The sequence below is a fragment of the Paenibacillus sp. LHD-117 genome (assembly GCF_030929555.1).
In the GTDB taxonomy this organism is placed as follows: domain Bacteria; phylum Bacillota; class Bacilli; order Paenibacillales; family Paenibacillaceae; genus Pristimantibacillus.
In genome coordinates this window covers 173,014-226,795 of sequence record NZ_JAVFVT010000006.1, presented here as the reverse complement: position 1 = coordinate 226,795, position 53,782 = coordinate 173,014, and the positions used below count along the sequence as shown (strand labels likewise).

General features: G+C 52.2%; 48 protein-coding genes (1 of these 48 cut by a window edge). 33 read left to right on the top strand and 15 right to left on the bottom strand.

Annotated features, from left to right (window positions below):
• The first annotated feature begins 135 nt into the window (after nt 1–135).
• From RB620_RS06710 to RB620_RS06700, 3 genes are all read left to right on the top strand, one after another.
• The gene (locus tag RB620_RS06710; protein WP_308092908.1) at nt 136–939 is read left to right on the top strand and encodes a hypothetical protein; all 804 of its coding nucleotides are present in this window, start codon (nt 136–138) and stop codon (nt 937–939) included.
• A gap of 182 nt (nt 940–1,121) precedes the next feature.
• The gene (locus tag RB620_RS06705; protein WP_308092907.1) at nt 1,122–1,562 is read left to right on the top strand and encodes a hypothetical protein; all 441 of its coding nucleotides are present in this window, start codon (nt 1,122–1,124) and stop codon (nt 1,560–1,562) included.
• Nucleotides 1,563–1,617: 55 nt separating this feature from the next.
• Nucleotides 1,618–2,367, top strand: a complete 750-nt coding sequence (locus tag RB620_RS06700) for a hypothetical protein (protein ID WP_308092906.1) — start codon at nt 1,618–1,620, stop codon at nt 2,365–2,367.
• Nucleotides 2,368–2,394: 27 nt separating this feature from the next.
• On the opposite strand, the gene RB620_RS06695 is transcribed toward RB620_RS06700, so the two are convergent.
• Nucleotides 2,395–3,276 carry a helix-turn-helix domain-containing protein gene (locus RB620_RS06695; protein ID WP_308092905.1) on the bottom strand — a complete coding sequence of 294 codons (882 nt, stop codon included), beginning with the start codon at nt 3,274–3,276 and terminating at the stop codon, nt 2,395–2,397.
• Nucleotides 3,277–3,399: 123 nt separating this feature from the next.
• Here RB620_RS06695 and RB620_RS06690 point away from each other — a divergent pair, with 123 nt between their 5' ends.
• The gene (locus RB620_RS06690; RefSeq protein ID WP_308092904.1) at nt 3,400–4,182 is read left to right on the top strand and encodes a phytanoyl-CoA dioxygenase family protein; all 783 of its coding nucleotides are present in this window, start codon (nt 3,400–3,402) and stop codon (nt 4,180–4,182) included.
• Here the strand turns inward: RB620_RS06690 and RB620_RS06685 are convergent, their stop codons facing one another.
• Nucleotides 4,183–5,061: a LysR family transcriptional regulator gene (locus RB620_RS06685; RefSeq protein ID WP_308092931.1), complete on the bottom strand. Its 879-nt coding sequence runs from the start codon at nt 5,059–5,061 to the stop codon at nt 4,183–4,185.
• A 441-nt stretch (nt 5,062–5,502) separates the two neighbouring features.
• On the opposite strand from RB620_RS06685, the gene RB620_RS06680 reads away from it, so the two are divergent.
• The gene (locus RB620_RS06680) at nt 5,503–6,657 is read left to right on the top strand and encodes a Gfo/Idh/MocA family protein (RefSeq protein ID WP_308092903.1); all 1,155 of its coding nucleotides are present in this window, start codon (nt 5,503–5,505) and stop codon (nt 6,655–6,657) included.
• Nucleotides 6,658–6,666: 9 nt separating this feature from the next.
• Here RB620_RS06680 and RB620_RS06675 read toward each other — a convergent pair whose 3' ends face one another.
• Nucleotides 6,667–7,557, bottom strand: a complete 891-nt coding sequence (locus tag RB620_RS06675; protein ID WP_308092902.1) for an AraC family transcriptional regulator — start codon at nt 7,555–7,557, stop codon at nt 6,667–6,669.
• A gap of 186 nt (nt 7,558–7,743) precedes the next feature.
• Here RB620_RS06675 and RB620_RS06670 point away from each other — a divergent pair, with 186 nt between their 5' ends.
• From RB620_RS06670 to RB620_RS06640, 7 genes are all read left to right on the top strand, one after another.
• Nucleotides 7,744–8,424 (top strand): GntR family transcriptional regulator, encoded by a 681-nt coding sequence (locus tag RB620_RS06670; protein WP_308092901.1) that lies wholly within the window; start codon nt 7,744–7,746, stop codon nt 8,422–8,424.
• 16 nt (nt 8,425–8,440) lie between these two features.
• Nucleotides 8,441–9,550, top strand: a complete 1,110-nt coding sequence (uxuA, locus tag RB620_RS06665) for a mannonate dehydratase (protein ID WP_308092900.1) — start codon at nt 8,441–8,443, stop codon at nt 9,548–9,550.
• Entirely contained in the window at nt 9,522–10,382 is an 861-nt protein-coding gene (locus RB620_RS06660; protein WP_308092899.1) for an SDR family oxidoreductase, read from the top strand. Before uxuA ends, RB620_RS06660 begins: the two co-directional genes overlap by 29 nt.
• Nucleotides 10,383–10,483: 101 nt before the next feature.
• Nucleotides 10,484–11,287 (top strand): DUF2935 domain-containing protein, encoded by an 804-nt coding sequence (locus RB620_RS06655; protein ID WP_308092897.1) that lies wholly within the window; start codon nt 10,484–10,486, stop codon nt 11,285–11,287.
• 191 nt (nt 11,288–11,478) lie between these two features.
• Entirely contained in the window at nt 11,479–13,470 is a 1,992-nt protein-coding gene (gene tkt / locus RB620_RS06650) for a transketolase (protein WP_308092895.1), read from the top strand.
• A gap of 55 nt (nt 13,471–13,525) precedes the next feature.
• Nucleotides 13,526–14,194, top strand: a complete 669-nt coding sequence (gene fsa / locus RB620_RS06645; protein WP_308092894.1) for a fructose-6-phosphate aldolase — start codon at nt 13,526–13,528, stop codon at nt 14,192–14,194.
• 57 nt (nt 14,195–14,251) lie between these two features.
• The gene (locus RB620_RS06640) at nt 14,252–15,601 is read left to right on the top strand and encodes a glucose-6-phosphate isomerase (protein WP_308092892.1); all 1,350 of its coding nucleotides are present in this window, start codon (nt 14,252–14,254) and stop codon (nt 15,599–15,601) included.
• 105 nt (nt 15,602–15,706) lie between these two features.
• Here the strand turns inward: RB620_RS06640 and RB620_RS06635 are convergent, their stop codons facing one another.
• Complete coding sequence (locus RB620_RS06635; protein ID WP_308092891.1) at nt 15,707–17,089, bottom strand: MFS transporter; 1,383 nt, start codon at nt 17,087–17,089, stop codon at nt 15,707–15,709.
• A 119-nt stretch (nt 17,090–17,208) separates the two neighbouring features.
• Here RB620_RS06635 and RB620_RS06630 point away from each other — a divergent pair, with 119 nt between their 5' ends.
• Both RB620_RS06630 and RB620_RS06625 read left to right on the top strand, forming a co-directional pair.
• Nucleotides 17,209–17,526: an ArsR/SmtB family transcription factor gene (locus RB620_RS06630; protein ID WP_308092889.1), complete on the top strand. Its 318-nt coding sequence runs from the start codon at nt 17,209–17,211 to the stop codon at nt 17,524–17,526.
• Between the two features lie 32 nt (nt 17,527–17,558).
• Nucleotides 17,559–18,368 (top strand): acyltransferase domain-containing protein, encoded by an 810-nt coding sequence (locus RB620_RS06625; protein WP_308092887.1) that lies wholly within the window; start codon nt 17,559–17,561, stop codon nt 18,366–18,368.
• Nucleotides 18,369–18,455: 87 nt separating this feature from the next.
• Here RB620_RS06625 and RB620_RS06620 read toward each other — a convergent pair whose 3' ends face one another.
• From RB620_RS06620 to RB620_RS06600, 5 genes are all read right to left on the bottom strand, one after another.
• Nucleotides 18,456–19,364: an aldo/keto reductase gene (locus RB620_RS06620; RefSeq protein WP_308092885.1), complete on the bottom strand. Its 909-nt coding sequence runs from the start codon at nt 19,362–19,364 to the stop codon at nt 18,456–18,458.
• 62 nt (nt 19,365–19,426) lie between these two features.
• On the bottom strand, nt 19,427–20,332 hold the full coding sequence (locus RB620_RS06615) for an RraA family protein (protein WP_308092883.1): 906 nt from the start codon (nt 20,330–20,332) through the stop codon (nt 19,427–19,429).
• Nucleotides 20,333–20,381: 49 nt separating this feature from the next.
• On the bottom strand, nt 20,382–21,767 hold the full coding sequence (locus RB620_RS06610) for a mandelate racemase/muconate lactonizing enzyme family protein (protein WP_308092881.1): 1,386 nt from the start codon (nt 21,765–21,767) through the stop codon (nt 20,382–20,384).
• Between the two features lie 53 nt (nt 21,768–21,820).
• On the bottom strand, nt 21,821–22,564 hold the full coding sequence (locus RB620_RS06605) for an SDR family NAD(P)-dependent oxidoreductase (RefSeq protein ID WP_308092880.1): 744 nt from the start codon (nt 22,562–22,564) through the stop codon (nt 21,821–21,823).
• The gene (locus tag RB620_RS06600; protein ID WP_308092878.1) at nt 22,561–23,358 is read right to left on the bottom strand and encodes an SDR family NAD(P)-dependent oxidoreductase; all 798 of its coding nucleotides are present in this window, start codon (nt 23,356–23,358) and stop codon (nt 22,561–22,563) included. Before RB620_RS06600 ends, RB620_RS06605 begins: the two co-directional genes overlap by 4 nt.
• Before the next feature lie 254 nt (nt 23,359–23,612).
• On the opposite strand from RB620_RS06600, the gene RB620_RS06595 reads away from it, so the two are divergent.
• The 7 genes from RB620_RS06595 (at nt 23,613) to RB620_RS06565 (ending at nt 31,890) form a co-directional block, all read left to right on the top strand.
• Nucleotides 23,613–24,260, top strand: coding sequence for a GntR family transcriptional regulator (locus RB620_RS06595; protein WP_308092929.1), 648 nt, complete (start codon nt 23,613–23,615; stop codon nt 24,258–24,260).
• A 52-nt stretch (nt 24,261–24,312) separates the two neighbouring features.
• Entirely contained in the window at nt 24,313–25,491 is a 1,179-nt protein-coding gene (locus tag RB620_RS06590) for a helix-turn-helix domain-containing protein (protein ID WP_308092876.1), read from the top strand.
• A gap of 67 nt (nt 25,492–25,558) precedes the next feature.
• Nucleotides 25,559–26,542 carry a mannonate dehydratase gene (locus RB620_RS06585; protein WP_308092875.1) on the top strand — a complete coding sequence of 328 codons (984 nt, stop codon included), beginning with the start codon at nt 25,559–25,561 and terminating at the stop codon, nt 26,540–26,542.
• 608 nt (nt 26,543–27,150) lie between these two features.
• Nucleotides 27,151–28,272, top strand: a complete 1,122-nt coding sequence (locus tag RB620_RS06580) for an IS110 family RNA-guided transposase (protein ID WP_308092873.1) — start codon at nt 27,151–27,153, stop codon at nt 28,270–28,272.
• A 507-nt stretch (nt 28,273–28,779) separates the two neighbouring features.
• Nucleotides 28,780–29,703 carry a carbohydrate ABC transporter permease gene (locus RB620_RS06575; protein ID WP_308092928.1) on the top strand — a complete coding sequence of 308 codons (924 nt, stop codon included), beginning with the start codon at nt 28,780–28,782 and terminating at the stop codon, nt 29,701–29,703.
• A complete protein-coding gene (locus RB620_RS06570) occupies nt 29,703–30,542 on the top strand; it encodes a carbohydrate ABC transporter permease (protein ID WP_308092871.1) in 840 nt (279 codons plus the stop codon). The genes RB620_RS06575 and RB620_RS06570 overlap by 1 nt, the downstream gene beginning before the upstream one ends.
• A gap of 46 nt (nt 30,543–30,588) precedes the next feature.
• Nucleotides 30,589–31,890, top strand: a complete 1,302-nt coding sequence (locus tag RB620_RS06565) for an ABC transporter substrate-binding protein (RefSeq protein ID WP_308092870.1) — start codon at nt 30,589–30,591, stop codon at nt 31,888–31,890.
• A 452-nt stretch (nt 31,891–32,342) separates the two neighbouring features.
• On the opposite strand, the gene RB620_RS06560 is transcribed toward RB620_RS06565, so the two are convergent.
• The 4 genes from RB620_RS06560 to RB620_RS06545 are packed head-to-tail and all read right to left on the bottom strand — an operon-like array spanning nt 32,343 to nt 36,278.
• A complete protein-coding gene (locus RB620_RS06560; protein WP_308092868.1) occupies nt 32,343–33,578 on the bottom strand; it encodes a Ger(x)C family spore germination protein in 1,236 nt (411 codons plus the stop codon).
• Nucleotides 33,575–34,942 (bottom strand): spore germination protein, encoded by a 1,368-nt coding sequence (locus RB620_RS06555; protein WP_308092866.1) that lies wholly within the window; start codon nt 34,940–34,942, stop codon nt 33,575–33,577. The genes RB620_RS06560 and RB620_RS06555 overlap by 4 nt, the downstream gene beginning before the upstream one ends.
• Nucleotides 34,939–36,033, bottom strand: a complete 1,095-nt coding sequence (locus RB620_RS06550; protein WP_308092864.1) for a GerAB/ArcD/ProY family transporter — start codon at nt 36,031–36,033, stop codon at nt 34,939–34,941. The genes RB620_RS06555 and RB620_RS06550 overlap by 4 nt, the downstream gene beginning before the upstream one ends.
• The gene (locus RB620_RS06545) at nt 36,030–36,278 is read right to left on the bottom strand and encodes a hypothetical protein (protein WP_308092862.1); all 249 of its coding nucleotides are present in this window, start codon (nt 36,276–36,278) and stop codon (nt 36,030–36,032) included. Before RB620_RS06545 ends, RB620_RS06550 begins: the two co-directional genes overlap by 4 nt.
• A gap of 91 nt (nt 36,279–36,369) precedes the next feature.
• Between RB620_RS06545 and thpR the strand changes: the two genes are divergently transcribed.
• Nucleotides 36,370–36,918 carry an RNA 2',3'-cyclic phosphodiesterase gene (gene thpR / locus RB620_RS06540; RefSeq protein WP_308092861.1) on the top strand — a complete coding sequence of 183 codons (549 nt, stop codon included), beginning with the start codon at nt 36,370–36,372 and terminating at the stop codon, nt 36,916–36,918.
• A gap of 137 nt (nt 36,919–37,055) precedes the next feature.
• The gene (locus RB620_RS06535) at nt 37,056–38,813 is read left to right on the top strand and encodes a glycoside hydrolase family 2 protein (protein ID WP_308092860.1); all 1,758 of its coding nucleotides are present in this window, start codon (nt 37,056–37,058) and stop codon (nt 38,811–38,813) included.
• A gap of 85 nt (nt 38,814–38,898) precedes the next feature.
• Here RB620_RS06535 and RB620_RS06530 read toward each other — a convergent pair whose 3' ends face one another.
• The gene (locus RB620_RS06530) at nt 38,899–39,819 is read right to left on the bottom strand and encodes an ArsR/SmtB family transcription factor (protein ID WP_308092859.1); all 921 of its coding nucleotides are present in this window, start codon (nt 39,817–39,819) and stop codon (nt 38,899–38,901) included.
• 173 nt (nt 39,820–39,992) lie between these two features.
• On the opposite strand from RB620_RS06530, the gene RB620_RS06525 reads away from it, so the two are divergent.
• Together RB620_RS06525 and RB620_RS06520 are read left to right on the top strand one after the other, a co-directional pair.
• Nucleotides 39,993–40,880 (top strand): hypothetical protein, encoded by an 888-nt coding sequence (locus RB620_RS06525; protein WP_308092857.1) that lies wholly within the window; start codon nt 39,993–39,995, stop codon nt 40,878–40,880.
• Nucleotides 40,881–41,056: 176 nt separating this feature from the next.
• On the top strand, nt 41,057–41,293 hold the full coding sequence (locus RB620_RS06520) for a hypothetical protein (RefSeq protein WP_308092856.1): 237 nt from the start codon (nt 41,057–41,059) through the stop codon (nt 41,291–41,293).
• Between the two features lie 370 nt (nt 41,294–41,663).
• On the opposite strand, the gene RB620_RS06515 is transcribed toward RB620_RS06520, so the two are convergent.
• Complete coding sequence (locus tag RB620_RS06515; protein ID WP_374121374.1) at nt 41,664–43,007, bottom strand: IS1380 family transposase; 1,344 nt, start codon at nt 43,005–43,007, stop codon at nt 41,664–41,666.
• 549 nt (nt 43,008–43,556) lie between these two features.
• Here RB620_RS06515 and RB620_RS06510 point away from each other — a divergent pair.
• From RB620_RS06510 to RB620_RS06480, 8 genes are all read left to right on the top strand, one after another.
• Entirely contained in the window at nt 43,557–44,699 is a 1,143-nt protein-coding gene (locus RB620_RS06510; RefSeq protein ID WP_308092852.1) for a DUF5050 domain-containing protein, read from the top strand.
• Nucleotides 44,700–44,718: 19 nt separating this feature from the next.
• Nucleotides 44,719–50,052 carry a fibronectin type III domain-containing protein gene (locus RB620_RS06505; RefSeq protein ID WP_308092925.1) on the top strand — a complete coding sequence of 1,778 codons (5,334 nt, stop codon included), beginning with the start codon at nt 44,719–44,721 and terminating at the stop codon, nt 50,050–50,052.
• 171 nt (nt 50,053–50,223) lie between these two features.
• The gene (locus RB620_RS06500; protein ID WP_308092850.1) at nt 50,224–50,931 is read left to right on the top strand and encodes a hypothetical protein; all 708 of its coding nucleotides are present in this window, start codon (nt 50,224–50,226) and stop codon (nt 50,929–50,931) included.
• Nucleotides 50,889–51,035, top strand: a complete 147-nt coding sequence (locus tag RB620_RS30300; protein ID WP_374121373.1) for an S-layer homology domain-containing protein — start codon at nt 50,889–50,891, stop codon at nt 51,033–51,035. Before RB620_RS06500 ends, RB620_RS30300 begins: the two co-directional genes overlap by 43 nt.
• Nucleotides 51,036–51,224: 189 nt before the next feature.
• On the top strand, nt 51,225–52,241 hold the full coding sequence (locus RB620_RS06495; RefSeq protein WP_308092849.1) for an ABC transporter ATP-binding protein: 1,017 nt from the start codon (nt 51,225–51,227) through the stop codon (nt 52,239–52,241).
• A complete protein-coding gene (locus RB620_RS06490; protein ID WP_308092847.1) occupies nt 52,234–52,992 on the top strand; it encodes an ABC transporter permease in 759 nt (252 codons plus the stop codon). The genes RB620_RS06495 and RB620_RS06490 overlap by 8 nt, the downstream gene beginning before the upstream one ends.
• Before the next feature lie 43 nt (nt 52,993–53,035).
• Complete coding sequence (locus tag RB620_RS06485) at nt 53,036–53,419, top strand: GntR family transcriptional regulator (protein ID WP_308092846.1); 384 nt, start codon at nt 53,036–53,038, stop codon at nt 53,417–53,419.
• Between the two features lie 7 nt (nt 53,420–53,426).
• A protein-coding gene (locus RB620_RS06480; RefSeq protein WP_308092845.1) for an ABC transporter ATP-binding protein crosses the window boundary here: on the top strand, nt 53,427–53,782 show its 5' portion. It continues 343 nt past the right edge of the window; the window shows 356 of its 699 coding nt (coding positions 1–356); the start codon lies at nt 53,427–53,429; its stop codon lies beyond the right edge, outside the window.

The following is a 53,782-nucleotide window of genomic DNA, read 5'->3' as shown; positions in this document are numbered from 1 at the left end:
AGACTTCACTTTAAGGGTGCTCCTTCCTTGGTTGGTGATGTTCTCGACAAACACCATTCTACCAAAGATTAGAGCACTTTTTTATATTTTTATAAGGTGATACTTTCGTAATTCAGGTTAAAACATAACTGGACTGTGAGTCAAGGAATAAACGAAACTATCGTACTTCCAGAACCAGATGGTGAAGCGCTTTTAATAAATATTGATAATCGATTATGCTTCGAAGGTGAACTTAAAATAAGCTCTTTACCTGATGAAAAATTCGAACAAGTTATCGAACTGATCTTTCAACTTAAACCTAAATTAAAATCTTTAAGAATTGTAGATGATAGTGACGTTTGGGAAACTTACCTTGAAATGATGTCAATAACTAAGAAAAGTGTTTACACTATTTTTCCAACACTTACAAATGAGCATATCCCGCATTTAGTACCAACTTTCCCGGAGAATCCATTAAGCATTGATTTCAATTTTTGGAACGATGATTCTGAACTAATTGTTCCATTTCTTAATACACAGATTATTAGAGATAGAATGGGAACGGATTTATCAAAGAACAAAACCTATACAATAACAGCGAAAGAAATCATTGAAGAACTAAATCATGAGGGATTCTTTACATTTCCAGTAGATTTGTTGTATGAAATGTATCATTCAAACTATTTTAAAGATTTAGCGAAATTATGGGCGTGGAAAATGTCATTAAATAAACCTTCGAAACAGAAAATATCAAGGTGTATTAATTTTTCGGAAGTTATTACTTATGGGTGCTATGGCACTTTTGCTGGGTATATAAATAAAACCCATCGAGTGGCGTGTCTCTCTTTAGACAAATTAAGAACAAACGAAGGTGCGGTTTCTGAACTACGATCTTTAGAAATCCTATATAGCTCGCTCGAGTATTGTGGATTACGTTCGAAAGAAAAAATATTTGAATGAAAACTCAATGCAGATAACGACATATCTAAACCATTTTCACTCGACGGGACATTCAGCTTTCGGTTCTGCAGTAGATATTGGTGGGGATATTGTTCATCCGGACACATTCGACTTTCGTCGGATGTCGTGAATGCAACAACTTTTATATGATAGATGTGCAAATTCGTATTAGGAGCTAATTCATGAAGAAGAAATATGCGATGATAATCATCCTTTTCTTAAGCACTATTATCCTTTGTTATAAATTTATTGAATCTCAAAGTCACAGGAAGGACCTTCAGAACTCTATTGATCTTGCATTTAAAAATCAACTAAGCCATGTTCTCAGTAGTTTTAGTATGCAAGTAAATGATTACACATACAGAACGATGATATCAAGCGTATACAATGTGGCAGCGATGTCGGAACTAACTTCTTTTGAAAAATCAAACGATAATTTAGATGTTAGTTTACACAACCTGTATATTTCATTAAGAGAGGACAAGTCTAAAGATAAAGTCTTAAACCGAGTTGAAGAACTACATGATATTTTTTTTATATTGGTGCAAGACCCGAGCAGTCATGAAGCAACGGACAAACTCATTCAACTATCAAATGAAACCTTTTTTAACACGGAAGAATAAACAATGATGCGAAACATCAAACTGGTCAATAGCTGAAGAACAGGAGCGATGCGCGATGCCGACAATCGAGCCCTATTTGGATTTCCTTCGCTCGCTTCCCGGAGGGAAGCTTACACGGGAGCATCTGCTTGTCCCCGAGCTGCTGCTTGAAGAGCGGGGCCGTCTATCCGTCTACTACGTTCCCTACGATTACGTGAACGAAGCGGCGAAGCTGATGATTATCGGCATTACGCCCGGCTTCACGCAGATGGAGACGGCGATTCGCGAAGCCCGCGATTGTCTGCGGGAAGGCGTGCCGATCTCGGACATCGACCGCCGGGCGAAGTTCGCCGCGAGCTTCGCCGGCACGATGCGGGCGAACTTGGTTCGGATGCTGGACCTTATCGGCATCCCGTCGCTGATAGGCGTCGGCGATAGCGGGGAACTGTTCGGAGCGAGCAGGCCGTTGCTGCATACGACCTCGGCCATCCGATACCCCGTATTCGTCAATGGTCGCAACTATACAGGTCACGGGCCGTCGATCCTACAGTCTGACTTGCTGTCCGGCTACGCCCGTACGATCTTCCTGAATGAGGTGAAGCGGGTGGAGGGCGCGTTGCTGATTCCGCTCGGCAAGGCGGTCGGTGACGTACTGCGCGCGTTCGCGGAGGAAGGTATGGTCGATCCCGCACGCTGCCTCTTCGACTTTCCTCATCCGTCGGGAGCGAACGGGCACCGCTGGAAGCAGCTTGAAGAGCATAAGGACAAGCTGGCTCGTCAAGCGGCAAAGTGGTATGGAGCGACGGATCGATCATTTTCGATATGAAAGCGCAAGCGTGCGGCGAAGACGAGCTCATTCGTCGGACGAAGCGGACAGCTTGGCGCGGAATGCCCCGGGCGGAATACCTTTGGCCTCGGAGAACAGACGCGTGAAATAATGAACGGAAGAAAATCCGGTTTGTTCGGCGATCGCTTTGATCGGCTCGGTCGTATTCGTCAGCAGCAGCTCGGCGGCGCGAATTCGTTCCGTATGGACGATCGAAGTAAACGATTCATGAATGCTGCCGGCAATCAGTCTCGATAACTGGCGTTCTGAAATATTTAAATAACGGGCTACCTCGCTTAAGGAAAGCGGCCTGTCCAGATTATCCCTTATATATCGTTTCGCCCGCTTTACGATTTGCGATGCCGATGCGCTCACTGGCGTGCTGTCCGCGTTGTTAGGGGCGCCTAGCAAATACGGAGCGGATCTAAGAAGCGAATAGGCAAGCTTGGGAAGCAGGCTTACGGGCAGCGACGAGGCGGAAGGGTGACGAAGCAGCATGGATTTCCAAATTTGAACGGTCGGGGATTCGCCGACATTGTCGATCCATGACGCGCTTTGCAGAAGCGACCTGTTATAGCTCTCTAATTGATGATCTCCGTGAACGTCTTCGATCGCTTCGAACGCGACGAATAACAAATTTAGGCCAGTAACGTCTTTGATTTGATGGTACACATTGGGCCGCGAACAGAAAGCGACTCCGGGATATAGCGAATGGGACGTTTCCCCTTCGGTATAAACGCCGGTACCTCCGTTCACGTAACAAAGCTCGAAAAAGGAATGTTTGTGCACGGGGTTGGCCGGCAAATCTTCTTCGACTCCCCAATAGTGGATGAGGAACGAAACGCTCTCCCCTTCCAGCAATCCGGCAAACCGGTTCAGCCGCTCGCCGCTTTTATCCCATTGATACATGACCATTAACACCACCTTGGCGTAATTTTGCAAAAGGATGTCTTTTCTAGGTAAATACCGAAATCGTTGCCCCTCCTATAATTAAACTAGAAACGAAAGCAAATAGCGAGAGGGTGCATAAAAATGATTAATGAGAAAGATGTGGAATTTTACAAAGAGAATGGGTATTTGCTTGTCAGAGAGGTGTTCAATCAGAACGAAGTGGAAGAAATGAGGCAGGCGGTCGAGAAAATCATTCAGCGGGCGGCGCGTGCGAAAGCGGATCATAACCATGCTTGGCAGGGCGATTACCTCCCGCCGGAACAGCTGAAGAAGCTGGTGCTCAAAGGATTCCACGACGTTCAGTATCATGACGCGGCTTTCATGCGGGCAGTCATCCATCCAAGAATGACGGCGGTGCTGAACGGAATCATCGGCCCGAACGTGCAGCTTCACCATTCCAAAATGCTAGTGAAGCCGCCCGCGAACGGAGCCGCGTTCCCGATGCACCAGGACTACCCGTACTTCCCGCATCGCGACCATTCCATGCTTGCCGCGAGCGTGCATCTTGACGATGCGGATACAGAGAACGGGTGCTTGTGTGTCATCCCGGGCTCGCATAAGCAAGGGTCTCTGCCGCATGTGGGCATGCATTATTTGAACCACAAGGAATATCCGATCTCCTCCGGCACGCCTTGCCCCGCAAAAGCAGGGGACGTATTGTTCTTCAACTACTTGACCATTCACGGCTCGGACGTCAACAAAAGCGAGCGGACGCGGAGGAACGTCTTGTTCCAGTACAGGGATGCGTCGGATTTGCCTACCTCCGATGTTCACTTCGACTGGGGAATGGGGCTCATGGTAAGCGGCGAGAACCCGGATTTCAACAATGCAAAACCGAAATATGAGATCATTCAGGAGAAATAATTAACGAACCAGCTCGATAAACTGATTCGCCGCGCGGGATAGGGGCATATTGCGCATCGTCATGAGACCCACATGCGTTGGCGGCAGCTGCACGTCCAGCTGGATTTCGAAGAGGGAGCCTTCTTCCAGCTCCTTGGCGATGAATTCCTTCGTGACGTACGAAATGCCAAGCCCCTTGCGCGCGAATTCGATGAGCAGATCGACGCTCCCGACCTCGATCTCGGGTTTGATCGTATAGCCGTAATGCTGGAACAGCTCCGTGATGGCCATTCGCGCCCGGCTATTCCGCGAGAACAGGATGACGGGATGCCGGAGCAGCTGCTCGAGCGAGAGCACCTCGTCCTTCAGTTCGGCGTAGCGCGCGCCTGCCACGAAGCAGTCCTGAAGCTTGATGCTCTCCCGCACTTCCAGCTGCGAATCGCCGATCGGCATGCGCACGACGCCCAGATCGATCCTTCCTTCTTTGAGGAATGTGATGATTTCGGGCGTCGTTCCGTGATTCAGGTGAAGCTTGACGCCGGGATGCCGATGATGGAAGTCTTCCAGAAACGGCAGCAAATAATGTTTGAACAGCGAGTCGCTTCCCCCGATCCGAAGCTCGCCGCTGTCCAGATTTTTGAGCGCGGCCATCTTCTCCTCGGCCAGCGAGATCAGGATTTGAGATTGCTCAATGTACGAATATAGGATCGAACCTTCTTGCGTTAGAATAACCCCTTTTGAATTCCGGTAAAACAAAGCGATGCCGAATCGGTCCTCCAGCTGCTTGATCGCGTGGCTGACGCTGGGCTGGGTCAAGTAGAGCGCGTTCGCCGCCTTCGTCAAACTCCCCGTCTTCGCCGCCCAATAAAACACTTTGTACAACTCGTGATTGTTCGTGATAGACATGGTTAATGGCTCCCGTCTTTGGTATTCATTGCATGAATATAAACTACCTGCATTATAGCGCGCGCGACACGCGAATCGCAAACCAACGGCATAATGGCGCAACATTCGAGCACAAAGGTTAGCTTAAACTTGGTACGATTGTTATATAAATGCGTGTTCAAAAAGTCCGGTTTTCAGCACATGAGCGTATGCTTACGATGCTGCGTTTTTTTCAAAAACGCTGTAGAAGATTGGATGAAGCTAGAAAATGAGGAGCGGAGCGTAGTGTAAGCTACGTGAGCACCTGCAATGTTTCCGAAGGAAACATACTTCGAAAGCATTCGCTTAGTTTCGGCTGAATTCAATATTCGATGTCGAATACGCTACCTGGTATACTTCGTGATCAAAAGTGGACTTTTTGAACAACCTCTAAAACGTACATGAGGGGGATTAGCCATGCTTAACGTCGCCATTATTGGCGCTGGCGCCATATCCGACGCGCATATCGCGTCATACTTGAAGTTCCCGGATCGCTGCCGGATCGTCGCGGTCAGCGACATCTACGAGGAGAAGGCGCTCGCCCAGATCGGGAAGTTCGGTCTCGATGCCCGGGCCGTTGCGAATTACGAGGATCTAATGGCGGAAGAGATCGACCTGGTTTCCGTCTGCACGCCTCCCTACACGCATGCGTCGATCGCCGTTCAATTTTTGGAAGCCGGCGCGCATGTTCTCGTCGAGAAACCGATGGCTTCTTCGCTCGAGGAATGCGACGCGATGAACGCAGCGGCGGGAAGAACGGGCAAGCTGTTGTCGGTCGTCGCGCAGAACCGTTTTCGCACTCCGTTAATGAAACTTAAGGCGGTGTTGGACAGCAAGCTGATAGGGGACATCTTGCACGCGCAGGTCGACTCATTCTGGTGGCGGGGGCATTGTTACTACGATTTGTGGTGGCGGGGCACCTGGGAGAAGGAGGGCGGCGGACCAACGCTGAACCATGCCGTCCACCACATGGACGCCTTGCTCTGGATGATGGGCAGTCCGAGCTATGTGCAGGCATTCATGGCTAACGTATTTCACGACAACGCCGAAGTGGAGGATCTCTCTATGGGGATGCTGCGTTTCGGGAGCGGAGCGCTTGGGCAAATCACGAGCTCGGTCGTTCATCATGGCGAGGAGCAGCAGCTCGTCTTCCAGGGAGCCAAAGCCAGAGTGTCCGCCCCATGGAAGGTCAAGGCGTCCGTGTCCGGCCCGAACGGCTTTCCCGAACCGAATTCCGAGCTTGAGCGGGAGCTCCAGACGTTATATGAAAGCTTGCCGGATGTCGAATACGAAGGCCATACCGGCCAGATCGACGATGTGCTGAAGGCAATCGAGAACGCGGGGCTGCCACTCGTCGACGGGATAAGCGGACGACAGACGCTGGAGCTTATTACGGCGATCTACAAGTCCGCCAGCTCGGGCGAGCTAGTCGCCCTGCCGCTTGAGCCGAACGATCCCTTTTATACGCGGGAAGGCATTCAGGCAAACGCAACCCATTTCCATGAAAAAAAGAAATCGGTCGCGAACTTCGAGCCGGCTGCCATCACGACCGGAAGCGACTTCCGGTCATAGGCAGGCTAGCTACGACTTGAAGGTATCCTGCCATCGCTTGCGGTATCGGTACGGCGTTTCTCCGAAATGGGTTTTGAACTGCTTGCAGAAGTGTGAGCAGTTTGCGATGCCGACCTCCTCCGCGATCCGGGCGACGGGGCTATCGCCAGACAGGAGCAGGAGCACGGCTTGCTGCATCCGCTTGGCCGTCCAGTAATCCGTGATGCTGCTGCCCGTGTTTTCCTTGAACAGATGGGACAAGTGATGCGCGGACAGATGCAGCTCTTTGCTCATCCTCTCCAGCCGGAGCGGCTCGCGGTAATGGCGTTCGACCCATTCCATGATTTTCTCTGCCGGATGAGGGGTTCTTGTTTCCCGCAACCCGGATTCGTCCGGCTGCTTCTGCTCCCATACTTGCATGAACATGCGGAAGAATACAAGCAGGAAGAGGGAAAATTCTTCGAAGTACCGATCCTTGGACAAGGCGGGGATCCGTTCGTCCAAGCCGAGCAAGATCTCCGACAACCGCTCCATCGCCTCCGGTCCGAACCGGTACGGGGAATGGAGCTTTCCTTTATGGAGATGTTTGAAAAAGCTTTGCAAGTTAGGCCATTTGTCGAAATAAGACTCGTAATGGGCAGGCTCGTAATGCACGATGGAGCGAACGAATGGCTGGCTTTCGCTTACGTTCATTCGAACATCGTGAAGCTGGTATGGTTGAAAAACGCACACCGTCCCCGGGCGAATGTCGTAGCTTCTTTGGTTCACGATCAGCGTGCCCATCCCTTCATGCACGAGCAATAGCTCGATGCCTTGATGGGCATGGAAGATGTTTTTGAATTGCTCCTCGCTTACGCTTTTGCGTTTATATACGAAATATAGAGGAAAGCGATTGAGGTCTAAAGGCTGGATGGCTGGCAAATCGCGGTTCACCTCCGCACGGTTTGTATGACTTCCTCCATACTTCGACAAAGTGCCGGTTCGAACCTTTCGGCACGGAAAATGATTTCGCGGCTTCCCCCTTTTTCACATGTATACTTGTATGGTAGTATGGCAGTAAAGGCGTATATACGAAAAACAACATTCTTGGAAATGGGGAAGTAACACATGGTAGATCTGCGCCGTCAAGGGACGGGATCGGCTAGGGACATCGTTTATGCAGCGCTTCGAGAGCAAATTCTGAGCCTGGCGCTCAAGCCTGGAACGTCGCTTTCGGAGAACGAAACCTCGCTCAAATTCCAAGTGAGCCGGACCCCGGTCCGGGAAAGCTTCATGAAGCTTGCGCAGGAAGGATTGATGCAGGTGCTGCCCCAGCGGGGCACATTCGTTTCGCTGATCGATACCGCTCTCGTGGAGGAAGCGCGGTTCATGCGCGAGCATCTGGAATGCGCGGTGGCCGAACTGGCTTGCGGATCATTCCGGGAGGACGCGCTTCTTCGGCTCGAGACGAATTTGACCATGCAGCAAGCAGCTTTGGCTGGGCAGGACGACGGCGAGATGTTCGAGCTCGATGAACAATTCCATCGGATTCTATTCGAAGGCTGCGGCAAGAGCCACACCTGGAACACGTTGAACGGGCTCACCGTCCATCTGAACAGGAGCCGAAGGCTCATGCTGGCGAACGCCCATGATTGGCGGCATCTGTACGAGCAGCATCGGCGGATGGCAGACGCGATCATCGCCAAGGACGCGGCAGGGGCAAGGTTGCTGATGAAGCAGCATTTGACCCTCAACATCGCGGATCAGGCAGAGCTTCGAATCCAATATCCGAATTATTTCAAGGACTGATAAGGGGACCTGACCTATGCGAATGACATTCCGATGGTTCGGAGAAGGCAACGATACCGTGCCTCTCCGCTATATCAAACAAATTCCGGGCACCGACGGCATCGTCTGGTCGCTGCATGACGTACCCGCGGGAGAAGAATGGCCCATGGACCAAATATTGGAGCTGAAGGCTCTCGCGGATAAAGAAGGCCTTCATATCGACGTCGTTGAAAGCGTTAACGTCCATGAGGATATTAAGCTTGGTTTGCCCACTCGGGACGTTTATATTGACAATTATAAACGTACGATCCGGAAGCTGGGCGAGGTCGGCGTCAAAGTGATCTGCTACAACTTCATGCCCGTATTCGACTGGCTGAGAACGGATCTGCACAAGAGAATGGAGGACGGATCGACGGCCATGTTCTATGAGAACGGCATAATTGCGGGCATCGATCCGCACGAGCTCGTCGATCAGATTAACGCCAATCCGTCGTTTACGATGCCGGGCTGGGAGCCGGAGCGTCTGCAGCACATGAAGAAGCTGATCGGGGCGTACCAAGGCGTCACGGAAGAACATCTCTGGGCGAACCTCGATTATTTCCTGCAGGCGATCATTCCGGTCGCGGCCGAGAACGGCATCAAGATGGCCATCCATCCCGACGACCCGCCTTGGCCCGTCTTCGGATTGCCCCGCATCATGACCTGCCAGGCGAATTTCCGGCGTCTCATTCAGCTGTACGATCATCCGTCGAACGGCATCACGCTCTGCAGCGGCTCGCTCGGCGCGAATCCGGCTAACGACATTGTTGCGATGATCCACGAATTCGGGGACCGAATTCCGTTCGCGCATATTCGGAATATCCGCAGATACGAGAACGGCGATTTTATCGAAAGCTCGCATCGCACGCGGGACGGCTCGGTCGATATCGCGGGGATCGTGAAGGCGTACCATGACATCGGGTTCACCGGTTATGTCCGGCCCGACCACGGCCGCCAAATTTGGGACGAGAGCTGCCGACCCGGTTACGGCTTGTACGACCGCGCGTTAGGTATCATGCACTTGTGGGGATTATGGGACGGATTCGACTATTCCAATAACGGCAAAGGAGTGGACCGGCATGAGCAGCAAGCAGCAACCCATCCATGATTCGATAAAAGGCAAAGTCGCGGTCGTCACCGGGGGAGCGGGCGTACTCTGCAGAGCCATGGCGATCGAGCTCGCGAGGCAAGGGGCCAAAGTCGCCGTTCTGGGACGAACGGCTGCCAAGAACGATGCCGTGGCGGAACAAATCCTCGCAGCGGGCGGCATAGCCATCGGCGTAACCTGTGACGTGACCGACGAAATCAGCACGCGAGAGGCTGGCCGGATCGTACTGGAGAAGCTGGGCCCTTGCGACATCCTCGTCAACGGCGCCGGCGGCAATCATCCGAGCGCGAATACGACGAACGAAACGTTCACTCCTCAGGACCGGAACGCCGAAGGCGTAACCAGCTTCTTCGACCTCAGCATCCCAGGTTTCCGGAACGTGCTCGATTTGAATTTCATCGGAACGCTTATTCCTTCCCAGGTGTTCGCGGAGCAGATGCTGGATCGCCCAAGTCCCGTCATCATTAATATATCGTCCATGAGCGCGCCTTCTCCCATGACGAAGGTGCCGGCTTACAGCGCAGCCAAGGCGGCCGTCGACAACTTCACGCAATGGCTTGCGGTGCATATGGCGGATGCGGGCATCCGGGTGAATGCGATCGCGCCTGGTTTCTTCCTGACTGAGCAGAATCGCAAGCTGCTTATGAACGAAGATGGCTCGCTGACCCCGCGTTCCGGCAAAATCATCGCCCACACGCCGATGCGCCGCTTCGGCAAGCCGGAAGATTTGCTCGGCGCTCTTCTGTGGCTGACGGACGACGCGGCTTCAGGTTTCGTGACGGGCACGACGATTCCGGTGGACGGCGGATTTATGGCGTATTCCGGCGTTTAACCGCCAGGAACTGGGAGAATGTTTTTTTGCACATACAAAAAAGAATCATCGAATATGTATTACTGTTTGTTAAACAGTAACTCATTGTGGGAGGGACGATCATGTCCGACGCGTTTGTTGCCCGCTCCTTGGATGAAATTCGTTTTTGGTCGCGCATCATGAAAGAACATTCCCTTTTTCTGAAATTAGGTTTTAGGTGTGAAGATACGCAGCTCATCGCCGAGGCCAATCAATTTTATGGCCTGTTCGAAGAAATCGAAAGAAGATCGCATTCGTTCCCGGCAGGAGTAGACCCTAATCAAATACGGCGCTTTAATGCGGAAGTTCATAACGCGGCGTCTCATATTTGGGCCTTCAAAAGAAAAGTGTTAGGATTAATCCTTTCCTGTCAGCTTCCGGGAGGAAATAATTTTCCGCTGCTAGTCGATCATGTCAGCAGGGAAGCTATGTATTTTCGAAACCGGCTGGAAGAGCTGAATTCCGGAAGATTGGAGCCATTGCCGGACGCGATCATTGATGAAAACGTGTTCTTCTTGCGAATCATGGCCGATCACGCCAAATTCATCGGGCATTTGCTTGACCCGTCCGAACGGCAATTGGTTGAGCAAGCACGAAATTTCAGCCATGATTTCGACATGCTGCTGTTCCAGGCGAAAGATTTGGAATCCATGCGTCCTGAGTCCCAAACCGTCCCGCTGCTTGACCAATTTCTCGATCAGAACCGGGTGTCGGTCAAATCTTTGCGGGATTTCAAACAGACCGCAAAGGATTTAATCGAAGCTTGCCGCATCAAGAGCATCATTCACCCGCTGCTTGCGGATCATGTCTTCCGCGAAGCCGAAAGATTCCTTTTTATTATCGATATGTTCGAAGCAACTTTAACGCGAAAAAAACCAATTTACTGATTGAGTTTTCTTTCGCCCAAGCCTCTGTTCCATGTACTTACATGGCGGGGGCTTTTTGGTTTGCGCATTACTATAGATATGATCTATAGCTCCTCTGTAATCTATTGATTACTTGTATGGCAGTCAATCGTATTATAGTGGGTTTAGAAGAGAGAAACCATGTTTTGAAGAGAAAGGAAGATGGAAACAACATGCCAATCACCAAGACGATAGACCAACTAGCGATCGATACGATCCGTACGCTGTCCATTGATGCGATCAACGCCGCGAATTCCGGGCATCCGGGCTTGCCGATGGGAGCCGCGCCGATGGCGTACGCGCTGTGGGCCAAGCTGCTTCAGCACAATCCCGGCCATTCCAATTGGTTCAACCGCGATCGGTTCGTGTTGTCCGCGGGCCACGGCTCGGCTTTGCTGTACAGCCTGCTGCATCTGTCGGGTTATCAGGTGTCTTTGGACGACGTCAAGCAGTTCCGCAAGCTGAACAGCAGAACGCCAGGACATCCTGAATTCGGACATACGGACGGCGTCGACGCGACGACGGGCCCGCTCGGCCAGGGCATTGCCATGGCGGTCGGCATGGCGATGGCCGAAGCCCATCTGGCTTCCAAATTCAACAAGGACGGCTATCCGGTCGTTGACCATTACACGTACGCGCTCGTCGGTGACGGCTGCTTGATGGAAGGCATTTCCTACGAGGCGATGTCGATGGCCGGCCATATGAAATTGGGTAAATTAATTGTGTTGTACGATTCGAACGATATTTCGCTCGACGGCGAACTGGCTTTGTCCTTCGGTGAAGGGATTCAGAAGCGCGCGGAATCGGCGCATTGGGATTATATCCGCGTCGAGGACGGCAACGACGTCGATCGGATCGCGGGAGCGATCGAAGCCGCGAAGCAGAATGGCGATAAACCGACGCTGATCGAGGTTCGTACCGTGATCGGCTACGGCAGCAAGGTGGCGGGAACGAACAAGGCGCACGGCAACCCGCTTGGCAAGGAAGAAGCCAAGGCAACCAAAGCTGTATACGGCTGGGAGCACGAAGAAGAGTTTTACGTTCCGGAAGAAGTGAAAGCCCACTTTGAGCAAATCAAGCAAAATGGCGCGGCTGCGGAAGCGGCTTGGAACGGGCTGGTATCGTCCTACGGAGAGCAGTACCCGGAGCTGGGCAAGGAGCTGGCGAACGCGATCGACGGTAAGGCTTTGCTGGACGCAACCGATATTCTGACGTTCGACACGGCCAAATCGATCTCGACTCGCGTGGCGAGCGGCGAAGCGATCAATCATTACGTCAAGAAGGTTCCGGCGATCTTCGGCGGAAGCGCGGATCTATCGCATTCGACGATGACGGACATTAAAGGCGAAGGGAAATTCGCCGTCGATTCGTACGCCGGCCGCAATGTGTACTTCGGCGTCCGCGAGCATGCGATGGGCGCGGCAGGCAACGGCATGGCGCTGCATGGCGGCGTGAAGCCGTTCGTCAGCACGTTCTTCGTGTTCAGCGATTATTTGCGTCCGTCGATTAGGCTTGCGGCCCTTCAAAAGCTGCCGGTCACTTACGTCTTCACGCATGATTCCATCGCGGTCGGCGAAGACGGGCCTACGCATGAGCCGGTCGAGCATCTGGCGGCACTGCGCACGATTCCGGGCCTGACGGTCATCCGGCCGACCGATGCGAACGAAACGTCGAGCGCTTGGGCATATGCGCTGCAGAAGAACGACGGTCCCGTCGCACTGGTACTCAGCAGGCAGAACCTTCCGATCTACGAAGCGACGAAGGGCAATATCGACGGGGTAGCGAACGGCGGCTACATTCTGGCGCAAACGAACGATCAGCCCGATGTCATTCTGATCGCCACGGGTTCTGAGGTATCGCTTGCCGTGAGCGCGAAGGCGGAGCTGGAGCAAGAGAACGTCTCCGTGCGCGTCGTCGCGATGCCGAGCAGGGAATTGTTCGATCGCGCGCCAGAGAGCTACAAGCAAAGCGTGCTTCCGAATGCCGTGACGAAACGGGTTGCCATCGAAGCCGGCATCTCGCTAGGCTGGGAGCGATTCACAGGTCCTAGCGGAAATGTCGTTTCCATCGAAACGTTCGGGGCTTCCGGCCCAGGCGGAGAGGTTATGGCGTATTTCGGATTCTCGACGGAGAATGTGGTTCGCGTGGCGAAGGAGCTTCTTTAAGATTCAGCATTTAAGGGCTTAGCTATCAAAAACTAAATTACGGGAGGCAACAACCATGAAATTTTTTATCGATACGGCTAATGTGGAGCAAATCAAAAAAGCGTACAAAATCGGCGTTTTGTCCGGCGTAACAACGAACCCTTCTTTGGTAGCCAAAGAAGGCGTAAAATTCGAAGACCGGATCGCGGAAATTTTGCGCGAAGTGCCGGGTGTGGAATCGGTTTCCGCCGAAGTGACGCCCGACGCGGTAACGGCGGAAGAGATGATCGCCCAAGCGAACGAATTGATCAAAATCAACAATAACGATCCCAACATTACGATCAAACTTCCGATGACGCTCGAAGGCCTCGAAGCTTGCCGTTATCTTGCGGACAAAGGCGTCAAAACGAACGTAACGCTAATCTTCACGGTGAACCAGGCTCTGCTCGCGGCTCGCGCCGGAGCGACTTACGTGTCGCCGTTCCTCGGCCGCCTGGACGATATTTCGGAAGACGGCGTTCAGCTGATCGTGAAAGTAGCCGAGCTGTTCCGCGTCCATAACCTGGATGCCCAAATCATCGCCGCTTCCGTCCGCCATCCGGACCACGTGACGCGCGTCGCGCTGGCAGGCGCGCATATCGCGACGATTCCGTTCTCCGTTATCGAGCAAATTTCGAAACATCCGCTGACCGATCAAGGGCTGGAGAAGTTTGCAGCCGATTGGAAGAAAACTGTACTCGTATAACATTCGAAATGAAGTAAGCATATAGAGATCATTTTGGAGCAGGAGGGATTAGGCAATATGGCTATTCGTTTCGATTATTCAAGCGCGTTATCGTTTATCGGGCAGCACGAGGTGGATTATTTCGCGCCGTTCGCGAGCGCGGCGCATGACATGCTGCATCAAGGAAAAGGACCGGGCTCCGATTACCTAGGCTGGGTCGATCTGCCTCACGCTTACGACCGTGAAGAATTCGCGCGGATCAAATCCGCAGCCGAACGGATTCGCGACAATTCCGAGGCGCTCGTCGTCATCGGCATCGGGGGCTCTTACTTGGGCGCGAGATCGGTGATCGAATCGTTGTCCCACACATTCCACAACCAGATGGCGGGACGCACCCAGGTGTACTTCGCGGGACAAAATATTAGCTCCACGTACATGACCCACTTGCTGGAGCTGCTCGAGGGCAAAGACATCTCCGTAAACGTCATCTCCAAGTCCGGCACAACGACGGAGCCTGCGATCGCGTTCCGCATTCTGCGTGATTATATGGAGAAGAAGTACGGCAAGGAAGAAGCGCGAAGCCGCATCTTCGCGACGACCGATGCTTCCAAGGGCGCGCTTAAGAAGCTGGCCGACGAGGAAGGCTACGAGACGTTCGTCATTCCTGACGATGTTGGCGGCCGCTATTCCGTCCTGACAGCGGTCGGTTTGCTGCCGATCGCCGTTGCGGGCCTCGACATCGATCGGATGATGGAAGGCGCTGCTGCTGCCGCGAAAAAATACGGCAATCCCGACCTTGCTTCGAACGAAGCGTACCAATACGCGGCCGTTCGCAATGCCTTGTACCGCAAGGGCAAAACCATCGAGCTGCTGGCGAACTTCGAGCCGTCCCTCCATTTCGTGGCGGAGTGGTGGAAGCAGCTGTTCGGCGAGAGCGAAGGGAAAGACGGCAAAGGTCTGTACCCGGCTTCCGTCGACTTCACGACCGACTTGCACTCCATGGGCCAATACGTGCAGGAAGGACGCCGCGACTTGATCGAGACGGTGCTGTCGGTGAAGAAGCCGCGCGTCGAGTGGACGATCGAAGCGGATGCAGGCAATTTGGACGGACTCAACTTCCTCGCCGGCATGACGATGGACGAAGTGAACCGGAAGGCGGCCGATGGCACTCGCTTGGCCCACGTCGACGGCGGCGTGCCGAACCTCGTCGTGGAGCTGGACGAGCTGAACGAATACACGTATGGCGAGATGGTTTATTTCTTCGAGAAGGCTTGCGGCCTGAGCGGACTCTTGCTCGGCGTCAATCCGTTCGACCAACCGGGCGTGGAAGCCTACAAAACGAACATGTTCGCCTTGCTCGGCAAACCGGGCTTCGAAGCGCAGAAAGCCGAGCTGGAAAGCCGATTGGCCGGTCAAGCGGAACGCTGATTCCGGGAATCGAAAGGTACTGATCCAACTTAATGCGATACATGAAGAAACCCGCGGCCAGACGACTGGCGGCGGGTTTCTTGCGTTCGCGGAACCGGGCGGCGTTTATTGCGGCTGCGCCCTGCGCCCGCCGATACGGACATAGGCGACGGAGCATAGGATCGCGAGAATGACGATGAGGGACAGGCCCCAATATATGTTGCCGTATGCATGCGCGAGTGACAGCTCTTGCTGCCAAGAGAGCGCGGTTGCCGACAACGCCACGCCGAAGGCGCCGCTGAAAAACTGCAGCAGTTGAAACAGGCCGAGTCCAGAACCGATTTGCGAAGCATCCAGAATGCGGGACAGCTCGTTCGAAACGCTGCTCGTCAAAATCGTGAAGCTGGTGCTCAGCAGCATGTAGATGACCAGGATCGCCCAGTAGGAGATGCCTTCGAACAGTGCGAACAGAACAACGGACGCCAGCAGGAACAGAGGGACGTACCGGATGATGGAGCCGTTGCCCTTGGTGTCGATATACTGGCCGACCCGTCTGGAGACGAACATGGCCAGAATCGATCCCGGGAAAATGACGAGCCCGGCTTCGATGGCGCTTAGACCGTATTGATTGACGAGAATTTGCGGCATGAGGAACAACGTCGAGAAGCTGCACAAGTAACCGGCTATGCCAACCGCGCCCAGGATGAGATAAGGCCGATTGCGGAAGAGCGAAGGAAGCACGAACGGCTGCTTGGCAGTACGGATCCGGGCTGTGAACAAGACGAGCGAGAGCAAGCCCGCTCCGAGCGCGATCCAGGATTGGTTCGTCAGGAACAGCAGAAGGCCCGTCGTCCCGATACCGATGAGCAGCGCGCCAAGCGCGTCGAAGGAGCCTTTTTTCATCGTTTCTTTGGGCAGATAGGCGACGAACATCGGAATAAGCAGCATGGTAACGGCGGTTAGCGTGAATAATAAATGCCAGCCCATATATTCGACGATCGCGCCGCCGACAACCGGTCCGAGACCGAGACCGAGGGAAACGGAAGACATGATGAAGGCCATCGCCTTCCCCCTGCGCTCGATCGGGATGTATCGCGAGATGAAGACCAAGGACAACGAAGGGATCGCTCCCGCCCCGGAAGCTTGGAGTATTCTGACGGCGATCAGCATGATGAAGCTATTGCTGAACAAACCCGCGATCGCGGCAACGCTCAGCGACAAGATGGCAATGACGAACAACCTCCGGACCGGGACGAAATCAGCCAGTCGGCTGAATGTGATGGATGAAATCGCGAAAACGATGGAGTACCCCGTCACGATCCATGAGGTGGAGGAAGCGGAAAGCCGGTATGCCTCCGCTACGTCCGGCAACGCCAAATTAAACATCATGGTATTCATGATGACGAGAATAATCGTAACGCCGAGCAAACCGATGACGAGTCCTTCTTTGAGAGCGGGGCTCTGGACGGTTGGCTGCCGGTGAATGAAATGGGCGTTTGGTTTATTCATGAGGCACCTCCAACTTTCTAGTTCATTATTTCGATTGTTATCGAACAATAGAATAATAGCATGCGATGTGGTATAATGCAATCATTAATCTGTCGGTTTAGATGAAGGAGGGATTCCGAATGAAAGTATTGTTCCATCCCGATCGAGAAGACATTCATTTGTCTTCCGTTTTATATGCGTTAAGCGATCCGATTAGACTTTCCGTAGTCGCGCAGCTTTGCCGATCCTCGGAACGGAGCTGCGGCGAGTTCGACATGCCGATTGCGAAGTCGACGATGTCGCACCATGTTCGCACGCTGCGGGAAGCCGGCGTCGTCAACGTTCGGAGCGTCGGCACGCAGAGACTCATTTCCTTGCGGATGGAAGATCTGGAAGCCCGGTTTCCGGGCTTGCTGACTTCCGTGCTGGATGCTTATGAAGCTTCGGAAGAACGATAGCCGCTATTCAATACATGGAGAGAGGGAACGAAATGGATATCCAATCGTTATGTGAGGGAATCGGGCTTGAGGGAGAAGCAAGGCGCCAGCTTGCGGAAGAGAGTATGGATGAACCCGAATATATCGATTGCAAAAGCCGGTTTATTGCCGATCCGGACGGTTTTTTCAAATCAATTAACCAAACGGTTGGATATAGAAGACGGCTGTTGGAGTTCTTCGTCCGATTGGCCATGGATGCTCACAGGGAATACCAAATGAGGGATATCTCTGATGATGTTTATTTCGATACGTTTACGGATATTCGGATTTGGTGCGAGATCTGCAAGCGGACGTACGGCGAATACGGCATCCAAGAATACAGCTGGCTTCAGGAGCATGTCCGGTTTCGGCTGTTCCGTCTCGGCAGGCTGCAATTCCAGCCTTACGCGTTCGATCGCGACCTTGACATCGACGGATTCAAAGTAAAATCGGGGCAAGTCGTGCTGAACGTCCATATTCCAGAAGGGGAACCGCTCTCTCCCGAAAGCGCTGAGCGGTCGTTCCGGCAAGCGGAGTCGTTCTTCCGCGGCATTCCCCCCGTTTTCATGTGCCGCTCATGGCTGCTCTATCCGGGGCTCGAACGCGTGCTGAAGCCCGACTCCAACATTCTGCGATTCCAGCGAATGTTCCGGATCCATGAGACCGACGAGACGTCGAAGCAGGCGGAGGAGCGCATCTTTGGCAGGACGCAGGAGATCCCGTCCGAATACGAGGCGTCCACGAGTCTTCAGCGGGCGGCGAAGGCCGACCTGATGGCCGGCGGCAAGCTGGGGAGCGGGTTTGGGATTCGCATTGGAACGTGAACGCCGAACAAAAGGAAACCCATCTAGCGCGTCCAAAACGATTGGTTGCGGGATGGGTTTCGTTCTGTTCTGTTCTGTTCATACGGCTCAGACCGGCAAAGCCGTTCGGCCAACGGCGTCGAGGCGCCGCTTCGCTTCGGCGTATACGTCGGCCGGAAGAGGACCCATCGCGGCGTATCGGACGTTGTCGGCGAGATGATCGACGTTTTTGGTCCCGACGATCGTCGTCGCCATCGACGGGTGGGAGAGAGTGAAGCGGAGCAGGAAGCCGGTCCGCTGCTCGCCATGCTCGAGCAGCTCATCCAGCTTCGCTTCCTCCCACGCGCTCCAGCGGTCCGCCGAGCCGCGCCCGATGCCCGGCTCGCCTTGGCCGACGCCGCCGCGAACGATGATGCCAGCTCCGGAATCGGCAGCGCGCGCGATCCATTGCTCATGCTCGCGTTCCAATGCGGAATAAGGCAGCTGGAACGTATCGAACGATCCCCATTCGACGTAAGAGGGGAGATGGGGCAAGTAGGAGGATACGCCGATGTACCGCACTTTGCCCGTAGCCTGAATTTCTTGGAGCACCTCGACGAGACGTCCTTCTTCGGCTTGCTTCACGGTCGGTCCGTGCAGCTGCAGGATGTCGATATAATCGGTTCTCATCCTTGAGAGGCTGGTGTCGATGTTATGCATCAAATTGTCGCGCGTCCAGACATGGGATGTCTCGTCATGATCGCCGCATTCGACGACCCGGCAGCCGCATTTCGTCGCGAGGACGTAATCGTGCCGGCGACGGCCGAGGAACCGTCCGATCAACTCCTCGCTTCGGCCGTAATCGTAAGATGTGTCGATCAAGTTGATTCCGGCGTCGAGCACCGCATGCAGGATCCGTTCCGAGTCCGCGTCATCGATGGGCCGGCCGCTCCATACGCGCGGGCCGCGAATTTCCATGGCTCCGTAGCTCAGCTTCGTCACGGGCAGTCCCGTACGTCCTAATATCGTTTTCTCCATTGTTCAGCTCCTACTCCGGCAGTTAGTTCTCCGCATGATGGCATACCCTATTTCCATTGTACTTACAATCGGACGCCGCCGGAAGGACCGTCGTTCTCATTGCGCCTTGCTTCCTCCAGCTCCTGCTCCCAAGTCAAGTGTCGATACGGCTCCGCCGCCTCGTCATTCTCGAACCAAGCCTGGAAGTCCTGCCACATCGCAGTCGTCCAAGCGCCGTCGATCTGCGCCGTCGTGTACACGTTCCCGTTCAGCCTGGCGAAGCCGAAGACGTCGCGCACCTGCGATTTCTCAGCGTTAACGGCCGTCAGCTCGGCGAGATGCGCGGGAATGAAGATGACGCCGGCAGGCGTGCCCAGAACGACGTCGCCCGGCAGGCAGATCGCCCGCCCGATGCGGGCCGGAACGTTCATCCCGACCATCGTGACGTCGGCAATGGCGGTCGGGTCGCTGCCGCGGTAGTAGATATTGATGTTTTCGATTTCCGCAATCTGCTGGTTGTCGCGGATACCGCCCCAGATAACCGCGCCGCCGGTTTTGGTGCGTGTTGAGATGGCCGTCGACAGGTTGCCGCCGACGTAAGTGCCTTGATAGATTTTATCGAACATATCGACGACGACGACGTCTTCCTCTCCAAGCGAATCGATGACCCACTGATTAAAAAATCCTCTGCGCCCTTCCTGCTCGTGGCCGTAGTTCATGAGCGTCTCGTGCAAATCCGGGCGCTTCGGTACCATGACGGCGGTGACGGCGCGGCCGACCATCACCTTGTTCGGGTGGATGATTCGGAAATCGCCTTCGAACTGATAATGGTAGCCTCTCGACCAAAGCGGTCCCCAGGCTTCCTCCAGCGTGATGCGGCCCAGCCTGGCAATTACGTCGGAAGGCACCTTGGGCCTGCCGTCGGGAAACCGTTCGCCCTGCCATAACGGCGTCAACTGGACGATATCTTCGGCATTGTTAAATTTCATGGCTGTCACCTCGTTTATTATTTTGGATGATCATTGCGATTCCCCTTCATCAACTCCACAACCGGTCATGCGAAAAGTGCTGATCCCAGTCTTCCGTCGGCAGCCATACGCCCGGTATTTCGGGATGCAGGTGCTGGGCGATGACTTCGTCGTTTAATTCCTCGATGCCGAGGCCGGGAGCATCCGGCACTTGGATGAAGCCGTTCTGGACGAGCGGCTTCGGAAGCTTGCTGACGATCAGATCATCCCACCAGCCGACGTCGACGGAATGGTACTCGAGTGCCAGGAAGTTCTCCGTCGCGGCCGCGGTGTGGACGGCCGCGAGGCAGGCGATCGGGCTTTCGGCCATATGGATCGCCATCGCGACGCCGTAATCCTGGGCCATATCGCCGATCTTCTTCGTCTCTAGAATACCGCCGGTCGTCAGCACGTCCGGATGGATTACGGAAACGCCGCCTGCCTCGAGCAGAGGTTTGAAGTTTTCCTTCAAGTAGATATCCTCGCCCGTACAGATCGGAGTCGTGACGGACTGCGCCAGTTGCGCGTATTGCGACGTGTATTGCCAAGGAATCATGTCTTCCATCCAAGCGAGGTTGAATTTGTCGATCCGGCGGCCCAGCTTGATACAATCCTGCAGGCCGATGTGGCCGAAGTGGTCGACCGCCAGCGGCACCTCGTAACCGATAACCGAACGAACGTCGGCGACGTACTGCTCCAGCATGTCGAGCCCTTTCTCCGTGACGTGAATGCCGGTGAACGGATGGGCGATGTTGAAAATATCGTAGTGGCGGTTGCGCGCGTCCCGCAGCTCTAGTTCCGTCATGTTCGCATGCTTGCGCGAATACCAGGTTTTGGACCTCGCCTTCATTTCCTTCAGAAACCCAAGCGGGGCGCTAAGCGTGCCCGGCTCATGGATAATCTGGTTGATGCCGAGGTCCATCTTGAGGAAGGTGAACCCTTTCTCCATCCGCTTCTGAAGGGCGAGGCCCATTGCCGTTCCCGTATCTTTGCCGTCGACGTCCGTATCGCAATACATGCGGATCCGGTCACGGAATTTGCCGCCTAACATTTGATAGATCGGCATGTTGTAGGCTTTGCCGGCGATGTCCCATAAGGCGATCTCCAGGCCGCTGACGCCGCCGCCTTGCCTGGCATGCCCGCCGAACTGCTTGATCCGGCGGAACAGCTTGTCGATATTGCACGGATTCTCGCCGAGCAATCTGCTCTTCAGCATGAGGGCGTATTGCTTGTCGGCGCCGTCGCGCACTTCGCCGAATCCGACGATGCCTTGGTTCGTGTATACCTTGATCAAGCTGCAGTGCATGGGCGCACCCGCGATATCGGCGAACCGGATATCCGTGATGCGCAGCTCGGACGGACGCGAATGGGTGTTGACATGGGCTAATGTGTTTTCGTAAGTTTCCGGATTGGACATGGAAGTTGCTCCTTTGCGAATAGGTTAAAGGTCGATCGGAAAAAAGAAGCCTGTCACATCAGCATGCCGCCGCCGTCGATACGAATGATTGAACCCGTCAGGAACGATGTTTCGTCGGATGCGATGAAGCAGGCGACGGAAGCGACGTCCGCCGGCAGTCCGACCCTGCCGAGAGGGAACTTCTTGCGGCTGGGCTCCTTATGCGACGCCTTGTACTTGCCGACGTCGATGGCGCCCGGGGCGATCGTATTGACCGTAATGCCATATCGGGCAAGCTCGATGGCGCTTTCTCTGCCCAGCATCTTGATGCCACCTTTGGACATGCAGTAGACCGGATCAAATTCGGTTGGCCGCTTGCCGTGCACGGAGGAGATATTGATGATGCGGCCGAAACCTTTCGGCTTCATGATCGGAATGACCGCCTGCATGCATAGCCAATAGCCTTTGAGATTAACGTTCATGACCCGGTCGTATTGCTCTTCCGTATAGTCGAACAGGTTCACGTTCAGCTGCAAGGCGGCATTGTTGACGAGAATGTCGATGCCGCCAAGCCATTCGGAGGCTGCGACAACCATACGATCGATTTGCCGGCGGTCTGCCACATCGGCTTGCACCGTCATCGAAACTCCGCCGAACTCTTCGATTCGGAGCTGCGTATCCTTTGCACCCGCATCGCTGGCGTTGTAGTGGATGGCCACTTTCGCGCCGCGGCGCGCAAGCTCGACTGCAATGCCTTTGCCGATGCCGGTGCCTGCTCCGGTGACGAGCGCCGATTTCCCATTCAATGAGAGGCTCATGACAATCGCGTATCCCCCTCTGTCGGTTTTTTCATCCGATGATCCATGTAATGCAAAACGAAGCCGCCGTCGAGCCGAATGTCCGCGCCGTTCACGAAACCCGCGCCATCCTTCGACAGGAAATAAGCGAGCTCGGCCATATCCCGGGACGAACCCAGCCTTTCGGCCGGCACTTTGTAGTTGTAAGAATCGTATACGCCCGACAACTCGCCTCCGAAGCCGGCTTCCGATCCGTCGAGGGGACCGCTCTCGATGTAATTGACGCGGATGCCGTGCCGGCCGAGGAACAGCGCCGCTTCGCGGGCCAGCATCTTCACGGCGCCTTGCGCGGCGCTGAACGGGAAGGCCGATCCGGCCGGCTTCTCGCTATGGATGGAGCCGGCGAATACGATGCTGCCGCGGCCTTTGGCAGCCATTCTTTTGCCGACGGCCTGCGTGCAGAGGAAGGCGGATTTGGCGAGCGCGTTCATCGTTTCGGTAAACGTCTCCTCCTCGCAGGATTCGACAAGTGCTGGCCGCACGAGATGGGCATTATGAATCATGACGTCGACGGCTCCGAGCTCGCGTTCGGCTTGGTCCAGCATCGCCGCAAGCTCGCGCCCACTGCATAAATCGACTTGGACGACCAGCACTTGCGAGCCGGCGGAACGGAAAGGTGCCAGACGTTGCTCCCAAGCTTTGTTTTCTTGCCGGCTGGCTAGAAGCAGGTCCGTATCCGGTTCGCCAAACCGTGCGATAAGGGCGTCGCCGGATGCGCCGTCGGCATCCGTAATAAAAACTACTTTCCGGGACAAAACATAGGCCTCCCTTCGCGGATCCAGCTGATTGCCTGGTTTCGAATGTGAAGTCATCCTCATCTTACCGAGCGTTCGGAGTAAAAAGCGATGACGTAAACTTATGATTTTGTTTGTTTTTTTCGGATAAGGGGGGCTGGCGAATGTTTGGAAAAATTCCCCTTGACTTTCGCCTTCGAAGAGAATAGCATCGAATTATCGATTATCGATAATCTGGCTGCAGCCAGACAAAAAGGTGGTGGGAATCCGTGTCCATGGAATCAGCAAGTTCCGCGCAATCGCCGATTTCGCTTAGCGAGCACGTGTATGTATCGTTGAAGAGGCAAATTATGAAGGGGGAGCTGCTGCCCGGACACCGCATGATCGTGCTCGACATTGCGCAGCAATTCGGCGTCAGCCAAGCGCCGGTCAGAGAGGCGCTGGAGAGGCTCAAGCAAGAAGGCCTCATCGTCGGCAAGACGAACAAAGGCTCAGCCGTCTCCGGGATTACGGCCCAAGAGATCCGGGATATCTACGAGCTCCGTCAATTGGTCGAAGGCCACGCGCTTCGCGAGACGATGAAAGTGCTGAACGAAAACGATATCGCTTACTTAGAGACCGTGATCGCCGGCATGCGGGAAGCGATCGATCAAGACGACCCGTACCGGCTCGTCGAGCTGGACATGAGCTTCCACGGCTATTTTTACTTCCGCAGCGGCAACGCGCTGCTGCACGACATTTGGAACAGCATCAAATCGAAGATCATGCGATTCATCACGGTCACGAACAAAGATCATCAAGGTTACTCGATACCGGATTCGCATACCGAAATTTTGGATATGATCAAATCGGGCGATGTCGATAAGACGGAGTACAAGTTAATTAGAGGCCTGGATTTCTACAAAAATTACACCGGAGACTGACACGAAAGCCGCCATTCATCATTCATCGCCTCTACCGAGAGGAGTGCCGAATATGAGTCAAGGAATGTTCGCATACGCAGTCGAAACCGAATGGGAAACGCGCGCCCCTCGCGCGCGAACGATGAACGACCTGCTCCGGCATGACGGTCCGTACGCCGGGAACGTAAGGTCCGGACTAGAGGAGCTTCATCTCCACGCCGCTTTCGCCTATCCGACTATCGCCTTGTTCGATGTCATGGCAGGGGAAGTCGACACGTGGACGAGGCGCCAAATGGCCGAGCAGCTATTTGACCTGATCAAGCAGGCCGCTCCGGGCCGCTGGTCTATGCTGCCCGACGACAACAGCCGAATCGGGATCATCTTCCCGTGGGACGACCGGGAATCGATCGTCAACCTGTACCATTCGATCCCAAGCCGCGGCATCGGCCGCAGCCCCCGTACAATTACGCTCGGCATCAGCAATCCGAGTCCGCATCTGAAAGACTTGCATCAATGTTACGAGCAAGCTCGCTTCGCCATCCAACATCGATTCTACGACAGCCATGCGCAGCCGATTTTTTTCGGCCGCATTCACGAATACGCCGTAAGTGCCGACTATCCCGAAGACAAGGAAGACGATCTGCTGCACATCCTGACAGGAGGCGTTGCAAGCGCTTCCGCTGAGCAAGCCGTAGACGCCTTCTACGAAGCTTTGCTTGCCGGCGGTCCATTGCCGGAGAGCAAATTATGCGACGCTACGCTGCGACTGCTCGTCAGCCTGCAGCTTCGGGCCAAATCCGAGCTTGGCCAATCGCATTTTTCCGAGTTGCCCGATATGACGACCTTGATGCGGCAGCCAACGCTGATCGACATGAAGCACACGGTATGCGAAGCGTTGAAGCCGATCGGCGGGGAAGTCGGCGTCTCGGAAAACATGAACCGGACGCTTATTAAACGCGCGGTTACGCTCATGGAGGACGAATACGACAAGGTGTCGCTCCATTATGTCGCAGAGAAAGTATTCATTACGCCGACGTATTTAAGCACCTTATTCAAGTCCAAAATGGGCATCACGTTCATCGAGCATCTGACGCATATCCGGATCGCCAACGCGAAAAAGCTTCTGAAGCAGACGCATTTGAAAAATTACGAGGTCGCGGAGCGGGTCGGCTATCATGATTCGCGTTATTTCAGCCAAATCTTCAAGAAGAAGGTGGGAGTGTCGCCGAGCGAGTTCCGAGACGCCAATTAATGAAGCAAATTCGAAAGCGGGGATACAGTCGCGATACCAAAAGAAGATCAAAGGAGCGTGTTCGTACATGCAGCTGTCCGAATTTTTTACGTCTCATCCGAATCGGTTATGGCATCTGGCGAAGCAGATGGGCGTCGACCATGCGGTAGGCCCTTTGCCAAAGGAGGAGAACGGCTGGAAGCCTTGGGATTACATGAATCTGCTGCACATGAAGCAGCGATACGACAGCTTCGGCATTAAACTGCTCGTGATCGAATCGGCTCCGCCGACCAACAAAATCAAGCTTGGACTGCCCGGCCGCGACGAGGAAATCGAATGGATGCAGCAGCTTATCACCCATATGGGCGCGCTCGGCATTCCGGTGCTCTGCTACAATTTTATGGCGCAGTTCAATTGGTTCCGGACGTCTACCACTACGCGCACCCGCGGTGGCGCGCTCGTGTCCAGCTACGACCATTCGCTGATGCGGGAAGCGCCGCTTACGGAAGCGGGCATCGTCACGGAGGAGCAGCTGTGGGACAACCTTCGCTACTATTTGGAGAGGATCGTACCGGTAGCGGAGAAGGCGAAGGTTAAGCTGGCGCTTCATCCCGACGATCCTCCGATCAGCCCGATCCGCGGCGTATCGCGCATTCTCACGAGCGCGGATGCGCTCCAGCGCGCGATCGACCTCGTACCGAGCGAATATAGCGGCATTACGTTATGCCAAGGCACCATGGCGACAGCGGGCGAACATATTCCCTCCGTCATTCGCAGGTTCGCGGACCAGAACAAACTGTTTTTCGTTCATTTCCGCGACGTGGTCGGAACGCCCGACAAGTTCGAGGAGACGTTCCACGACAGCGGGCAAACCGATATGTACGAAGCGATGAAGACGTATTACGAGGTCGGCTTTGAGGGACCGTGCAGGCCGGATCATGTGCCGACGATGGAAGGCGAGGACAACACGAATCCCGGATATGAAACGCTGGGACGCTTGTACGGCGTCGGCTACATAAAGGGACTGATGGAAGCCGCGGCCGCCGAGCGGAAAGCGGGTCAATCGGCTTAACCTGCAAGATTCAAGTCGATAAAAGGGGCTGTTCCGAAAGTCATAAATGACTTGGGGACAGCCCCTGCGTGTTTGGAATTCGTACATATTGGGCCCGATGCACCCCGGAAGGGCGTTGTGAGCACGATTTTTCGTACACATTCGGCCTGATACACCCCAATGGGGCGTTGTGAGCACGATTTTTCGTACACATTCGGCCCGATGCACCCCAGTTGGGCGTTGCGAGTACGATTTTTCGTACACATTCGGCCTGATGCACCCCGGATGGGCGTTGTGAGTATGATTTTTTGTACACATTCGTCCCGTTGCGCCTCATGTAGAAGAAGAAAAGCTGCCCCTAAAGGTATTTACTTCTGGGACAGCCCCTTTCGTATTATTAGGTCAACCAGAGATTACTGGTTGGCCTATTTTAATGGTCGTTTTATGATGGCGGTAGCCGGGAGAACGTGACAGCCCCTGGGGAATTACCCCGTACTACAAACAGTTCTCCTACTATTCCCTACTACCATGTTTGAGCTGGTTGAGGCGTTTGACCTCGTATCACAAGCGAAGCTGTGGAGTTGGAACCATTGTGGGATTACCGGCGAAGAAATAATAGGAGGAAGTAAATGAGACCCGTTGTAGGCATTGATGTAGCAAAAGGAAAATCAGTCATACAAGCATTCATTAAACGTAATGTTCCCTATGGTCGAGATCAAGTGGTATGGCATACACCAAATGGCCTAGAACGACTACTTCAAGTTTTAGCCGAATTAGAAATGACGACTAAGATGAAACCAGTTGTCATTTTAGAACCAACCGGACACTACCATCGAACTCTCGTTCAGCGAATACAAAGCGAAGGGTATGACATGATACTTGTTAATCCTTTGCAGGCCCAAAGAGCCCGAAGGACAAGTTTGCGTAAAGTCAAAACAGATGCTTCCGATGCTTGGCACTTAGGAGACTTGTACTATCAAGAGGAAGAGTGGTTAGTCCATCCTTGTCGTGAAGAACATCTCATGGACTTGCAATTTCTAACTAGACATCACGAGTTCATTACAAGCCTCTATGTGCAAGCAAAGTTAAACATGCGGACGTTGCTGGATCAAGTATTTCCAGGTTACGAGGGGGTGTTTAAAGATTTGTTTTCTAAAACCTCTCTTAACCTGCTCGACATGTGCTTATCGCAAGAAGGTGTCCAAAGCAGGGATGAAGAAGGATGGGTTCAAGCTGTAAGGGAAGCAACAAGAGCCTCTCGTTCAGAAGCTTGGATGAAACGCAAAGTAGATCATTTAAAGACAGCTGTGCTCCAGAATCCTGTCACACATGTCCCCTTCGGATTAGAAAAAGCTCTACGCAGCCTGCTAGCTACTGTTCGTGAACTTCAATTGCAACTAACCGAACTTGAGAAAACAATTTTGGAGTTGTCTGAAATAATCGAGGAAGTACAGTTATTGGAGACTATACCTGGTGTAGGGACGAAGATAGCCGCTTCAATCGTCGCGGAAATTGGTGATGCCTCTCAATTTAGGTATCCTAAACAATTAGTGGCTTATGCGGGGCTTGATCCGAGTGTTTTCAGTTCAGGAAAGTTCACAGCCACTCAAAACCGCATTACAAAACGGGGATCCAAACGATTAAGGCGTGCTGTTTATTTAGCCGTCACATGCGGTTTGAGAGCAGGATTAAATCTTCGAATGCGAGAGTATTATGACAAGAAAAAAGTGAAGGGAAGCCCCATAAGGTAGCTGTGATCGCTTGCGCCAACAAGTTACTACATCACATCTACGCTATGCTCAAAAGAAGGCAACCCTACACTTTATAACTCGTCGATTCCATAAACTTCCATGTGCATGTTGTACTCATTTTTCAGTATAGCAAATTTTAAGCCATTCAAAAAGCTTAGCTTGACATACCATTAGCTGGTTTTTATTAGCGTACGGCGTTGATCCGACGGCTGATTGAGCTGTAGGTACGTTTCGCGTGCCTGCAGCCTAACGGAAGCGGTGTCAGTTGTGCTTTTAATCGTGCTTCCTATTTACTTCCGCCAGTTGCTAAAAAATTAGACGGTCGTTATGTTTTTGCGTGCATATCATTCCGCTGCCAAAGATCTGGAAGAGTGAAAAAAATCAAACCATATCATAAATCTATCGCATGTACACCTGAAAGCGATTTCAATACAATGGGGTCTATACATCGGAATGAAAGGGGAGTGTTGCGGGATGAGAGCCGAAGCGGTCCATAAGACTAAGCCGATGGCATCGCGCTTAAGCAAAACGAAGAAGCTGAAGGGCACGAACGATAACAATCTGGCCGGTTACCTGTTCATTTCGCCGTGGCTGCTCGGATTTTTGCTGCTGACGTTGTGGCCGATCGTGCAATCCTTTTATTTGTCCTTTACGGATTATTCGCTTCTCGAAGCGCCGTCTTGGACGGGAATGGACAACTATGCCAACATTTTTGCGAACGATAACGATTTTACCACATCGCTGAAGGTGACCTTCCTGTTCGTCCTGTTTTCGGTTCCGCTGAAGCTGTTTTTCTCGCTGATGGTCGCGATGATGCTGAACAAAAACCTGAAGGGCATGAATCTGTACCGGACGGCAATCTATTTCCCTTCCCTCATCGGAGGAAGCATTGCCGTATCCGCGCTTTGGCGGAACATGTTCAACCGGAACGGTTACTTCAACCAAGTGCTCGACTGGTTCGGCATCCAAGGCGTCGGCTGGATCACCAATCCGCACACGTCGCTCGCGACGCTGATCCTGCTTAACACCTGGCAATTCGGGTCGACGATGGTCATCTTCCTCGCGGGTCTGAAGCAGATTCCGCAGGAGCTGTACGAATCGGCTTCCGTCGACGGCGCGTCGAAGATCCGAAAGTTTTTTCACATTACGCTTCCGATGCTGTCGCCGGTTATGTTCTTTAATCTCGTGCTCGGCATTATCGGATCCTTCCAAATGTTCACGGCGGCCTTCATCATCACGCAGGGCGGTCCCATCAACTCGACCTACATGTACGCGCTGTTCCTCTACGAGAAGGCGTTCAAGCATTACCAGATGGGATACGCATCGGCGCTGGCATGGATTCTGCTCGTGATCGTGGCGCTCATGACCGCCATCAACTTCCTCGTATCGCGATACTGGGTCTTCTACGAGACGGATGGAGGGAAGTCCTGATGAACGCAAGCGCGGCGATTCGCAAGTCATGGTCGAACCATCTGCTTCTCATTCTGTTCTCGCTCCTCATGCTGTATCCGATCATCTGGTGGATCGGAGCGTCCTTGAAGACAACGGCGGAGATGAGCTCGCCTTCGATCTGGCCGTCCACGCCGATCTGGGAAAACTACACGCTCGGCTGGCGTTATTCGCCCGAGTTCACGTTCGGCCATTTCTTCGGCAACACGCTGATCATGGAATTCTGGAACGTGCTCGGAGGAGTGCTGACCAGCGCGATCGTCGCTTACGGGTTCGCCCGGATCAGCTTCAAGTTCCGCGGCGCTCTGTTCTCGATCCTGCTGCTGACGATGATGCTGCCCGGACAAGTGACGATCGTCCCGCAATATATTCTCTACAACAAGCTGGGGCTGATGGATAGTTACATACCGCTTGTCTTGCCTCATTTCTTCGGCGGCGGAGCGTTCTTCATCTTCCTGCTCGTGCAGTTCATCCGCGGTATTCCGCGCGAGCTTGACGAAGCGGCCAAGATCGACGGGGCGTCCGTGTACGGCATCTTCTTTCGGATCGTCCTGCCGCTTATCAAGCCGGCGCTCGTCACCGTCGCGATCTTCACGTTCATCTGGAGTTGGGACGACTTCTTCGCGCAAGTGCTTTACCTGAGCTCCGTCGAGAAGTTTACAGTCGGCCTCGGACTGCGCATGTTCGTGGACCAATTCGAGATTCAATGGGGCAAGCTGCTCGCGATGTCGTTGTTATCGGTTGTGCCGTCCGTCGTGCTGTTTTTCGTCGCACAGAAACATTTTGTCGAAGGGATCGCCACGACGGGCTTGAAAGGGTAGAAGGTTAGGCCGGTTTTTATTACACGGGGACAAAGGGGATGGAATGATGAAAAAAACGAATGGATGGCGCAGAGGAACGATGGCGCTGCTGCTTGCCGCCGTGATGGGGCTGACGGCTTGCGCGAGCGGAGGCGGCGACAAGGGAGAAGGAGGCGAAGGGGGACCGGTCAAGCTCAAAATCATGTGGCAAGGTCCAGATGCGAGGCATCAGGCGATGTTGAAAACGCAGGAAGTATACACAGGTCTGAATCCGTCCATCACGTTCTCACCGGAATACATGGCGTGGGACGACTACTGGAAGAAACTCCCGACGCTTGCCGCCTCCCACACGCTGCCCGACGTGCTGCACATGGACGGCGCCTTCATCCACGAATACGCGACGAGGGGGACGCTCGAGGATCTGTCGGGCATCGATCTGACCGGCGTCATCGACGACAAGACGCTGGAGAACCTGAAGATCGATGGAAAGCTGTATGGCATTCCGATCAGCCGGAACGCGCAAGGCGTCGCGTTTAACAGAGAAGCGCTGGAGGCCGCCGGCATCGAGCTGCCGAAGAAGGACTGGACCTGGGACGAATACTTCGACTTTGCCCGGAATGCCCGCGAGAAGCTTCCGGAAGGCGTCTATCCGATCGGCGACACGACGACATGGGATCATTACGTGTATTACCAAGCTTCCTACGGCAAAGGACCGATCATTCAAGATAGCGGCAAGACGTTTAACCTCGACAAGGAACTGTTCATGAAGTTCTATGGCATCTACGACGAATTCCGCAAAAACAAAATCGTGCCGCCAGCAGATATGGGCAGCGCGTTTAAGGAAAACGATCCGCAGGCGGATCCGATGGCGAGCGGCAAAGTGATGACTCGCGGCGCTTCGGTCGGATCGGTCAGCGCGCTGGAGCTGCTCATGCCGGGCAAGGTGGACGTGGTGAACATGCCGACCGGTCCGTCGGGCGGCGGCTGGGCGCAGCCGACGATCTTCCTGAGCGTGACCACCGACTCCAAACATAAGGAAGAAGCGAAGGCGTTCATTAAGTGGTTCGTCACGGACAAAGCGGCAGGCGAGACGTACGGATTGAACTTCGGCATTCCGATCTCGAACGACATCTATGCGGCGCTCGAACCGAATCTGCAGCCGAAGGACAAAATCGGCAAGAAGCTGTACGACACGGCGCTGGACAAGGCGATGCCGTTTATGCCGGCGGCGGCCGGCTGGTCGGAGTGGGTGGACGGCTACAAGAAAACGATGGACGCCGTCATGTACGGGCAGAAGTCCATCGAGGAAGCTTACGAAGAGATTGCCAAATCGGGCAATGCGATCGCGAAGAAGCTAAGCGAGGAATAACCGGGCAATGGCGGCCGTAGTAGAACGATCCTAAAATTCCGTAACCATTGCGACTTCGTCGATCCTTCAAACGGTATGCCGAACTGAAAAGATGGCTAACGGAGCACACAGCCGCTATTTTGCCTTTCATGCCTCATTCTAAAATCTAACGAAGCTACGCGCGCTTATTGGACGGATTTCTAGGGAAATGGCACTGTTTGATGGCCAATAGCGGTCTCCAGCTCCGTTAGAATTTGTAAACAAACGATTTTATTCGAATAACGACTGTGGCCGCCGTTAGCCATCTCAAACGGTTGCCATCGAGTTGCAGATCATGGCTGTATGGCAAATGTAGACGGTAATTCTGAATCGAACTACTTGATGCCGTCTGCAAAGGGAACGGGCAATCCATTCAAGGGATTGCCCGTTTGCCGCGTAATTGCGCGATCGCCGCTCAATCGCGCCGACTGATGTTATCGGCCGTAGCGCTCGCTAATTCCCATCGATTCTCTCCGGAGCTGCTTGGTTTTCAAATCCGAATGCGTAATGTGGATCTCGGAGGTCACCTCAACCTGTGCCTTGGCGAATAACGCGTTCCAATCGCGCATTATCGGCTTGAACTGCTTAAAGCGATGCCGGTAGAGATGCTCCCCGAAGCCGAAAACGTCGACGCCGAAATCCTGCTGAACCTTGGCGATCGTTTCTTTGACCTGCGCGTTCAGATAGGCGGCCGTTCGTTGCTCCATCTCCGCGTAACCCTCGACCTTGTCCAGCGGAAATTGCTCTTGTATGTTTGCGATTTGGCCTTCGCCTTCGATATGAACACGAATATGGGGGATTTTCCCCTTCATCGTTACTTCCATGCTTGCGTGATTATGTCTGTATCGGAGACTGGCAAATTGGTCCTTCTGTCCCATCGGTACGGAGAGAGAAGTAGCCTTCAGTTTGTTTCTCACGATATTGACGAAACGGGTTTCGTCGGCGTTTATGAAGCCGATCAGCTTATCTTCGCGGAAGACGGCAGACCCCGACATTTTGACGACCGCATCCGGTTTTAGCGCTTTGATGCTGTCCATATTCCCGCTTTTGCCGGCGTTCCCCTGGAGCGTTACCGCGGCTAATATCATTTCTCGCCCCTCGGTCAAGGTGGCTTGCGTATAATCGAATAACCGGCTGGCGGGCACGCCTCCCCACCTGTCCCCGAAGTTTTCGACCTGCGTTTGAAGTTTTAAGCTTGCGTACATGCCGCCTGGATACGTAATTTGAAGTAATTGCGATGCCGGGACGTTATGCGCCACCAAGAGAATGATATCCTCGCGCATATACCTGGAGCGCTGAAAGACGTCCATGTAGGGGAAGAGTCCTTTCCTTGCGATTCGTTCGTCAATGACAACTATCCGGTTATGCGCCGTGAGGAGCAGTCGTTCTGCCTTGTCGTTTAGTTTCGTTACCGTATCCGTTATGGAATTTCCTTCGCTGGTATAAAGGGTGGTCGGCGTCCCTCCCTTACCCGGGTTTAAAGCCTGCGCTTCCGCCGTGTTCAAGATCTCGAAGGTGACCTTCCTTTTCCCGTCTTTCCCCCCAGGTTCGATCGCGATACCCGTAATGAGGGACGAGCGGTTGATCTCCGTCATGTCCCAGCAGCCGCTAAGCATCGCGCATAGGATAACGATTATCGTTGATTTTAACCAATTCCGTTTCTGTTTCATGAGGGTATTTTCCCCGCGAGTCTGCGCATGGATGTCAGATACGGGACGCCGTACATCTCGATGCGGGACAAATGCACCATTAAGAAGGCGCATCCGAGGATGACTCCATAGAGGCCAAGGCTGGCGCCGGCTACGATCAAGGCGTAACGGAACAACCGGATATTCGAGCCGAATGTGTAAATAGGCGCGACGTAGCTCGAAATGACGGCCAAAGCCACGACGATGACGTTTATATTCGATACGATTCCCGCTTGGACGACGGCTTCGCCTAAAACAAGCGCGCCAGCGATCGCGATGGATTGGCCGACGATGCGGGGCATGCGCGTGCTCGCCTCCCGCAAAATTTCGAATGTGATCTCCATCATGAATATTTCGATTACCGCAGGGAACGGTATGCCTTCCCGCTGCGCGGCGATACTCGTCAATAACAACGTCGGAATCAGCTCTTGATGATAGCTGGTTACCGCGACGTACAGCGCCGGCATGCACAAGGAGAAAAAAAACGAAACGTAGCGGATGAAACGTACGAATGCGCTAAAAACGTTCCACTGGTACTGGTCTTCGGGGGAAGAGAAAAAATCGTCCAGCACGGCCGGAACGACTAGGACGAACGGGCTGCCGTTGACGATGACGGCTGCTCTCCGGTTAAGCAAGTAGTCGCATACCGAATCCGGACGTTCGCTGTTGTTGACCGTAGGGAATAACGTAAACCCGGGAGGGCGGAACAACGATTCCAGGCTTCCGGAATCGAACAGGCTTTTCATTCTGCATGACGTGATGCTCGACCGAACTTGCTCCAGCACGTCCATACCGACCTCGCCTTCCACGAAGGCGAGGTAGATGGCGGTCTTCGATTGATCCCCGATCTCGTATTTCTCGAATCGGAGCTTATCGTTTCTGATTCGCCGTCGAATCAGGCTCATATTGGTCGATGCGGATTCCGTAAACCCTTCCTTTGGGCCTCTGACCACGTTTTGGGTAGAAGGTTCGTTGACCTGGCGGGTATCCAATTTTTTTACTTCAACGTACAGAACGCGATCATCGCCATCCAAGACGATTGCGGCATATCCTTCGCCTAATTTCTCGGATAGACGATTCAGATGATCCGTCATTTGGCTCGTAAGTCCGCTCAAATATTGTTTGCGTAGCGAATCCAACAGGGAGTCTCCATGATCGGGCAGCTCCGCATCGGCAGCCTGAGACAGCGGTTTGACGACGTAATCCATGACGAAAGAGGAATTCGTCATGGAATTCAAGTAGACGAGCAGCCCCTTCTCTCCGCGGATCAGCAAGTGGATTTGAATCAGATCATCCGTCTCTCCGAAAGCCCGATGAAGTTCGGTAATTAATCGATTCACGTTCATGAAGTTCCTCCTCTCCGATATCGGATCCAGACAAGCAATAAAGTTAGAAACGGGAGCACGAGTTGCAGGGGCATGTGCAACGCGTACATGACGATTTTTAATCCTTCCTTATAATGTTCCGCGCCGTTGCTGGCGATCAGAATCGAGAACGCGCCGATCAGCAGGGAGGCGGGGAGATGGACGTTATGCGCCTGTATACGGAAGACAAGAGCGGCGCCTTTACATCCCGCATACAAAAAAACCGAGCATTTCAACAACACGCCGAACATAATGATAAGCGCCACAAGGGCGTCCATCCGCGTGATGAAATTCGCGATGTTGATCATTCTTGCTGCATCCAGCAGCGCGAATACGGAAAATTGGATATTTTCCATGCCCAACGTGGTTGTAAGCAGGATGTCGGACAACGTCAAGATCAGCCCAGCGCTCCACAAAGCCGCCAGACCCGTCCTTCGGAATTGGCGCAAGTTGCCGAGCGTCGGGAAAAAGACGAGAAACACGATCAGTTCGCCGTAAGGGAACCAAATCGTGCTGGTTAATGATGCCAGCCAGACTTCGGCGAACCCATGGGACAGGAAGGGCAGCAGCCGTTCCATGTCCACGGAATCGCTGGCGACAAGCAAAACGGCCATAACGACAAAAAAGAAAAGAACCATTGTGGCGATAAGCACTGACAATCGGCCGATCGCGAAAAGGCCTCCTGCCGAGGTATAAGCGACGATCAGCACGAACAAGGCTACGATAATGGGATTCGGCGTAAAACGCAGAAGCGAAGTCGTGACCAGCTCGGTCATGTCGCGGACATTGCGGGCGGCGATATACAGGAAATAGACAGTATACCCAAGAACGAATATTCGACCCACGATTCGTCCCCAAGCCTTTACGAGCAGCGAAAACAAATCATGATGCTGTCCTTTGGCGAGGAGCAGCGCATAGAAACAGAATAATAGGGTCGCAGGCAGCAAGGTGACCAGATCGACCAGCCACGTATCCGGGACGAGCTTAGGCGTTCCGTAAATAATGGACGTTCCGAGCAGGAAAACGATCATGATCGTAAAGACATGGTACGGCTTTAGCTTAGCGGATGTCATGAACGACCCTCCTTCTTCTTGCGGGTCAATCCGGCCATGAGTCGTTTCATCCACGGACGATGTCTCATATCCCCGAAGACGGCGACAAGGAATGCCGCTCCGATCAACATGCGGGAGCCAAGCTCGTATTTTTGAAATAAACAAATGATTGCCTGTAAGAACGGTTCATCGTACACCCAAGTATCGAGCAATGCCATCAAAAGCAAGCCAAGGGCAGCCAATATCGCGATTCCAAGCGCAATCACATAGCATCATCCTCCCCGGAGCAATCTACTAATGGTAAATTGCGCAACCTGCACCATGATTATGTATAGAAAGAAAGAGGAGGAAGCGATCATGCGCGTTTTTGTTGCTTTGCCGGTCGAGGGAAGGATCGCGGACGAGCTTTCGTTATGGACCCAAAAAGAGCGTCAATCGCACCCGTTCCGTAAATGGACGCATCCGCTCGACTACCATATTACGCTGCAATTTTTGGGCGAATGGCCGGAGTCCCGGCTGGAGGAACTGGACGCGGCTTTAAGAGGAGTAGCGGCAGAACCGATGACGCTAACTCTGAATGGCGGAGGAACGTTCGGTCCGCGCGCGGCGCCGCGCGTGTTATGGGCGGGCGCCGCCGGCGACCTCGAACGATTGAATGCACTTTACATGGCGATTGTTCAGTCGACGCAGCCGCTCGGCTTCGAAGCGGAAGACCGTCCGTTCGCGCCTCATATTACGCTGGCGAGAGGATTCGCCGGGGGCGATGGGAATTGGCGGAGCGAAGTCATCGCGTCGATGCCGAGCGTTCATAGCTGGCTGGCGGATCGATTCGTGCTCATGCGTACACGAATGGGCGCCTCGCCAATGTACGAGACGATCGGGGAGTATGCTTTGGTATATAGTTAACTTGTTGATTAATCAATTTGGAATTGGTTAAGTTTTTGTTGACAGATTGGGTTAGAATCGACCATAATGGGGGTGTGTAAATTGAACTTATCCATTAATTATTAATTGTTTGGTTAACTAAAAGGAGGAAGCTTCACATGGCAAGCATTTATCGATCCGAACATCCGAGACCGCAATTCATGAGGGAAAGCTGGTTGAATTTGAACGGCGAATGGGAATTCGCTTTCGATGACGCGAATGACGGCGGGGAACAGGGGTGGCATCTCGGCGGCCAGCAGCTGCCGCTGCGAATCCAGGTTCCGTTCACGTTCCAAAGCAAGCTGAGCGGCATTGCGGATCCTACCGTTCACGATACGGTCTGGTACCGCAGGTCGCTTGATATTCCCGCCAGCTTCAAGGGCAAGCGGACGATCCTGCACTTCGGAGCCGTGGACTACGAAGCGCAAGTATGGGTGAACGGCATCCTGGTCGCGAGCCACCAAGGCGGTCATACGCCGTTCCATGCCGACATCACGGATGCGCTCAAGGAAACGGACAATGTTCTCGTCGTGAAGGCGGTCGATTACAGCAGAGATGTGACGCTCCCGCGCGGGAAGCAATATTGGCTTGATGAATCCGCATCCATCTTCTATACGCGCACGACCGGCATTTGGCAGACGGTATGGATGGAAGCTGTTGCCCCCGTACATATCGATCATGTGCGGATGACGCCGGACATCGACAGGAATCAGATCGAGGTGCGTACCTGTCTGAACGGCGGGGCAGCGGGACGCGGGCTTAAGCTGAAGGTTGCCGTTACCTTCGAAGGCGCAGCTGTGGCCGAGGAAACGTACAACGTGATGGATGAGCGCGAAACGCGTTTGATCAGCCTGCTTGATCTGTATGACCGCGGAGGGGCTAGATGGTGGAGTCCGGAATCTCCCCGGCTTTATGATATAGCGTTCTCCCTGATCGACGGCGACTCGGCCATCGACGAAGCAACCGGTTATTTCGGCATGCGGAAGGTGTCAATCGAGAACGGAAAGTTGTGTCTGAACAACCGTCCTTATTTTAGCAAAATGGTGCTGGATCAAGGCTACTTCCCGGACGGCAACCTGACGCCGCCAAGCGACGAGGCGATCCGCCGGGACGTCGAACTGACCAAGGCGATGGGTTTCAACGGCGCCCGCAAACATCAGAAGCTGGAGGATCCGCGCTACCTGTATTGGTGCGACAAGCTCGGGCTCGTCGTTTGGAGCGAAGCTGCCAACGCGTATCAGTTTACGGAGGAATACGTCCAGAAATTCACAAAGGAATGGATGGCTTCCATCGAGCGAGACGCGAACCACCCGTGTATAATCGCTTGGGTGCCGCTGAACGAAAGCTGGGGCGTGCCGAACATCCAGATCGATAAGCAGCAGCAGCAGCATGCCATGGCCATGTATTACTTGACCAAGTCGCTGGATCCGACGCGGCCGGTCGTCTCGAACGACGGCTGGGAGATGGTGAAGACGGACCTGTTCAATATTCACGATTACGAGTGGAGGCGCGAGGTGCTCGAGGAGCGTTACGGCTCGGCGGACAAAGCGGTTGAAGCGATGCCCGCCAACCGCAGGCTCGCGGTGGACGGCTACCCTTATGAAGGCCAGCCGATTCTGGTGACGGAATTCGGCGGCATCTCCTACAAGAAGAGCGAGTGGGAAGGCTGGGGCTACTCAGGCGCCGACAGCGACGAGGATTTCGAAGCGCGGCTGCGCGCCGTCATTCAGCCGTTCCATGGCAAGGGTTGCGTCGTTCAAGGTTACTGCTACACGCAGCTGACTGATGTCGAGCAAGAAATTAACGGACTGCTGACCTACGACCGCGTGCCGAAGCTTCCGCTGGAGCTGATCAAAGCGATTAACGAAGGCAAGTAACAGAAAAAAAGAAAACGAAAGCAAATAGCGGCCCGCATCCTGGATGATGCGGGCCGCTATTGCTTGGAGCGAATAACTTTCCGAATCAGCAGCCGATCGTCACGACGATGTCCTGCTCGTAATTGCCGAAGCGTTTGCCGAAGAGGCTGACGCCGCCCGGGTGGACGGCATCCTCCGGCGATTCGATGCGGAACCGGATTTCCTCGCCTGCGGTGAGCGGGATGTCCCTAACGGTGACGTCGGATAATCGGATGCCGTCCATGTAGGTTCCATCCTCCTTAACTTGGAGCGTTTTGAGCAGACCATGCTGCGTATTATACCCTTCCCACCAGGAAGGCGTCAGCTTCCCTTTTGTTTTGCCGAAGTCGCCGGGCGAGGTCCAACTGCAGAGCGTTACGCCACCTAAAGAGAATGTGATGTCGGAGAGCCAGTCTTCGTCGAACCCCGGCGCTTCGGAGCAGATCTCTAGGGAGATGCGAACGCTGCTGACCGGCTTGCGTCCGGTCAAATAATTGGGGATCCGGTATTCGACGAAGCCGCTGGCGAACCAAAGATGCTGGGCCATGACATGATCCGGCTCCGCGAAGTAGCGCGGATCGTCCCGCATGCCGATCAGCTTCACCTCGGAAGCGAGCCCGCAGGTCGGCTGCACTTGGAAAGCGGAATATTGGCCGATCGGAATCGAGCTCGTGTAATGATTGTACGGTTGCTCCTTCGGCGCGAGGGATAACGGCTCTTCCCGGAAGAGGAGCGTGACCTTGTCCAGCTTCAGCGTGCAGATCTTCTGCGTTCCGCGTTTGCCGGCCGCGACTTCGGTGGCGATGACGCCTGCCTCTTCCAGCTGGCTGACGTGTTTCGTAATGATGGCCGAGGAAATGCCCAACCGCTGTGCCATCTCTTTTATATTCAAATGCTCGTGCTTCAGAAGCTCGACCATCTGCATTCGCGTCTTGGACGCGAGCGCTTCGAACAACAACAGATTCCGCTGATTCACTTCTACTTCCATGGCGTGCTCCTTTGACCGTCGGCGGTATGCCCGATTAACTGCTCATGGTCATTATATAACTGTTTCGTTAACGTAACAAGCTTATCATTAATCTATAGTGTGAGGATTTACCAGCCGCCATACCCCTTATATCGCGCACTTCGTCCGAACCGTATGGGAAGAGGTGAAGGACGATGAAACTGAAAAAACATTGTTTGTTTTGCAACGAGCTGATCCCGATCGATCGGGACGGCGGGTTCGATCGCTATTACGGATGCATGTGCGCCCCGCACGGCTACTATAGGCTGAGAGGCGATGCCTACAATGCCATTCAAGCTTTTTCCTATGAGAAAAAAAGGCGGCTGCTGCCGATTATATCCGCTTATATTCGCGAGCTTGACGAGGATGGCGAGCGCGCGTCGCTCACGCTGGACGACGTGGAGGCCATCCTGGATGCTCCGTCGATTCCGATGACGGCCGATCAGAAGGAGCGCCGCTTGCTCAGGTACGTGTACAGGAAGTCGGAAGGGCCCGGCGAGCCGGTCAGTCTTCATCCGTTGTCCAGGTTTTACAATATCGCGTACGCGTCCAATCTTCAGGAGTTGGTCTATCTCATCGAACGGCTGCGCGAATCGGGCTGGGTGATGCGGGAGGGCGCGGTTCTGAAGCTGACGGAGTCCGGTTGGGCAGAAGCGGCCGCGGATTCGGGCGGCGGCAGGCAGAAGGACTGCTGCGTCATTGCCGGCAACGATTTTATCGGCATGGAATGGTCCTCCGTCTTGCTGCCGGGGCTGGAGCAATGCGGCTACCGTTCTCGCCTGCTGCAGCCTTCGATCATGCGCAAGCTGGATGACGGTCTGCTCGAGAGCCTATCGTCCTGCAAGCTTCTGATCATCGACGTCACCGATGCCGGTCCGGAGGTTTATTACGCGGCGGGCTTCGCGGCGCGTGCCGGCGTACCAATTGTCTGGACGGCGAGGAGCGATGTCCCCGGCCAGTCGAATGCCCATCTGGACTTTATCCGTCCGATTCCATGGGAGTCGCCGGAGGAGCTGGTCCATCTGCTGCAGCAGCGGTTATAAAGCAGGCGGATAACATCATGGCCGCGCTGCGGCCGCAAGTCTAATCGGCCGGCAGCGAATCTGAGTATATTCTCATTCGGGAATCCGTTTCAATCGGTTCCTCTTCGGTTAAGGAAGGATAGCGACGCAGGTAGATCGCTTTCCAGCCAACTTATAAAACCGAGAGGACGATGAAAATGAAACACGCAACCAAAAAACAAAAGATGACGAAACTGCTGCTCACAGCCACGATGTGCGCCGTATTGCTCTTCGGGGCGTCGGCATGCAACAATGGCGCCGACGTGAACACGAACGGGGACGGCAACGCCAACGTAAACGCGAACGAATCGACGAATAATATGGGCGGGGGCGGTACGGACGAGAATGCCGTGCCTACGGAGCAGGCCGATCCCGACGCTGGCGTAGCAGAATAAGTTGTACGTATTTTCTTCCATCCACACTACCTTCAGCCCTTCCGCTTCTGCGGAATCCGGCTGGAGGTTTTTTAATCGTCTGATGTCGCGATTTCATTATTTACTAATATGTATATTAGATATAATAAAAATAATATATGGAAGTTTAATTAATTCCTGAATCCGTGATGAGTGAATCCCTGCATTCCCTTTGATGGGATTTAATGGATAAATGTAATCCGCAACGCCCCATCTTCAGTTGATCATCATGAACCATAAAATCATACAGAACGGCATTTCATTCAGCTAGACACGCTCAAGAAGCCTTGCAGTTTACAGGCAAGGCGGAAGTCGAAAATAACGATTGGTTTCGCAATCGGTAGAAGAGTGATCACGCAAATGCCTGGTAAATTCGTCGTACGGTGTGAAACCAGGGGCTGTAACGCCCGAAAATAAATATCGTTTGTCGCGCATGACGGCTAACTCTGGCGGCGATGTACACGATGTTTTGAATCACTGTACGGATGCGGCGACGTTTCACGCCTCCACGAATCGGTGCGTCGTCCTCGCGTAGACTTTCCTGACCCATGATACGAAGCAGGTTATACGCGAATAAACCTGCATGCAAAATCAGATCGTTTGTGTCGAATTTACCGGCGGGGAGACGCTCCAAATCCAAATCCGTCTTGAGCTCGCTATGAAATTGCTCGCTCGTGCCGTGATCGCGATATAGCTCAATGACACGCCATGGCGAGCAGGTAAGGGATGTCCAATAAACGTTCACTTCTACATCCGGAAACAAGAGCAGTTGTCCATCCCGATCGATCGTTCGCACGAAGACTTGGAACACTTGACGCAAGTTGCGATCGAATCCCTTCTGCGGAAATGCAATAAAACCGATGTATTCCGTCTTGCCCGGGCGCTGTTCACAGGCAATGCCTTTGTCCTCTGCGATCCGCAGCCAGCCTTCCTTGGAAGCGCCTCGCAGATTGACTTTAATGATGTAATCAACCGCCGTCTCGGCGTGACAAACCTGCAAATTCTCCAGACTGTCATGAGCGGAATCCATCCGAACGAGAAGGCGTTCACTCGTGATACGCCGAGCATAATGAATGCTTTCGCGGAGAAAGTCAGCGCTATCCTTCTGACTGTGTGTGCTGCCTTCTCGAAGCTGCACATGCACACCGTAACCTTCTTGACCGAGGTAAGCGAAGATCGGCGCGAAGCCGAACGTTCCCTTGTACGTGAGCGAAATCCCTTCTTTTTTCGTGCCTGAGTTATCAAAAGGCGATACGTCAATGTCCAGTGGAATAACAGTGTGCTCGCCGGCGACTAGTCCAGTTACGGGGGCCTTTACGTTTCGAATCAAGTCGGCGGATTCCTGCAGCAGGATTTCATTCCAATGGACATCCATCGTTTGAGCAGCTGCATCCAAACGTTGACGAAGCGTTGGGCTCGATGGCACCTTGCGGACGTCGAAACAAGTTTGAAATACCGGGTCTTTGCGGAAAGGCTCGATATGGTCGAAGTCACTTTTGCCATGGCATAGCAGCCCCACATAGCTCTTCATGACATCGCCGTTTCCATGAATCGGATTCTCCATCCCTTTCACGACGGAGCGGTTCAGACGTTGCGACAGTTGTGTATGGGAAAGCAACGCACCGACCGAGGCCAGTCCTGTATGTGTTGTTAATAGAATTTCCTTTGATTGGATGAATTGGATCTTTATAATCAGCACCTCATAGGTGAATGTAGTTAATCAGCGATTATCTTTATATTTCGCCATCAGAGAGGTAATTTCCTTTGATTTACTCGTATTTTATGAATTTAATATCACGGATTCAGGTGATTTTCTGGGGATTCTTTCATGTTCATTACCTTAAATCTTGAGAGTTATTCTGGTTTAAATCGGTATCCTTCGCGATCACAATGGTGATCAGTAAAAGTCAAGAGCAAAAACGGATTAGAGTAGTATATTTTGAATCTTTCTAGATTTACATTCTTTGGAACGAACTGCTGTAGTCATACATAAGTCATGTTGCTGATGAATTAATGGTAAAATTAAAAAAAAGTACATATTCGTCAATTAACAACATATTTCGGCAAAATTAACCCCTTACTTGCTTTTGATTTATCAGTTATTCTGGTTAATGATATTAACGAAAATAGCCTTTCAATGATGGGGAACGCATTTTTGTTTTGAAAATGATAAAAAAGTGAAATGAAGATTCGAAATGGAATCAATAGTCATCGTAAAAATGAATTTAAGTGGAGGGATTTGGTTTTGAGTGTTCGAATAATATTTTTATTCGTTTGTATTATTATTGTTTTTGTGGGGGGTTGTTCTAACGATAAAAGTAAGGCAACGGAACAATTGAAGGAATCGCAATCCATCAAATCCCATTCAGAGACAACACCGATACTCAAGAATGAACAAGAGCCCACACAAGAATCCACACAAGAACCCACACAAGAGCCCGAACAAGACTACGTACAAGAAACCGCAGAAGTAGCCACGCAAGAACCTGGGAAAGAAGCCATGCATGATGATCCCTTGTCAGAGGTCGAGTCAGATACCGCAAATTCGACGAGTAACATCCTCAACGGTGGATTTGCCGATCGATCGCGAGAGTATATCTTTTTTAGTAATTTGGCGGACAACGGGTTTCTATATCGGATGAAATTAGACGGAACCGAAAAGGTCAAATTGTCGAAAGATATCAAAAGTTCGGACATCCATGTTATGGATGACTGGGTTTATTATCGAAGCACTGTCCCTGATGGTTTATTCAAAATTAGATTTGATGGAACACAGAAGCATTTGATAAAACCAGGCATGTTTTTCAATTTGAACTTCGAAAAAGATTGGATTTATTATTTGGATATGACTTATCAAGTTCATAAAATGCGGTGGGACGGTTCAGACGAACAGTTGGTATCCGATGCAGAAGAATTGCTTTCCTTAAGTGTCCAAAATGGCCTGCTTGTCTATGACAGTCTCATGGATATCGGGACATTTAGCGTCACTCTCGACAAGCTCGAAACTCGAAAGGTGACGGATGAAATTCAAGTATTCGGACTGTCCGATGGATGGATTTATTATCGAAATGGTTCGGATGAAGACAAAATGTATCGAGTACATACGGACGGAACTGACAATCAAAAAATCAGCGACGATATTCCTAACTTACTCTGTAATGTATCGGGGGGGTGGGTCTATTACGGTCTTCGTGAAGATCCTGGATTTTTTAAGGTGAAAATTGACGGAACCGAAAAAGTAAAGCTCAGCGATGACAGGCCGTATTACCTTCATGTTCTTGGAGACATGATTTTGTACAAAGATTTGAACCTGACGGAAGACACGGATAGTGAAGAGAATTTGATATTGATGAAAACAGACGGTTCCGGACGCAAACAAATCGAATAGAAGGAGAACTCTGATCGTGATGAATTTAAGAATATTTCATATATTTGTATCTTTCTCAATTATTTGGTGTACGATTACAACAACGGCGTTCGCGGCAGATGATCAAACTGGAAAAAACGATTTGAAACAAAAGTATTTAATTGGTTTGAAAGACGGAGTAGATTCGGAGACTTTTGCCAGCAAGAAGAAAATCAAGTCTTTTAAGCAACTGAAGCATCAAAAGAGTAAACGCGTTGCTGCGGAATTGACATTTCAAGAGGCGACAGAGCTACTGGACGATCAGGATGTTCGATATATCGAGCCTGATTCCGTTGCAAGCATAAATACTTTTGAGGCAAACCAAAATGACGATTCTGTAGTGTATATGGAGAATACAGAGGAAACGTTTCCTTGGGGAATCTATTCGATCGGCGCGGATCAATTGCTTGAGAACAATGCGCTTAGGCTAGGCGAAGGAATCAAGGTCGCTGTTCTCGATACGGGGATTGCCGACCATAACGATTTGTTTATTGCTGGAGGTATTTCGTTCGATCCCAACTCAACCTCTTATTTTGACAATAACGGGCATGGAACTCATGTCTCGGGCACTATTAGCGGCGCAAAAAATGGCACGGGAATCATCGGAGCGGCCCCTTTTGTAGAGCTTTATGCCGTCAAAGTACTAGGAGATTCAGGGAGTGGTAATTATTCCCAAATTATTCAAGGGATTGAGTGGGCGATCGAAAACCACATCAACATCATTTCAATGAGTTTCGGCGGTATTGAGTACAGTCAAGCTCTTCACGAAGCGATCGTCGAAGCCCAAAATCAAGGTATTTTAATGGTTGCCGCCGCAGGAAATAGAGGGCAAGGCGATGAAATGGAAACCTACCCTGCTTTATATCCTGAGGTCATATCGGTCGGTGCGGTGAATCGAGCGCATGTGTTGACGAGTTTCACGAGTACGGGATATGAACTTGATGTCGTGGCTCCTGGACAAAATGTATTAAGCACCTTGCCGAGTAATGCGTATGGAACCGCATCTGGGACCTCAATGTCCGTTTCGCACGTGACGAGCGCCTTGGCGGCAATTTGGTCGACAAACAGCGGCTTATCCAGCGAGCAGGTAAAACAATTGCTATACGACTCGGCTACTCCGCTAGGAGCTCAACATGAATACGGCCATGGCATTGTAAATCTGGCGAAAGCGTTAGGTTATTCGAATGACCCTGTCATTCCGTTATCCACATACGATGATGAAATCCTGTTCCCGTCCGAAGTTAACGGAGAGGTAAGCACGACGGCAATTCAAGCCGGAGAAAAGGCGACGTTTAACGTAACAGTACCATCAACGCCTGCCGGAACCTCTAATTTTAAGAGGATGTTCATCGGCATTGACAACCCGAACGGAACGAGAGTTGATACGATCGAATTGGCGCATAACGGTAGCTCCGTGAATTTGAAAACGAATCAAAACGTTAGTTATGCATGGCAATCTCCCTCAACGCTTATAGCAGGGACATATACCGTCAAGTATTCCTTTTGTACAGCGTCAACCTGCCCATACGCGTCAAAAGAGCAACGCTTTACGGTAACGGTTCCGCAACCTGCGGATACCCAGGCGCCGTCAGTGCCTTCTAATTTGACAAAAAGCAACGTGACGACAAATTCCGTTGCGTTAACATGGTCCGCGTCGACGGATAACGTTGGCATTAAAGAGTACAAAGTTTATAAAAACAACTCGCTAATCGCTTCGCCGACCGGAACATCCTACGTCGCCACAGGTTTACAATCCGGAAGTACTTATTCTTTCTATGTAAAGGCGATAGACCAAGCGGGGAATTTGTCGGGGGCAAGCAGCACCGTATCCGTAACGACGACGCAATCGGATACGCAGGCTCCAACGGCGCCATCCAATTTGACCTCCACGGCGAAAACCGCTACAACCGTCAACTTGTCGTGGACAGGCTCTACCGATAACATTGGCATTACGAAGTACAATGTGTATAAAAACAATGCTTTCTATAAGTCGGCAACAAGTACCACAATGCAAGTCGATGGTTTGACCGCGAATACGGCTTATAATTTTTACGTTAAAGCGGAAGATGCGGCAGGAAACGTTTCCACGTCAAGCAACACCTATTCTGTAACGACCAGTACAGTGGATATGCAGGCGCCAAGCACTCCAACGAATCTCACTTCGCCCAGCAAAACTTTCAATACTGTCAATTTGCAATGGACGGCATCCACGGATAACGTCGCGGTAACGGAATACAACATCTACAAAGGCACAGTTCTTGCCGGAACGTCTACGACCACGACCTTCCAAGCGACGGGTCTAACTCCGAATACGGCTTATTCGTTTACGGTAAAAGCGAAGGACGCTCAAAACAATCAATCACAAGCGAGCAATAGTTTGACTGTTACGACGAATGCGTCGAATGACGTCACTGCGCCTACGGCTCCGACTAACTTGAAGGCGACCACAGTAAAACCTACTAGCGTCACGTTGTCATGGACGGCCTCGACCGATAACGTTGGGGTGACGGGTTACATTATCTATAAAGACGGAGGACAAGTCGGTACTTCTACGAGCACGACATTTACCTTGACTCCATTAATCTCTGGAAAAACGTATTCGTTCACAGTTAAAGCGAAAGATGCGGCGGGTAATCTGTCTCCGGTGAGTACCGCTCTTTCAGTTACGATGCCTACGACCAGTACCAGTCTCGTTTGGCCGGTGCCGGGTTCGAAGAAAATCACAAGTCACTTTGGCATGCGCTTCCATCCAACTAAGAAAAAGAATCTACTCCATGAAGGCACGGATATTGGCCCGGCTGCTAGGGGGGTTGCCGGAGATAAAATCGTTACAATGACGAATGGAACCGTATTATTCACAGGATTTTCCGGGTGCGGAGGTAATATGATCGCAGTTAAGCATCAAGTGAACGGCAAATGGGTCGTTTCTAGATACCTCCATTTGAAAGATAATTCGATCGTCGTAGACCGTAACGATTCCATAAATGGCGGTGATGAAGTCGGCAAGATGGCAATGACGGGAGGTTGTGTGACTGGCGTACACCTTCACTTTGAGACAAGACAAGCTAAATCGGAAGCAAAAGCGACCAGTAACTCGAAAGATCAAACACCGGTAGACCCATTAAAAACATATTTCCCGGAATACGATCCAAGAAGTAATAACTCGACGGCAGACTACGAAGAGGAAATTATGGAAAATCATCACATGATTGGGATTTATAAACCGTTGCAAGATACAATGTATCCCATCGGGATGCTCTCTGAGATGACTAGCACAGAATTATCGGAAAGTGAAATCTCCTACTCAGACCTCAAAGAATTGTTCGTGATATCGTCAGGCTATACGGTTGATGATTTGGCTGAAGGCAGCGCATCTTCAACAGATGTAGAAGAGATCGGAAAGATGGTCATTAACAGCTTATCGGCGTATCCTAGTAGCATTAATCTATTGAGCGGTTCGTCTATTCAGCTTGCAATTATGGCGAATTTCAATGATAGCGCTTCTTCAAACATCACGAATGTCGTTCGGATTAGCACCTCGAACGCAATCGTCAATGTGAATGCGAGCGGAGTCGTCACGGCGAATACGGTGGGATCTTCAACGCTAACCGTTTCGTATGCAGGGAAAACGCTGTCGATACCTGTTTTAGTGAATAACCCGCCACCGCAGGATACCATTCCTCCAACCAGTCCAAGTATTTCTTTGAGTAATGCCAATTGGACGAATCAAGACGTGAGGGTTACGATTACCTCGGGAACCGATAGTGGAAGCGGCGTTTGGAAAAATCAGTATAAAATTGGGAGTCAAGGAATGTGGACTGATTATTCTATTCCAGTTTTATTGACTTCCGAAGGACAATCTAGCTTTTATGCCCGTACGATCGATTATGCAGGAAATATCAGTTCTGAAGCCTCTATATTTATAAAAATCGACAAAACTACTCCATCAGTTCCAATGGGTCTTACAACCATTAGTAAGACATCATCTAGTGTTTCACTAACATGGATACCATCATCAGATAATGTTGGTGTTACAGAATATGAGATATATCAAGGATCAACTAAAGTCGGAGGTTCTTTTGGAGTTAGCCATACTGTTGGAGGACTTTCACCGAATAATACTTATAATTTTTATGTAAAGGCAAAAGATGCAGCAGGAAATACTTCTGAATTAAGTTCATCACTAGTTGTTACTACTAGTGCTACTTCACCAACTTTTCCAAGAATTGAATTAAGTAATTATGAATGGACAAGTGCAAATGTTACTGCCACAATAACTCCGGGTACCGATGGTGGAGGGGCGGGGGTTAGTGCAGAATATAAATTAGGAGCAACAGGCACTTGGGCTCCATATTCTAGTCCAATAACAATTTCACAACCTGGAGCGAGTACTATTTATTCTCGTTCGATTGATAGCACAGAAAATATAAGTATTGAATCATCGGTAACAGTAAAGATTGATAGAGAAGTACCAACTGCACCTACTGGACTTATTGTAATGAATAAAACAAACACCTCTGTAACTCTCTCATGGTCTAATTCTTCAGATAACGTAGAAGTAAATGGATATAGAATTTATAATGGAACTACTTTAGTTGGTATTTCGGCAATACCTAAGTACACAATTAAGAGACTTACTGCTAATACTTCCTATTCATTTAAAATACAAGCAATAGATTCGGCAAATAATTTATCCAACTATTCCAACATATTAAATTTGACGACCGATATTGCAGCTCCATCAGATACTATTGCACCGAGTAGACCGAGTGGATTAGTTGCCTCTATGCAAGCAGATTCTTCGGTATTGCTTACGTGGAATGCCTCGTCTGATAATGTAGGTGTAACACAATATGAAATATACGATACAAGAACATCACCATCAAGACTTCTTGGAATTTCGGCAACTAACAGTTTCACCGTAACGGGATTAAAACCTGGTCCAGCTTATAATCTCACTGTGAATGCTGTGGATGCAGCAGGCAATACAGCGACATATCTGAATGGATGGTTAGTTCCCGAAATAAATTCATCCAATGGACCTATACTTCAAGGCACTAAATCAAAGAACATTAATGGATCATATGTCATATCATTAAGCTGGAGTCCACCATCTAATTTTGGTCCGGTGATGCATTATTTACTCTATTATCAATACACAGGTATGACCGGTAAATTTGGAAATGTACAAATGATCAGATCTACAACTGATCTGTCCATTACTTTTCCAAATGTAACAGGCACAACGTCTCGTTTTTATATAGTTGCAGTAGATAATCAAGGGAATTTATCAACCAGCAATTCATGGAGTGTATCTCTTGGTGGTATAACTTAACACTAAATTCATCAATGTAGTTTTGTGGGCCGGCACTTCGTATCCGGCCCACTATTTCTATACCTAAAGCTTGTTCAGGTCGGATAATTACTTTCTTTCTCCCTGCATTACGTCGTTTGTATGGGCGGAAGATCTACAGCTTGCATTTAAACATCATGGACGGAAACTTCTTTGAACCGGGTGTTTCACAATGATAACGATTTACTGGATTCTTCGATCGAGGCGCTGGATTCGAATAACGGTGTCGAGGAACGGATTACGATTCCCGTTACTTTCGGAGAGGCATCGACAGTAACCGTTCAAGTGCCGGCGAGCGCTTTGCTAGAAGCTGCTGCGAATCTTTCCGGCTTGGCTATTACGATCGATGCCGGTCAAGCAAGTTATGATTTGCCCCTAGGCGCGATCGACTTTGCGGCCGTCGCCGAAGAGTTAAGCGTGGATACTGGCGATATGTCGATAACCATAACGATGAATTTCGTAACGGGCGACCTATCCGAGCAAGTTGAAGTAGCAGCTGATCAAAACGGCATGCAGGTCGTCGGCGGCGCGATCGACTTTACAGTAACCGTCGGCGCAAACGGCCGTTCGGCAGAAATCGATTCGTTCGGCGGAACATACGTTACGCGTTCGTTGACGATCGACGGTGCGGTCAACGAGAGACAGACATCCGTCCTGCTGTTCGATCCGAATACAGGTGAATTGAGGTTCGTACCGGAGGTATTCTCCACAGTGAACGGCAAGACGGAAGTGACGTTTATGCGTCGAGCGAAGCGGAAACTGGCGCGAAGCAGGAGTCGTTGCAGCAGTTCAACGATGTCGAATTCATCGATGATTGGGTGCGCGGCGCCGTTGCGCGGGTCGTTGAAGCGTCGATCATGAAAGGCGATAAGGAGAGCAATTTCAGCCCTCGAGATAACGCAACGCGAGCGGAAGCCGCGGTCGTCATCGAACGGTTGCTCCGGCACTTGAAATTTATAAACTAATCAAATCCAATCAAGAAGGGTGAGCCGCGACGCGGCTCACCCTTCTTTTGGCTGTACGCAGGTTAGAACATCAATACTGAGGCATTCACTTCATGATGGATCAGCCTTTGAAAAAAACGGCTTTACAATGTCAAAGTTCTAGTGTACTATTTAACTATAACACTGCTACACGGAAAAGGAGAAACGAAAATGGCTGAAAATAAAGCAAACCATTCCAATTCGAAGCGGGCTGTCCAAACTGCCGCCCAAGCCGCCGGTCTTCCCGGTTCCGCGAGCGGAGCGGCCGTGCTGGAGCTTGATTACGTCACGAAGAGAATCGGCGGCAAGACGCTGGTGAACGGCCTTAGCTTCCAAGTGGGAAGCGGCGAAATCGTCGGTCTGCTCGGCCCGAACGGCGCCGGCAAAACGACGACGATCCGGATGATCGTCGGTCTGATCAGCATGTCGGAGGGGGATATCCGCATCGGCGGCAGCAGCGTTCGCAAACAATTCGAGAGCGCAATCCGCCATATCGGCGCCATCATCGAGAATCCGGAATTTTACCCTTACATGTCCGGCATGGACAATCTGAAACAATTCATGCGAATGGAAGGCGGCGTTTCGGAGGCTAGAATTCGTGAAGTGTCTGCGCTCGTCGGCTTGGAGGACGCGCTTCACAAGAAGGTAAAGGCTTATTCCCTCGGCATGAGGCAGCGGCTTGGCATCGCGCAGGCGCTGCTGCACAAGCCGAAGGTGCTGATCCTGGATGAACCTACCAACGGATTGGATCCCGCGGGCATTCGCGAAATGCGCGATTATTTGAAGCTGATCGCGGAGAAAGAAGGAATCGGTATCCTCGTATCCAGCCACTTGCTGACCGAGATGGAGCTGATGTGCAGCAGAGTTGTCGTCATTCAAGAGGGAAAGCTGCTAGCGGTTCGGACCATCAAGCCGGATGGCAGCGATGAAAGCAGGCAGATGTCCGTCAGCCTGGAAGTTACCGATGCGGAGCAAGCGGCGCAGCATATCGCGGCGTCGAGCAAAGCCGAGCTTCAGGGCAATGACGCCGATGGGGGAAGACTCATCGTGAAGCTCGCCCGCGAAGACATTCCGGCCATCGTCAAGAGGTTGACCGACGCCGGAATCGGCATTTACCGCATCGAGGAAAACAAAGCAACGCTGGAAGACGACTTTATGAAATGGACGGGAGGCAACCGAATTGCGTAGTTTCGGAATGTTGTTGACGAACGAATGGTTGAAGCTGTTTAAGAAAAAATCGATTTATGTCCCATTCGCCATCTTGGCGCTATTCGCGGGGGTGTATGCGTACGCCGCATTCCGGCTGAAGATCGAGATCAGCTCGGGCGCGGCGTTCGCGGCCGAAGCGATAAGCATGGGTTCTGCTGGACAATTGCTTCCGATGCTTGCTATTATTGCTTTGGCAAGCATGGTTTCCAAGGAATACCGGATGGGCACGATCAAGCTGCTGCTCATTCGCGCGCACAGCCGCAACAAAATTCTGGCATCCAAATATATCGTGTCGCTGCTGTTCACGGCTTCGCTTATCGTGTTTACGGCCGCAGCGGTGTTGATCACGGGAACGATCGTTTACGGATTTGGCGGGGATGCCGAGCTTTGGGGACAAATTGGCAAATCGATGCTTTACCTGTTGATCTATACGGTCGTCTACGTATCTCTGACGTTCATGATCGATGTATTGACCAAGTCGAGCGGTGTAACCGTCGGCATTTCCTTGTTCTGCATCATGATTGGCGGCTTGGTCACGCTTCTGCTGTCCAAATACGAATTTGCCAAATATCTGCTGTTCGCGAGTACGGACCTGTCCCAATACGAACCTGGCAGCGAGTTGTTCATCGAGGGGATGAGTCTTCCGTTCTCGGTATCCGTCCTTATCGGTTACACGGCGATTTTCCTTATTGCAAGCTTTGTCACATTCAGAAAACGCGATGTTTCGTAAGTCCGCTCGGGCGGCCGGGCATCGAGAAGGAGCATAGCCCACTGTGACGATCGAATTCGATAATAACATGCCGATTTATATTCAAATCATGGCTTATCTGAAGAAGTTGATTATTACCGGCAAGCTGGGGCCCGGAGAGAAAATCGAATCCGTCCGCGACCTGGCGGCGGAGCTTCAGATTAATCCGAATACGATTCAGCGTACGTTCCAGGAGCTGGAACGCGAAGGCATCGTGGAGACGCGCCGAGGCATGGGGCGTTATGTAACAAGCGAGGAGTCGACCATTATGCGAATAAAAAAAGAGATGGCGGGCGAGCTGCTTGATCGGTTCGTCCTGGGCATGAAGGAGCTGGGCTTCGGGGATGACGACATTCTCGCGCTCGTGAAGGATACGGTGAATGTTCATTCGGATCGAAAGGAGAGCTAGCCAAACCATGGAACCCGTTTTAAAGTTGGATAACGTCACCAAACGATACGGTGCGAGAAGCGCGCTCTCCAGCGTTTCGTTCGAAGTCGGTCCCGGCAAAATCATCGGTCTGCTCGGCAGCAACGGCAGCGGCAAAACGACGCTCATGAAGCTGGCTGCCGGCTTGCTCAGGCCAACTTCGGGCTCGCTGTCCGTTTGCGGCCTTCCGGTTGGCGTGTATTCTAAGGCTTACACGGCATTCATGCCCGATCAGCCCCTAACGGAAAGTTGGATGAAGGTACGAGACGCGGTTGCGTTCAGCCGCGACTTCTATCCGGACTTCGACGAATCGAAAGCGCGCGACATGTTGTCCTTCATGCAGCT

What these genes read in the sequence shown, in the direction of transcription:
- tkt (WP_308092895.1), top strand. Translation starts at nt 11,479, where the DNA reads ATGCCAATCACCAAGACGATAGACCAACTAGCGATCGATACGATCCGT.
- RB620_RS06610 (WP_308092881.1), bottom strand. Translation starts at nt 21,767, where the DNA reads ATGTCCAATCCGGAAACTTACGAAAACACATTAGCCCATGTCAACACC.
- fsa (WP_308092894.1), top strand. Translation starts at nt 13,526, where the DNA reads ATGAAATTTTTTATCGATACGGCTAATGTGGAGCAAATCAAAAAAGCG.
- RB620_RS06575 (WP_308092928.1), top strand. Translation starts at nt 28,780, where the DNA reads ATGGCATCGCGCTTAAGCAAAACGAAGAAGCTGAAGGGCACGAACGAT.
- RB620_RS06615 (WP_308092883.1), bottom strand. Translation starts at nt 20,332, where the DNA reads ATGAAATTTAACAATGCCGAAGATATCGTCCAGTTGACGCCGTTATGG.
- RB620_RS06625 (WP_308092887.1), top strand. Translation starts at nt 17,559, where the DNA reads ATGGATATCCAATCGTTATGTGAGGGAATCGGGCTTGAGGGAGAAGCA.
- RB620_RS06700 (WP_308092906.1), top strand. Translation starts at nt 1,618, where the DNA reads ATGCCGACAATCGAGCCCTATTTGGATTTCCTTCGCTCGCTTCCCGGA.
- RB620_RS06550 (WP_308092864.1), bottom strand. Translation starts at nt 36,033, where the DNA reads ATGACATCCGCTAAGCTAAAGCCGTACCATGTCTTTACGATCATGATC.
- thpR (WP_308092861.1), top strand. Translation starts at nt 36,370, where the DNA reads ATGCGCGTTTTTGTTGCTTTGCCGGTCGAGGGAAGGATCGCGGACGAG.
- RB620_RS06605 (WP_308092880.1), bottom strand. Translation starts at nt 22,564, where the DNA reads ATGAGCCTCTCATTGAATGGGAAATCGGCGCTCGTCACCGGAGCAGGC.
- uxuA (WP_308092900.1), top strand. Translation starts at nt 8,441, where the DNA reads ATGCGAATGACATTCCGATGGTTCGGAGAAGGCAACGATACCGTGCCT.
- RB620_RS06505 (WP_308092925.1), top strand. Translation starts at nt 44,719, where the DNA reads ATGAATTTAAGAATATTTCATATATTTGTATCTTTCTCAATTATTTGG.
- RB620_RS06655 (WP_308092897.1), top strand. Translation starts at nt 10,484, where the DNA reads ATGTCCGACGCGTTTGTTGCCCGCTCCTTGGATGAAATTCGTTTTTGG.
- RB620_RS06495 (WP_308092849.1), top strand. Translation starts at nt 51,225, where the DNA reads ATGGCTGAAAATAAAGCAAACCATTCCAATTCGAAGCGGGCTGTCCAA.
- RB620_RS06660 (WP_308092899.1), top strand. Translation starts at nt 9,522, where the DNA reads ATGAGCAGCAAGCAGCAACCCATCCATGATTCGATAAAAGGCAAAGTC.
- RB620_RS06520 (WP_308092856.1), top strand. Translation starts at nt 41,057, where the DNA reads ATGAAACACGCAACCAAAAAACAAAAGATGACGAAACTGCTGCTCACA.
- RB620_RS06670 (WP_308092901.1), top strand. Translation starts at nt 7,744, where the DNA reads ATGGTAGATCTGCGCCGTCAAGGGACGGGATCGGCTAGGGACATCGTT.
- RB620_RS06640 (WP_308092892.1), top strand. Translation starts at nt 14,252, where the DNA reads ATGGCTATTCGTTTCGATTATTCAAGCGCGTTATCGTTTATCGGGCAG.
- RB620_RS06570 (WP_308092871.1), top strand. Translation starts at nt 29,703, where the DNA reads ATGAACGCAAGCGCGGCGATTCGCAAGTCATGGTCGAACCATCTGCTT.
- RB620_RS06695 (WP_308092905.1), bottom strand. Translation starts at nt 3,276, where the DNA reads ATGTATCAATGGGATAAAAGCGGCGAGCGGCTGAACCGGTTTGCCGGA.
- RB620_RS06635 (WP_308092891.1), bottom strand. Translation starts at nt 17,089, where the DNA reads ATGAATAAACCAAACGCCCATTTCATTCACCGGCAGCCAACCGTCCAG.
- RB620_RS06535 (WP_308092860.1), top strand. Translation starts at nt 37,056, where the DNA reads ATGGCAAGCATTTATCGATCCGAACATCCGAGACCGCAATTCATGAGG.
- RB620_RS06705 (WP_308092907.1), top strand. Translation starts at nt 1,122, where the DNA reads ATGAAGAAGAAATATGCGATGATAATCATCCTTTTCTTAAGCACTATT.
- RB620_RS06620 (WP_308092885.1), bottom strand. Translation starts at nt 19,364, where the DNA reads ATGGAGAAAACGATATTAGGACGTACGGGACTGCCCGTGACGAAGCTG.
- RB620_RS06560 (WP_308092868.1), bottom strand. Translation starts at nt 33,578, where the DNA reads ATGAAACAGAAACGGAATTGGTTAAAATCAACGATAATCGTTATCCTA.
- RB620_RS06590 (WP_308092876.1), top strand. Translation starts at nt 24,313, where the DNA reads ATGAGTCAAGGAATGTTCGCATACGCAGTCGAAACCGAATGGGAAACG.
- RB620_RS06525 (WP_308092857.1), top strand. Translation starts at nt 39,993, where the DNA reads ATGAAACTGAAAAAACATTGTTTGTTTTGCAACGAGCTGATCCCGATC.
- RB620_RS06595 (WP_308092929.1), top strand. Translation starts at nt 23,613, where the DNA reads ATGGAATCAGCAAGTTCCGCGCAATCGCCGATTTCGCTTAGCGAGCAC.
- RB620_RS06530 (WP_308092859.1), bottom strand. Translation starts at nt 39,819, where the DNA reads ATGGAAGTAGAAGTGAATCAGCGGAATCTGTTGTTGTTCGAAGCGCTC.
- RB620_RS06585 (WP_308092875.1), top strand. Translation starts at nt 25,559, where the DNA reads ATGCAGCTGTCCGAATTTTTTACGTCTCATCCGAATCGGTTATGGCAT.
- RB620_RS06565 (WP_308092870.1), top strand. Translation starts at nt 30,589, where the DNA reads ATGAAAAAAACGAATGGATGGCGCAGAGGAACGATGGCGCTGCTGCTT.
- RB620_RS06630 (WP_308092889.1), top strand. Translation starts at nt 17,209, where the DNA reads ATGAAAGTATTGTTCCATCCCGATCGAGAAGACATTCATTTGTCTTCC.
- RB620_RS06690 (WP_308092904.1), top strand. Translation starts at nt 3,400, where the DNA reads ATGATTAATGAGAAAGATGTGGAATTTTACAAAGAGAATGGGTATTTG.
- RB620_RS06580 (WP_308092873.1), top strand. Translation starts at nt 27,151, where the DNA reads ATGAGACCCGTTGTAGGCATTGATGTAGCAAAAGGAAAATCAGTCATA.
- RB620_RS06555 (WP_308092866.1), bottom strand. Translation starts at nt 34,942, where the DNA reads ATGAACGTGAATCGATTAATTACCGAACTTCATCGGGCTTTCGGAGAG.
- RB620_RS06680 (WP_308092903.1), top strand. Translation starts at nt 5,503, where the DNA reads ATGCTTAACGTCGCCATTATTGGCGCTGGCGCCATATCCGACGCGCAT.